The organism is Microbacterium oleivorans (genome assembly GCF_013389665.1).
GTDB classification, from domain to species: Bacteria; Actinomycetota; Actinomycetes; order Actinomycetales; family Microbacteriaceae; genus Microbacterium; species Microbacterium oleivorans_C.
In genome coordinates this window covers 2556831-2613101 of sequence record NZ_CP058316.1, presented here as the reverse complement: position 1 = coordinate 2613101, position 56271 = coordinate 2556831, and the positions used below count along the sequence as shown (strand labels likewise).

The window sequence follows — 56271 nt, the reverse complement described above, 5'->3', positions numbered from 1 at the left end:
TCACCGTCGCGACCGGTGAGACCGCCTACGAGCCCTACGTCATCGACGACGACCCCGCGTCGGGCGAGGGGTTCGAGGCCGCCGTCGCCTACGCCGTCGCCGACAAGCTCGGCTTCGCCGCCGACGACGTCGAGTGGGTGCGCACGAGCTTCGAAGCCGCGATCGCCCCCGGACCCAAGAGCTTCGACGTCAACATCCAGCAGTACACCATCACCGACGAGCGCAAGCAGGGCGTCGACTTCTCGTCGCCGTACTACGCCGCGAGCCAGTCCATCGTCGCCCTGAAGGGCGGCGCAGCCGACGGCGTCACCGACATCGCGGGCCTGAAGGACCTCACGATCGGCGCGATGGCGAACTCGACCAGCGCACTCACCCTCGAGCAGGTGGTCGACCCGGACGTCGAACCGCGCCTGTACAACTCGAACGAGGATGCGACCGCCGCTCTCAGCGCCGGTCAGATCGACGCGATCGTCCTCGACACCCCCACGGCGTACGTCGCCGTGAACTTCTACATCGAGAACTCCTTCTTCGTCGGGGAGCTGCCCAAGGCCGGCATCGAGGACGAATGGGGCCTCCTGCTGGCGAAGGACTCGCCGCTCACCGGCGCCGTGACCGAGGCGGTCGACGAGCTGCGCGAGGACGGCACGCTCGCCGACCTCGAGACGGAGTGGCTGTCGGGGCTGACGGAGGGTGTGACGCTCCTCGAGTGAGGGCGCGCTAGCGTCTATCCGTGACCACCTCCACCCCGAGCGCGCTCGAACTCGAGCGCCGAGCGTATCGGCGCGGCCGCGAACGCCGGTCGGTGCTGATCGCGGTCGCCTCCACCCTCGCCTTCGCTGCCGTCGTCTGGCTCACGGTCATCAACACCGAGGGCTGGGCGACCGTCCAGCGGAGCTTCTTCGATCCTGCGATCGCCCTGCAGGCCCTCCCCGAGGTGTGGAAGGGCTTTCTGATCAACCTGCGGGTACTGGCGTTCTCGGTGGTCACGGTCGGCATCGCCGCCCTCGCGCTGGCGCTGCTGCGCACCCTGCGCGGACCGGTGTTCTTCCCCCTCCGCCTCATCGCCGCCGGGTACACCGATCTGTTCCGCGGTCTGCCGTTCATCATCGTGCTGTACCTGGTCGGATTCGGTCTGCCGACGATCCTGAACACCCGCATCGACCCGGTGGTGCTCGGTGTGCTCGCCATCACGCTCACCTACTCGGCGTACGTGGCCGAGGTCGTGCGCGCCGGGATCGAGTCGGTGCATCCCTCGCAGCGTCTCGCCGCCCGCGCCCTCGGGCTGAGCTACCCGCAGACCCTCCGCCGGGTCGTGCTCCCCCAGGCGCTGCGCAAGATGACGCCGCCGCTCATGAACGACTTCATCTCGATGCAGAAGGACGTGGGGCTGATCTCGATCCTCGCCGCCTTCGACGCGATCGCGGAGGCGAAGGGCGTCGTGGCCACGACCTACAACTTCACCCCCTACGTCGTGGCGGGCATCCTGTTCGTGCTCCTCGCGATCCCGACGATCCGCCTCACCGACTGGTACACCGCGCGGCTCCGCCGGCGCGAGCAGACGGGATCGATCCTGTGAGCGTCCCCGCGGGCGATGCCGCCGTCGACGTGCTGCGGGCCGACGGCATCCGGAAGTCCTTCGGCGAGAAGGAGGTGCTGCGCGGCGTCGACGTGACGCTCGCGCAGCACGAGGTCGTCGCCCTCATCGGCGCCAGCGGGTCGGGCAAGTCGACGCTGCTGCGCTGCCTCGGCCTGCTCGAGCCCATCGACGACGGGCAGATCCTGCTCGCGGGCGACGACATCTCCGACCCGCGGGTCGACGCGAACGCGGTGCGCGCGCGGCTGGGCGCGGTGTTCCAGAGCTACAACCTCTTCCCGCACCTCTCGGTGCTCGACAACGTCACCCTCGCCTCGCGGGTGGTCCACCGCGTTCCGCGCCGCGAGGCGGAGTCGCGTGCCCGCGAGCTGCTCGGGCGCATCGGGCTGGCGGACAAGGCCGGCGAGCATCCCGACCGGCTGTCGGGCGGGCAGCAGCAGCGTGCGGCCATCATCCGGGCGATCGCGACCGACCCCGAGGTGCTCCTGCTCGACGAGATCACCTCGGCGCTCGATCCCGAGCTCGTCGGAGAGGTGCTCGAACTCGTCCGCGATCTCGCCGTCGCCGGATCGACCATCCTGATGGCGACGCACGAGATGGCGTTCGCTCGGGATGTCGCCGACCGCGTCGTCTTCCTCGATCAGGGCGTCATCGTCGAGGAGGGCCCCTCGGCGCGGGTCTTCGGCGCGCCGCGCGAGCCGCGCACCCGCGCCTTCCTCTCGCGCTTCCTCCTCTGACCCGCGTCCGGGTGCGGGGGCGGCGCTCAGGCCGTCGCGCGCTCGGCGGCTTCGACGACGTTCGTCATCAGGAGGGCGACGGTCATCGGGCCCACGCCGCCCGGGTTCGGCGAGACGAAGCCCGCCACGTCGGCGACGTCGGGGGCGATGTCGCCGTAGACCTTCGACTTGCCGGTCTCGGGGTCGTGCTCGCGGGTGACGCCCACGTCGAGCACGGCCGCGCCGGGCTTGACGTCGGCCGCCGTGACGAGGTGCTTCACTCCCGCCGCGCCCACGATGACGTCTGCCTCGCGCAGGTGGGCACCGAGGTCGGTGGTGCCGGTGTGGGTGAGCGTCACGGTGGCGTTGATCTCGCGGCGGGTCAGCAGCAGTCCGATCGAACGGCCGATCGTGACCCCCCGCCCCACGACGACGACGTTCTTGCCCGCGAGGTCGTAGCCGCTGCGCTGCAGCAGCTCGATCACGGCCCGCGGCGTGCACGGCAGCGGGGTGGTGATGGGGTCGTTGACGTTGAGCACGAGACGCCCGAGGTTGACGGGGTGCAGGCCGTCGGCATCCTTCGCGGGGTCGATGCGCTCGAGGATGCGGTCGGTGTCGAGGTGCTTCGGCAGGGGCAGCTGCACGATGTACCCGTGGCACGTCGGGTCGGCGTTGAGGCGGTCGATGGCCTCCTCGACCTGCTGCTGGGTGGCATCGGCGGGCAGCTCGACCTGGATCGAGTTCATGCCGATCGCCTCGGACTCTCGGTGCTTCATGCCGACGTAGAGCTGGGATGCCGGGTCGGCGCCGACCAGCACGGTGGCGATACCGGGGGTGACTCCTCGCGCGCGCAGCGTCGCCACGCGCTCGGCCAGTTCGGTCTTGATCGCAGCGGCGGTGGCCCGCCCGTCGAGCTTCTGCGCGGTCATGTCGTTCTCCGTTCGCGAGGATCGCGGCCGCCGAGAACGCCGGTTCCGGGCGAGAACGCACCGTGCGGGGTGCGTTCTCGCCCGGCCGGTGCGTTCTCGGCGCCGGCGAAAGGGCAGGGGCGGGGTTACTGCTGCAGGCCGGGGTACAGGGGGAAGGCCTCGGCGAGGGTCGCGACGCGGGTGCGCAGGGCCTCGAGGTCGGCGCCGGGCTGCAGTGCCAGCGCGATGACATCGGCTACCTCGGTGAACTCGGCGTCGCCGAATCCGCGGGTCGCCAGGGCCGGGGTGCCGATGCGCAGGCCGGAGGTGACCATCGGCGGGCGCGGGTCGTTGGGCACCGCGTTGCGGTTGACGGTGATGCGGATCTCGTGCAGGAGGTCTTCGGCCTGCTTGCCGTCGAGCTCGGCGTCGCGCAGGTCGACGAGCACGAGGTGCACGTCGGTTCCGCCCGAGCGCACCGCGACACCGGCGGCGCTGACGTCGGCCTGCATCAGACGCTCGGCGATGATCGCGGCGCCGCGGACGGTGCGCTCCTGTCGCTCCGCGAACTCGGGGGTCGCGGCGAGCTTGAACGCCGTGGCCTTAGCCGCGATGACGTGCATGAGCGGACCGCCCTGCTGTCCGGGGAAGACGGCGGTGTTGATCTTCTTGGCGAGGTCGGCGTCGTTGGTGAGGATGATGCCCGACCGCGGGCCGCCGATGGTCTTGTGCACCGTCGACGACACGACGTGGGCGTGGGGCACGGGCGACGGGTGCACACCGGCGGCCACGAGACCGGCGAAGTGCGCCATGTCGACCCAGAGGTAGGCGCCGACCTCGTCGGCGATCGCGCGGAACGCGGCGAAGTCGAGCTGGCGGGGGTAGGCCGACCAGCCGGCGATGATGACCTTCGGCTTGTGCTCGAGGGCGAGACGGCGCACCTCGTCCATGTCGATCAGCGAGGTCTCGGGGTCGACCCCGTAGGCGACGATGTCGTACAGACGGCCCGAGAAATTGATCTTCATGCCGTGGGTCAGGTGCCCGCCGTGATCGAGCGAGAGACCCAGCAGCGTGTCGCCGGGGCGCGCGATCGCGTGCAGCACGGCCGCGTTGGCCGTGGCGCCGGAGTGGGGCTGGACGTTGGCGAACCCGGCACCGAAGAGCGACTTGGCCCGTTCGATCGCGAGCTCCTCGGCGACATCGACCTCTTCGCAGCCACCGTAATAGCGACGTCCGGGGTACCCCTCGGCGTACTTGTTGGTGAGCACCGAGCCCTGCGACTGCAGCACCGAGACGGGGACGAAGTTCTCGGAGGCGATCATCTCGAGGTAGCCGCGCTGGCGGTCGAGCTCGCGCTCGAGCACCTGGGCGATCTCGGGATCGACCTCGGAGAGTGGGGCGTTGAAGTACGAATCGGTCATGACGATCTCCAGACGACGGCTTTCGGGACGGATCTAACGAGCAGAGAGGTTCCACATCGGCCCAGGCGCGCGGTCGAATGCCGTGTCGGTCGCTCCCCGGTGGTGACCCACCTCAACGCCAGTCGCGACGCGTCGAGCATAACGGATGCTGCGCTGGTACGCTGGCCCGACAAGTTTGTTAGGTCTCCTTACAGATGGGTGCGTCATGATGTCGCTGCCGCTGGTGCCGCTGCCCGCCTCCACCGTCCGCGGGGACGCAGCGCCCTTCGCACTCTCGCCCGCGGTGCGCATCACCGGCGACGCCCGTTCGGCGGGTGCGCTCCGCCGTCTCGTCGTCACCCGCACCGGTGTGCACCTCGTGGATGCGAGCACTCCGAGCGCGCCCAGCGCGCCGAGCACCGGCCCCGCCGGCGCGGCAACCGCACCCGCGCCCATCGCCGACGCCGCCGGCCCGGGGATCGAGCTGTCCGTCGACGGCAAGGGGCGGCCCGAGTCCTACCGGCTGCGCGTCGACGGCGACGGTGTCGTCGTGCGCGCCGCCGACGCGGCAGGGCTCTTCTACGGCGTGCAGACCATCGGCCAGCTGATCGTCCGCGCCGGCGACGGGTGGGCGGTGTCCGCGGTGAGCATCGACGACGCGCCCCGCTTCGCCTATCGCGGCGTCATGCTCGACGTCGCTCGACACTTCCACGACGTGGCGACCGTGACCGCCTTCCTCGAGCGGGCCGCGAGCCTGAAGTTCAACGTGCTGCATCTGCATCTGAGCGACGACCAGGGCTGGCGCCTGCAGTCCGCGCGGCGCCCCGAGCTCACCGCGCAGAGCGCCGCGAATGCGGTCGCCGGCGACCCGGGCGGGTTCTTCACCCACGACGACTACCGCGCGATCATCGCGCACGCCGCCGATCATCACATGACCGTGGTGCCCGAGTTCGACATGCCCGGACACACCCACGCCGTCAGCCTCGCCTACCCCGAGGTGGTCGCCGAGCCGGCCCTCGAGGGTTGGGACCCGGCGGGGGGCGAGCCCCCTGTCGCCGGGGAGCCCTACACCGGCATCGGGGTCGGATTCTCGTCCCTGCGGATCGGAGACCCGGCCACCGACGCGTTCGTCGACGACGTCATCACCGAGCTCGCCGGGCTCACCCCCGGCCCCTATCTGCACTTCGGCGGCGACGAGGCGTTCGGCACACCGGCCGATGCCTACGCGGCGTTCGTCGCCCGCACCTCCGCCGCCATCGCACGACTCGGCAAGACCCCGATCGCGTGGCACGAGGCGGGCGCCGCGAGCGACCTCGCACCCGGCACGATCGGGCAGTACTGGAGCTTCGTCTCCCCCGCCGAGGGCGCCGCCGAGAAGGCGCGCGCCTTCGTCGACCGCGGCGGCCGCCTGATCCTCTCCCCCGCCGACGCGGTCTACCTCGACATGAAGCCCGACGCGTCGGCACCGCTCGGACTCACCTGGGCGGGGGGCCCGACGAGCCTCGAGCGCGCGTACTCCTGGGAGCCGCTCGACGTGGTCCCGGGCCTGTCCGAGGCCGACATCCTCGGGGTCGAGGCGCCGCTGTGGAGTGAGACGGTGCGCGACCTCGACGACATCGACGCGCTCGCCTTCCCGCGCATCGCCGCTGCGGCGGAGGCGGCCTGGTCCGCGCCGACGGGAACCACGGACGAGCGCAGCTGGGCGTCGTTCCGGGCCCGGGTGGGCGGCCTCGGGCCGCTGTGGACGACCCTGGGCATCCGCTTCCCCGCTTCCCGAGAGGTCCCATGGACGATCTGACCCGCCTCATCCACTCCGCACGCCTCGTCGACGAAGGTGTCGAGGCGGCCCGCGCCTGGCTTCTCGTCGAGCGCGGTCGGGTGGCCGAGCGCGGCGTCGGTGAGACGTGGCGCGATGCCGCTACCCGCGCCGACGAGATCGTCGACGCCGAGGATGTCGCCGGCCCCGGCGCCGTCCTCACTCCTGGGTTCATCGACATCCACGGTCACGGCGGGGGCGGGGCCGCCCATGACGACGGCATCGAGGCGATCCGCGCGGCCCGCGAGCTGCACCGCGCCCATGGCACGACGCGGTCGATCATCTCGCTGGTCACGGCCGGCATCGACGACCTCGCCGACCGGGTCGCGCGGATCGCCGACCTCGTCGAGACGGACGCCGCCGTCCTCGGCTCGCACCTCGAGGGCCCCTTCCTCGACCCCGGGCACCACGGCGCCCACGACCCCGGCCTGCTGATCGAGCCGACGCCCGCCGCCGTGGAGCGACTGCTCGAGGCCGGTCGCGGCACCGTGCGCCAGATCACCATCGCTCCTGAGCTGCCCGGCGCCCTCGCCGCGATCGAGCGCGTCGCCGGAGCGGGCGCGGCCGCCGCCGTGGGGCACACCGATGCCGATGCCGACATCGCGCGCCGGGCGTTCGATGCCGGCGCCACGATCCTCACCCACGCGTTCAACGCGATGCGGGGGCTCCACCACCGCGCGCCCGGCCCCATCGGCGCGGCCACCGGCGATGAGCGGGTGACCCTCGAGGTGATCGCCGACGGCGTGCACCTGGATCCCGAGATCGTGCGCATCGCCTTCGCCGCGGCACCGGGGCGCATCGCCCTCGTGACCGACGCGATGGCCGCGGCGGGCTCCGCCGACGGCGCCTACCTGCTCGGCGCGCTCGAGGTCCGCGTCGACGACGGCGTCGCGCGTCTGGCGGACGGGACGATCGCCGGATCGACCCTGACCCAGGATGCCGCGCTGCGCACCGCGGTCGCGTCGGGCATCGCTCTGACCGACGCGGTCGTCGCGCTCACGACCACGCCCGCGCGCGCGATCGGTCGTCACGACCTCGGCACGCTCGCGGTGGGCTCTCCCGCCGACGCGGTCCTGCTCGACCGCGAGCTGCGCGTGCATCGGGTGTGGACCGGGCGGGTCTGACACCGGTCGACGGGCCGCGGCGGAACGCGCAGCGGGCCCTCTCCCGGGCGCTGCGCCACGGGTGGACGCTTAGAATCGGAGGCATGTCCGATCTGCCGCACGTGCGCCCAGCCCAGCCCGAAGCGCCGCAGCAGGCGCCCGGAACGCGGCCGGCTCTGTCGGCGATCGACCTGCTCGCCTTCGCCTGTCAGCTCTTCGCTTTCGCGACCTTCGCGATCTGGGGCTTCGCCGCCTGGGACTTCCCGCTCAACGTCGTCGCGGGCATCGGCGCTCCCATCGTCGCGATCCTGCTGTGGGCGCTGTTCGTGTCGCCGCGAGCGGTGCTGATCGTGCATCCCTTCGTCCGCGCGCTCGTCGAGCTTCTCGTCTACGCCTCGGCGACGATCGCCTGGTGGAGCATGGGCCACGCCTGGATCGGACTCGTCTTCGGCGCGGTCGCCGTGACGTTCGGCGTGCTCTCGGGGCGGCGGCGCCTGGCATGACGGCCGACGTCGTCGCGCGCCTGCGGGCCGAGCTCGGTGATCGCGTCGACGAGTCGGAGACCGTGCTCGCCGCAGCGCGCGCCGACAAGTCGGGCCACGCGGCATCCGGCCGGCCGCTCGCGGTCGTCACGGCACGGTCGGTCGAGGACGTGCAGGCGACGATGCGCATCGCCTCCGAGACGGGCACGCCCGTCGTGCCGCGCGGCGCCGGCACCGGGCTCGCCGGCGGCGCCAACACGGGTGCCGGTGAGATCGGGCTGTCGCTGCGCGCGATGGATCGCATCGTCGAGGTGCGTCCCGACGATCTCATCGCCGTCGTCGAGCCCGGCATCCTCAACGCCGACCTGAACGCCGCCCTCGCACCGCACGGCCTGTGGTGGGCTCCCGATCCCGCCAGCCGCGACATCTCGACCGTCGGCGGCAACATCGCCACCGGCGCCGGCGGCCTGCTGTGCGCCAAGTACGGGGTCGTCCGCGACGCCGTCCTCGGCCTCGACCTCGTTCTGGCCGACGGTCGGCTGATGCGGCTCGGACACCGCACGGTGAAGGGCGTGACCGGCCTCGACCTCACCTCTCTCGTGATCGGCTCGGAGGGGATCCTCGGCGTCGTCGTCGCGGCGACGCTCAAGCTCCGGCGGCTGGTGCCGGGCGAGGCGCGGACGATCGCCGCCACGTTCGGGGACGTGCGTGCGGCGGCGACGGCCGCCTCGGCGGTGACCGCCGCGGGCATCCAGCCGGCGATCATGGAGCTGATGGACGCGACATCGCTCGCGGCATCCCACCGCCTGCTCGGGCTGCCCGACCCGACGCCGGGTGCCGCGCAGCTGACGGTCCAGACCGACGGCGCGGCAGCCACCGCCGAGGCCGAGGCGATCCTCGACGTGCTGGCCGAGGCGGGCGGGACCGCTCGCCTGGCCGTCGACGACGCCGAGGCGCAGCAGCTGTGGACCGTGCGCCGCTCGATGCACCCGGCGATGGAGAGCCTGGGCACGACGCTCATCGAGGACGTCTCGGTTCCCCGCAGCGCGCTGCCTGCGATGTTCGACGAGATCGCCCGCATCGAGGAACGCTTCGGGCTGACCATCCCCACCGTCTGCCACGCCGGCGACGGCAATCTGCATCCGAACTTCGTCTTCCCCGGTCCCGAGGTCCCCGAGGTGGTGTGGGAGGCGGCGGAGGACCTGTTCCAGTCGGCGCTGTGTCTGGGCGGAACCCTCACCGGCGAGCATGGCGTGGGCATCCTCAAGCGGCGATGGCTCGCCGCCGAGCTGGGCGAGGATCAGTGGGAGCTGCAGCGTCGCATCGCGCGGGTGTTCGACCCGGCGGGCATCCTCAACCCGGGCAAGGTGTTCGCACCGTGACACCCGCGACGCCGGAGTCCCCGACCGACCGGGTCGTGCACGTCAGCGCGGCGGTCGTGACCGATGGCGCGGGGCGCACGCTCCTCGTCCGCAAGCGCGGCACCGAGCGGTTCATGGCCCCCGGGGGCAAGCCGGAGCCGGGAGAGTCGGCCGCGCAAGCTCTCGCCCGAGAGCTGCACGAGGAGCTCGGGGTGGTCGTCTCACCCGCGGATCTGGCCTACCTCGGCCGGTTCGAGTCGGATGCCGCGAACGAGCCCGGGTTCCGCGTCCTCGCCGAGGCCTTCGCCCTCACGCTCGATCCGCGCTCGGTGAGCGCTGCGGCCGAGATCGCCGAGGCCCGGTGGCTGACCCCCGACGAGGCCGCCGCGCTGCCGCTGGCCCCGCTCAGCACCGAGCACCTGCTCCCCCTCACCTGGGGCTGACCGTTCGGGCCGCGGGATGCCGCGATGCCGACAGCGCCGCGCCGAGCGCGCCGACGGCGGTCCCCGGCGGGACGAGCACGACGCGCTCGTCCAGACGCAGCGAGCCGAGGAACGGCGATGAGGCGGACGCCGCGGCGAGGGTCGTTCGCACCGGATCGAGCAGTCGGACCCCGAGAGATGCCACGCCACCGCCGAGCGCGACCAGGTCGACGTCGGTGGCCAGTACGAGCAGCCGGACGGCGGCGGCCACCCCCCGCACGAGGTCGTCACGCAGAAGCAGGGCGCGGGGATCGCCGGCATCCGCGGCATCCATGACGGCGAGTACGGGCAGGGCATCGTCTCGACCCCACCGCTCGGCCAGCGCGCCACCCCCCGCGAGCGCCTCGATGCAGCCCCGCTGGCCGCACCGGCAGAGCGGGCCGGCGGGGTCGATCGGAACGTGGCCGATCTCGCCGGCCGCACCCCGCGATCCGCGCCACGGGCCGCGCGCGTCGACGATGCCCGCCCCGATCCCGGTGCCGAGGTTCAGGTAGGCGAGCGAGTCCCCGGTGGGCAGCAGCGCCCGGGCACCGACGGCGGCCATCCGGACGTCGTTGTCGACGACCGGGCGGATGCCGGTGCGCTCGACGATCGCGGCCGCGAGGTCGGCGCGACCGATGCCGAGGTTCAGCGCGTGCTCGACCACCCCGCTTCCCGGCGCGATCTGGCCGGGCACTCCGATGCCCACGGCAGCGCCGGCACCGGGACCGACGAGCTCATCGATGACGGCCGCGATGCCGTCCGCGACGGCATCCTCACCCCAGCCGGTCGCGCGACGCACGCGCGCGATCTGGTGGCCGTCCTCGTCGACGGCGATGCCGAGGATTTTGGTGCCCCCGACATCTATCCCGATACGGCGGGTCACCCCTTCACGGCTCCCGAGACGAGCCCGCCCGACATCCGCCCCTGCACGATGAGGAAGAAGACGACCACCGGGATCGAGATGAGCGTGGATGCCGCCATGACCGCGCCCCAGTTGGTCGCGGCGGTCGCGGACTGGAACGACAGCAGCCACGGCGGCAGGGTGAGGTTGTAGCCGCGCATGAGCAGCAGGGCCATGGTGAACTCGTTCCAGGACTGGATGAAGGCGAAGATGCCGGTCGCGACGAGTCCCGGCGCGAGCAGGGGGAAGGTGACCTTCCAGAACGCCTGGGTGCGCGTGCAGCCGTCGATCATGGCCGCCTCCTCGAGGTCGACGGGGACGCCCGCCACGAAGCCGCGCAGCGTCCAGATCGTGAACGGGATGACAGCGGCGACGTAGACGATGCCGAGGCCGATGAGGGTGTTCATGAGGCGCCAGTCGTCGATCATGCCGTAGATGGTGAACATCATCGCTTCGCCGGGGATCATCTGCACGATGAGCACCGCGACGATGAACGTCCGGCGACCCCGGAACCGGATGCGGGCCACGGCGATCGACGCGAGGAAGGCGAGCACGAGCGTGACGACCAGGACGCCCACCGTCACGAGGGACGATGAGAGGAGTCCGTGCAGGAAGTCGGTCTGTCCGGGTGCCGCCTCCCGCGTCCAGGCTGTGGCGTAGTTGCCGAGGGTGAAGTCGAAGGGCAGGAAGCTGGGCGTGCGGCTGATGATGCTCTCGCCTCGCGTGAACGACATGTTCAGCATCCAGTAGACCGGGAACACCGAGCAGACGAAGACCACGAGCGCAGCGAGGTTCAGCGACGCGCGGGAGACCAGCCGACGACGCGGCGGTCGGCGCGCCGCGAGGGAGCCCGGTCGTGGGCGCTTCGCGCGCCCCACCTCTCCGACGACCTCGTCGACGCCGACCGTGCCGAGCTGGGTGGCGGGGGTGACCTGAGCGCTCACAGCTCCTCCTCCTTGAGAGTGGTGCGGATGTAGCCCCACGAGAGCGTCAGCAGAAGGATCACCATGAGCACGCCGATCGCGCTGGTGACGCCGAACTCGCCGGGACCCTGCCGGAAGATGTAGGTGCCGAGCACGTTCGTCTCGGAGACGAGCCCGCCCCGCTGCTGCAGGGCGTAGACCTGCGTGAAGATGCGGAGGTTCCAGATGACCTGCAGCACCACCACGACGGTGACCACGTTGCGGAGGTAGGGGAACACCACGAGCCGGAACCGCTGCCAGCCGACGGCGCCGTCGAGGGATGCCGCTTCGAGCACCTCGCCGGGAACCTGCCCGAGAGCCGCGTAGAGCGTGAAGGCCGCGAACGGCACGCCCTGCCAGACGACGATGATGGTGAGCACCAGGAAGAACGACCAGGGATTGGCCAGCCAGGAGTGATTCGTCCAGGCGGAACCGCCGGTGACGGTGTTGAGCGCCCAGTTGACCACGCCGTACTGCGAGTCGAAGATCCATCCCCAGACCGTGGTGGCCGCCAGCGGCGGCATCGCCCAGGCCAGCAGCAGCCCGAGCGAGACGAGGATCCGCCAGCCCCGACGCAGCCGGGTCATCAGGACGGCGACGAGCGCACCGAGGCCGACGATGAGCACGGTCATCGTCAGCATCAGCCCGAGACTGCGCACGAGCACGGCGGGGAAGTCGGACTGCGTGAAGACCTCGATGTAGTTCTCGAACCCGACGAGGTCGGGAAGGGTGCCCTGCACCTTGTTGCGGATGGAGTAGTCGGTGAAGGACTGCACGAGCATCAGCACCGCGGGGTACCCCACCATCACCCCGAGGATGATCAGCGAGGGGCCGAGCAGCGTCAGGGCCCCGCCGTTGTCACGGCGCCGCCGTGATCTCTCCCGAGCACTCCGCGCGTGCTGGTCGACGGGGCGCTCCTGCCGCGGGCCCCGTGTGAGGACGTCTGTCATCGTCCTGCCCTCTCTGCGTCGACGTGCGGGGCGCGGGGTGATGACCCCGCGCCCCGCACGATCCGCTACTTGTTGAGGATCGATTCGATCTGGCTGTCGAGCTCGGTCGCGATCGCCGTGACGTCGCCGCCCTGGGCGATCTTCACGAGCGCGTCCTTGATGACACCGGAGGACTCGACCTCGGACCAGTTCGGGCTCGCGGGCACGGCCTTGGACGACGCGACCGCCTTGGCGGCCTCGGCCGTGATCTCGTCGTGGGGCAGGTACTGCGCGAACGAGGTGAGCGCGGGGATGAGCCCGTTCTCGGCCAGGATCTTCTGGTAGCCCTCCGAGAGGATGATCTGCAGGGCGGCCTCTGCTTTGTCGGGTGCGTTCGACTTGGCGGCGACGGCGATGTTCGAGCCTCCCGCGAACACGGGCGCGACCTCGCCCGCGGTCATCCCGGGCAGGGCGAACGCGCGGAGATCCGCGCCGGCGGTCTCGGGGCATCCGGGAGCCGTGTCGGCGTCGGACGGCGCGAGGATCGACCACTTCACCCACGCCGGTGCCGAGAGGAACCCGACCTCCCCGGCGCAGAACGGCACCTGCGGGTCGGTCTCGTCCGCGTCGGCCGGGGCGATCGTGGCGCTCTCGTAGACGTCCTGCAGCATCTCGAGCCCTGCGATGCCGCCGGCGCTCGAGAACCCGCCCGTCCACGTATCGCCGTCCTGGGTGGCGATCTCGCCGCCGTTCGCCCAGACGTAGGGCAGTGCGTTGTACCAGTCCTTGCCGGGCGCGTAGATGCCCGACTTCGTCGGAGTCGTCGACGCGATCCCCGCCGCGACGTACTCCTCGAGCGTCGCGGGCACGGCGCCGGCGTACGACGACGGCGAGTAGAAGACGATGCGCGACCCGGCGTAGTAGGGCGCCGCGTACAGCGTGCCGTCCTCGGAGCCGAGCTCGACGAAGCTCTGCAGCAGCTCATCGCCGCCGAGGTCGGCCTCGAGATCCGAGAGGTCGGCGAACAGTCCCTGGGCGATGAACCCGGGTGACTGGGTGTTGCCCACCTCGACGAGGTCGGGAGCATCGTTCGACGACAGGGCGGCGACGTAGTTGTCGGCGGTGTCGGCCCATGTCTTCTCCTCGATCGTGAGTGTCCAGCCGTCGTTCTCGGCTTCGAACGTCTCTTTGAGGTAGTCGCGGGCGTCCTGCGGGGTGTCGGTGCCGACCAGCCAGACGGTCAGGTCGCCGGTCTCCTCGGCCTGTCCGGCTCCGTCGCTGGCGCAGCCGGCGAGCAGGATGGCGGAGACACCGAGGAGCGACAGTGCTCCGAGGCTCTTCTTCATGGTGGGTTCCTTCTTCTCTGGGTGTCGACGAGTCGGATGGCTCGTCCGAGATGGGGCGGTGGAGCTGTGGAGCTGTGGAGCTGTGGAGCTGTGGAGCTTCGTCAGGAGACGCCGAGGCGTCCCGACAGGACCATGACGGCAGCCCCGCGCAGGACGATGTCCTGGCCTTGCTCCGTCATCCGCACCTGCAGCTCGTCGTGGAACGTCGCGAGCGTGCGGGTGCGCACCGTCTCGGCGGCGGCGCTGGCGAGCGTGCCGTCGAGAAGTTCCGAGGGGCCGGAGAGGATGATCTCCGACAGATCGAGTGCGCCGACGATCGGCGCGAGGGCGATGCCGAGGCGCTCCCCGGCGTCGCGCAGCAGGCCCTCGCGCTCGGTGGCGTCGGCTGCGTCGAGACGCGACGACAGCGACGGGATCGAGAGCCAGGCCTCGAGGCATCCGATCTTCCCGCACGCGCAGGCCGGCCCGCCGTCGGTTCCGACCGTCACGTGACCGATCTCGCCCGCGGCCGACCGGGCCCCGCGCAACGGCTCGCCGCCGGTGAGCAGCCCTGCACCGACACCACGGCCGACCTTGACCAGGATGATGTCGTCGCCCGCGCCGCCGAACGTGTGCTCGGCGAGCACGGCGGCGTTGGCGTCGTTGGCGACCAGAACCGGCACGCCGATGGCCTCCCCCAGGACGGTGCCGAGATCGAGGTGGTCCCAGCCGAGGCCCGGCGCCGCCAGGACCACACCCGCATCGTCGACCACGCCGGGCGTGCCCACCCCGATGCCCAGGACCGGCGCGTGCGCGTCGGCGACGAGCGTCCGGGCGAGTCCGACGACAGCCGCGAGGATGTCGCGACGGTCCGCCGGCACCGCGACGTCGTGACGGGCGACGATCTCTCCGTCGAGAGTCAGTACGGCCCCGGTGAAGGTCGCACTCCCCGACAGATCGAGGCCGACGATGCGGTGGCCGTCACGGGCGAGGTCGATGAGGATGGCCGGCTTGCCCGGACCCGCAGCCTCGCGGACGCCACGTTCGGCGACGAACCCGTCGGCGATCAGCTCGGACACCAGGTCGGAGATCGTCACGCGGGTGAGCGCCGTCTGCCGAGCGAGGTCGGCACGACTCATCGCTCCCCCGTGGAAGAGGCTCTGCAGCACGAGCGCGCGGTTGTGCGCACGGGCGTGCTCGGGGAGGATCTTGGCCCCCGGTCGCCGCGTGCGCGTGGTGCGTCGCGGTGCGTCCGCCTCGGTTCTCGTCATGTTTGTTAGTAGACCTTACGAACCCGCCCGCAGCAAGACGGGTCGACAGGTTTGCTAGCGATGTTTACAAACTCGTTACACGATCGACCATCCCGGTGCAGCGCTCGCCTCCGGAACGGCGTCGACGAGGTAGGGCATTCCTTCCTCCTCTGTCAGCCGTCCCGTCGAGTTGTTCTCGGTGGCTATTTTGTTCTATATCTATGTCGTACCCCAGCGTCAGAATAGGAACATGCAGACGAACGACGGCGACAGCGGCGAGGTCGCCGTCGGCTCGCCGCATGCCGTCGCGATCGCCGGCTTCGTGGATGCCCTCGCGCTCGTGCACGCCGGTGAGATCGCCGCGGTGCGGGCCTTGGCAGACCTCGGGCGGTCGGCGTTGCGTGAGGCGCACCGCGGTGGGGTGCGCGGGATGGCGTCGGATATGGAGTTGCGGTCGGTCGCGGCTGAGGCGGCAGGAATCGCGCGGCGCGGTGACCGGCGGGTGCAGGCCGACATCGACCACGCGATGACGGTGGTCGACGACTACCCCGCGATGTTCGCGGCCTGGGAGCAGCGCCTCGTCACCCGGGAACACGTGGACGTTGTCGTGAAGGTCGGGCGGGTGGTGCCGGAGGAGGTGCGGCCGGAGTTCGACGCCGCCGCAGTGGCCGTGTGTCAACGCGATATCGCGACGCGGGTGGCCGGGGCGTTGCAGAACCTGGCGGAGCGGATGCACCCGCGGTCGTTCAGCGAGCGTCACCGGGAGGCCGCGGCCGGGCGGTGCGTGCGGTTGTCGCCGGGGGTGGATGGGATGGCCGACCTTTCGGCGACGGTGCCGATGGTGATCGCGGCGGGGATCTACGACCGGTTGACGCAGATGGCGCAGTCCGTGAAGGACGCCCGGGCGGATGCTGTGGCGGTGGATGCCGCGGGCGCTGGCGCGGTCGCGGTGGATGGCGCGGGCGCGGTGGACGGCGCCGGCGCCGCTTTCGGAGTAGATGCCGAACGAGATGCCGGTGCCGCTGCCCCTACCCCTGATGCCCGGACGATGGATCAGCTTCGCGCGGATGTTCTCTCGGACCTCGTCCTCGGCGGTGCACCCGTCATCGACCCGACGGTGGGCGTGGACGGGCGTGGTGCCCTCGGGGCGATCCGCGCGAAAGTGCAGGTCGTGATCACCTCAGACACCCTCACCGGAAACGACGAACACCCCGCCGAAGCGACCGGCACCGGACTCATCGACGCCGACACGGTCCGGGAACTCGCCTCACAGACGGCGACGTGGGACCGGATGTTCATCGACCCGATCACCCGCACACCGGTCGAAACCGACTCCTACCGGCCCCTCCCCGCGATGCGGCGGCTGCTGCAGACCCGCGACCAGCACTGCCGGTTCCCCGGCTGCCGCAGAGCCGCGATCCGCTGCGAAATCGACCACACCATCGACCACGCCACCGGCGGCCACACCCACATCTACAACCTCGCCCACCTCTGCCAACGACACCACTCCATGAAGCAATTCACCAGCTGGCGGGTGGAACAGGCCGGCGGCGGAGTGCTCGTGTGGACCTCACCCCACGGCAGGGTCTACCGAGAAGACATCCCCATCCCCGCCGTCTGCTTCACACCAGAACTCGCCACACCACCACCCGCACCACCCGGCCCACCCGGGCCGCCCGTCCGGGGCACCGGCGCGCCACCCGACCCGCCGCCACCCTTCTGACACGCCGCCGCCCTTCTGACGCGGCACCCGCTCATGTCCCTCCGGCGCGAGACGACCCAGAACGACGATGGCCGCAGCCCCCGTGCGGGGACTGCGGCCATCGGATATCGGCGCGGGGCCGAGGCGGTCGGGCCGAGGTCAGTTCTCGATCGGAACGACCGGAGCGGGCGCGTCGGTCGAGACCTGCACCTTCCGCGGCTTCGCCTTCTCGCTGACCGGGATGGTCACGGTCAGCACGCCGTTGTTGTACGTGGCGGCGATGCCATCGGTGTCGACGCCCTGGCCGAGGTTGAGCTGCCGCAGGAAGCTGGCCGCCTCGCGTTCGCGAGTGATCCAGGTGACGCCCTCTCCGCTGGCGAGCGTGCGCTCGGCGCGGACCGTCAGCAGCTGACCGTCCACGTCGATGTCGACCGACCCCGGGTCGATGCCCGGGAGGTCGGCGGTCATCACGTAGTGGTCGCCGTCGCGGTAGAGGTCCATGGGCATCCGGCGCGGGCCGCGGCGCGTGTCGAAAAGGCTCGAGGCAATGCGGTCGAGGTCGCGGAACGGGTCATAGGTGGCCATCGATCTTTCCCTTCTCTGAGTGTCTGTGTTGAGATCTTCCGAAGTTGAGTCGTGTCGGCTCAACTGCGTCCAGATTAGCACTCTGCCCCTGCGAGTGCCAATGGTTCTCGCAGGGCGAACGGACGCCCGATCAGCACTCCACGACGTTGACGGCGAGACCGCCCTCGCTCGTCTCCTTGTACTTGTGCGACATGTCGATGCCGGTCTGACGCATCGTCTCGACGACGGCGTCCAGCGAGACGTAATGCGTGCCGTCACCGCGCAGAGCCAACCGTGCCGCGGTCACCGCGGTCGACGCTGCGATCGCGTTCCGTTCGATGCACGGGATCTGCACCAACCCGCCCACCGGGTCGCAGGTCAGGCCGAGATGATGCTCCATCGCGATCTCGGCCGCGTTCTCGATCTGCGCGTTGTCGCCGCCCATCACCGCGGTGAGGCCGCCGGCCGCCATCGCACAAGCCGACCCCACCTCGGCCTGACAACCGCCCTCGGCGCCCGAGATCGAGGCGTTGGCCTTGAAGAGCGAGCCGAGCGCGGTCGCCGTGAGGAGGAACCGCCGAATGCCACGTCGCCTGTCGAGATCCTCCGGCGCGAGCAGCGACTCAGCGGCGAACCGCCACCAGTACATCGCGACCGCCGGCAGGATCCCCGCCGCCCCGTTCGTCGGCGCCGTCACGACCCGGCCGCCGGAGGCGTTCTCCTCGTTGACGGCGAGCGCGAAGGCACCGAGCCACTCCCCCGGCAGCTCGCGCCCGCCCGCCGACTCGGCGGCCTCGAGCTGCGCACGCATGGCGCCCGCGCGACGCCGCACCCGAAGCATCCCGGGAAGCGTCCCGTCGGCTCGGAGCCCCGCCTCGACGCACTCGGTCATCGCCGCCCAGATCGCATCGAGCCCCGCCGCGACCTCCCCCTCGGGACGCAACGCCTCCTCGTTGCGCCGGGCCAGGCCCGCGATCGAGAGCCCATCACGGTCGCACAGCTCCAGGAGCTCCGCCGCGCTGGTGAAGCGGTAGGGCCATCGCGTCGGCTCACGGCCGCCCTCATCGTCTCCGTCGCGGCGGATGAAGCCGCCGCCCACCGAGTAGAAGGTCTCGGCCGAGACGACGGCGCCCGCGGCATCCCACGCCGTCATCCTCATCGCGTTCGGATGCTGCGGCAGCCGCGTGCGAGGTTCGAACACCACGTCACCGCGAGAGAAGGCGACGGGGTGCGTCCCGTCCAGCAACAGCGCCGCACCGTCGAGCCACCCCGACCACGCTCCGCGCACGTTGCCGGGGGGCACCGTCTCGGGTGCGTACCCCTGCCATCCCGCGACGACGGCGTCAGGGGTGCCATGACCGATGCCGGTCGCCCCGAGAGAGCCGTACAGCACGCAGCCGACCCGCGCCACCGACGGCAGCACCCGCGCCTCCCGCAGCCGCTCGACGAAAACCCGGGCCGCGCGAAGCGGTCCGACCGTGTGGGAGCTCGAGGGTCCTACGCCGACGGAGAACAGCTCGAACGCCGAAACGTATGCGCTCACGGTCTCAGGCTACGTCAGCACCTGCCGCACCGGGCCTGCCGCGTCAAGGGCCTGTGGTCGGCGGGCACGCACGCATACATTCGCCCACGATGAACACCGCTCCCCACCCCCGCGTCGCCTCGCTCGCCGCCGCGGCCCGAACCGCCGGGGGCGAGGCGTTCGCCGTGTCGCGCCTGCTGCTGGCCGGCAAGGCCGCACTGGCCGCGGCGATCGCGTGGTACCTGGCCCCGCTGGTCCCCTTCGCACACGACGGGTACTCCTACTACGCGCCCCTCGGCGTGCTGGTGAGCATGTATCCGACCATCGCCGACTCCGCGAAGGCGGGCCTCCAGGCCGTGGCGGGCCTCGCGATCGGCATCGCGATCGGGCTGGTGGGCCTGGTGATCGTCTCGGGACCGAGCCCCCGCATCCTCGGCGTCGCGATCGTCGTGGGGGCGGGGGTGGCGATCGGCGGCATCCGCGCCCTCGGCACGGGCCGGGACTGGATCGCGATCGCCGCCCTGTTCGTGCTGCTGCTGGGCGCGAACGACGCCGGGGGGTTCTCGGTGTCGTACCTCGTCACCATGGCGTTCGGGGTCATCGTCGGCGTGGTCGTCAACCTCCTGATCGTCCCGCCCCTGTACCTGCGCCGCGCGTCCTCACGACTCTCGCAGCTCCGCGATGCAGTCGCCGACCGGCTCGACATGATCGCGGTCTCGGTCGGCTCCGGGTCGGCACCCGACCCCGCCGGGCAGCACTATCTGAGCGAGATCCTCGATGCGGTCTCGACCGACGTGCGCGAAGCAGCGCGCAGCCGCAAGGCCCATCCGCTCGCGCGACGCAGGCGCGGTATCGACGCCGAGAACGACGGGCGCATGCGCGCCCTCGAAGAGACGGTGCGTCAGACGCTCGAACTGGCCGAGGGTGTCGTCGCACTGCCGCTCAGTCGTGACGCAGCCCTGCTGCGCGCGCAGCTGGCCGAAGCCGTCCGCGCCACCGCTCGAGCCGTCGCCCACCCTCTCGGCGATCCGGAGGCCCCCGCCGCCGTCGACGCCGCCGAACGGGCCCTTGCGCGGGTGGTCGAGGCCGTTCCGGCCCGCCACGACGGACGCATCTCGCCCTGGACCCGCACCGCGGTCGACCTCGAGCGCATCATCACGGCATCGCGCCCCCTCACGTGACCCGCCGGTGCGTCCTCCCGCTCAGCGATCTCACAGCTCGCCGCGCAATCCGCTGACACCGGGGCCCCGAACAACCCCCCGTGCCGCTGGTGTGCGCACAGCCGACCCGGGTCACTCCGATGACGCTGGGGGGAGCCGTTCTCGTTCTGCTGGGGAGCAGACGGGACCACGGGGTTGCCGCGCGGCTCGGACGGCGAGCGCACACCAGCGGCCATGCGTCCGCCCGCGGATCACCGTGCGGCGATGCCGAGCACCCGTTCGAGATACGGGCCCGAGAACTTCCCTTCGGGATCGACGCGAGCGACGAGCTCGCGGAAGTCGTCAAGGTGGGGCAACGACGCGTCCACCGGCATCGAGAACACCTTGCCCCAGTGGGGCCGAGGGTCGTAAGGCGCGAGCGCGCGCTCCACGTGTCCGATCGCGGTGGCCACGGCATCCGGGCGGTTCTTCCACGTGAAATGGATGCACACGCTGTCACGACCGAAGCCGGGCGAGAGCCACAGCCCGTCGGCGGCGACCGTGCGCAGCTCGGTCACGAGCAGTGCGGGCTCCACGCGGTCGGCGATCGAGCGCACCGCTGCTATGGCTGCGACCGCTGAGGCTCGGTCGACCCAGTACTCGGTCTGGATCTCATCGCCGTTGGACGGGGTGGCGTCGATGCGGAAGTGCGGCAGACGGTCGCACCAGTCGCCCGGCACGCCGCCCTGTTCGGTCGTGTTGTCGACGCCGTCCGCGGCGGGCGAATCCGCCTTGTCGCTCACCCGCCGCGCACTCAGGATCTGACCGGGCATGTCGGCGGCGGAGTCGTCGGCCAGCCGCTCCTTGAGCCACAGCTCGCCCACGTCGGGGGTGTTCCACCGCGTGAAGACGCTGACGCTGTAACCGGATGCCGTCACCTCGTCGAACCGCTCGAACAGGTCGTCCCACGAGAGGCCGACGTAGGTGTCCTGTCGCACCCGGTAGGTCGGCTCGATCGCGAGCGTCACCCGCGTGACCGGCCCGAGCGCTCCGAGGTTCACGACCTGGCCGGCGAACTCCGCGTCGTCCGCGGCGACACGGCGAAGGCCCCCGTCGGGTCCGATGAACTCCAGAGTCCGCACCGCGGTCGCGAGCGAACCGTTGCGGTCTCCCGAGCCGTGCGTCGAGGTGGCCGTCGCTCCGCCGACCGAGATGTGGGGCAGCGACCCCATGTTGTGCAGCGCCCACCCGCGGTCGGTGAGATGGCGGGCCACGACGGCATAGCGCGTGCCGGCGCCCACCGTCACCGTCCGCGACGCCTCATCGATCGCGATGGCCGGATCGATCGCGGTCAGCGCCAACAACGCACCGTCGGTGTCGGCCAGGTCGTTGAACGAATGCCGCGTGCCGAGCGATCGGATGCGGGGGCGGGATGCCACCAGCTCCTGCGCCTCGGCGACGCTCGTCGGAACGAGGATCTCTGCGGCGGCGAAGGTGTGGGTTCCGGCCCAGTTGCGTTCGGTCACGACGTCACGCTACGCGACGGCGCGCCAGAAAGAACAGGTCGACAACAAACAAAGAAGCCCCCGCAGAGCGGAGGCTTCTCGTTCACTGTCTCAACACAGTGTGCGCCCGAAGGGACTCGCACCACTAACCTTCTGATCCGTAGACCAAGCGGTAGCCAGCGAGATCCGCGTGATCACGCGGGCGATGGAGGCCGGTGCACACATTCGTGCACACATCGACGTCGTGCACCAGTCCGGCTCGACCGAAGGTCGTTACGACACCCGTGATCACGCCAGCGCGCGGAACTCCGCCGAGTAGCGCACGACGAGTTCGGAGGCGCGAGTGCCGTGCTCGGCGACTCGCCGCCTCGCCTCCTCGCCGTCGCCCGCATCGATCGCCTCCGTGATCCTGCGGTGGGTCTCCGCGTTCTGCATCAGGAGCCGAGGGTCGCCTTGCAACGCCGACCACGTGAGCCCGCGCGGGATCCGGTGGTGGAGGGCGTCCACCGATTCCGCGAGCTGGCTGCTGCCCGCCGCTTCGATGACCGTCGCGTGGAACAGGGCGTTCGCCCGATACCAGAGCTGTCGTGACGCCTCGACGTCACCCTCCCCCGCACGAGCCGCCGCTTCTTCGAAGATCGGCTCCGTGGAGCGGAGCCGATCGATCATCTCCCGGGTCGCGTCCCGTGCCGCACGGAAGGCCGCGTGGCCCTCGAGCACGCTCCGGACTTCGAAGGCGTCGAGGATGTCCGTCACGCTGGGCATCGTCACTCGCGCCCCGCGGTTGGGCACGAGCTCGACGATTCCGAGAGCTTCGAGCCGCCGCAGCGCCTCCCGCACCGGCATCCGACTCACGCCGAACTCGGCTGCGATCCGCTCCTGCCGGATCCACGTCCCGAGCGTGAGGTCCCCCTCACTGATGCGGTCCTGCAACGCGTCGACGATGCGGTCGACCGTCGCGCCGACAGGCGATGCTTCGACAGCGGGCCGTGCGCCCCGTTCGACAACCGTCATCGTTCTCCTTCACCCGTAGATTGGATCCTATCAAGCGGTGGTCGGCTCGCCTTCAGGTCGACTCGCCATGTCTCCCGTCAGCCGCGCTCATCGACGAGAAGGTCGCCGTCGTGAACCATGCCCTCGACGCCGTCGATGCCGTGGTGATGCCGACGATCATGTCCACGGATCGACCCACCGCGGTCGCGGAGGCGATCGAGTACCGGCGCGCGTTCGGAAGCAAGCTGAGCCATCTCATGCTCCCCGTCACCGCAGTGGAGCTGCGCTCGGTGCAAGATCACGTCGCCGCGGTCGCGGAGTCGTCGGGGTACCGGATCACGCTGCAGGACTATCCGCGGCCGACCGGCGTGCACGTGGATGTCGAGGTCCTCTGTGCGGCGCTCACGAGCATCGACGTCGTCGACGCCGTGAAGGAGGAAGCGCCCGAGCACACGGAGAGGATCAGACGACTGTCGGATGCCGGCATCCCGACGATCGGCGGACTCGGCGGGGCCCGAGCCGAACACGACCTCGCCGCGGGCGCCTGCGGACTCGCCGCAGGGATCTCGGTTCCCCAGGTTCTCGCGGCCGCACTCGACGCGTGGGAGCGGGGCGCCTCAGCTGCGGACGCGATCGCTCCCGCGCTCGAACTCATCGCTTTCGAGACGAGCACCTCGCAGAGCGTCGGCATCCGCAAAGAGCACTGGCGGCGTCAGGGGATCATCCCGAACGCTGTGGTCCGCAGAGCAGGTGCCGGATGGTCGACCGATCTCGAAACGCGGACGTCATCGCTTCTCGCGCCGTGGCTCACGGACTCGTAGATTTCGACCGCTCACCCGCTCACGACGTCGGACTTCTTCTCGAGGGATACAGGTCTCATGCTCAACACACTTCGCTCGCAGCAGCCCAGCGTTCATCTCGGGCTCATGCTCTTGTTGACGTTCTCGACCGGGATCATCGACGCCGTCGGGTACCTCGGCCTCGACCGCGTCTTCACCGGCAACATGACCGGAAACGTCGTCATTCTGGGTATGGCACTCACCGGAGCCGATGATCTTCCCGTCCTCGGACCGGTCGTCGCCCTCGCAGGGTTCATGCTCGGTGCGGCAACAGCGGGCCGAGTGCTCAAGCCGGTGAAGGTCGGGTGGACGCACCGGACGACGGCGCTCATCGCGGTCGTCGGATCGACGATGGCCGCGATCGCTGGCGTCGTGACCGCCGTGACACCGTCGGAGCCGCTCGCCCTGGCCGTGACGACGGTCGTCGTCACATCGACGATCACCGGCTTCGCCGCGGACTCGTGGATCGGGAACCGGTCCGGGCAACCGTGGTTCCGCCGACTCGCCGCCATCGTCCTCATCGGCGCCGGCGCCGCCGTCGGCGCCCTCGCCCTCCAGGTCGGCCTCGGGTTGGGGCTCGCTGTTGCCGCGGTGATCACGATCGCCACTGCCGGCTTCGGTCATCTCACCGGTCACGTGAAGCATGCCGCGCCGTGAGGCGGGCAGCAGCGACAATCGTGGCGACGCAGCGATCGCTCACTGCTTCGCAGGAGTGTGATTCGAGTTTCGGTCGAACGCTTCCGGCGCGGTGACCACCCTGAGCATCTCGTCGAGCACGGCGAGGAACATCGTTTCACCGTCGGGCGGAACGGAATCGAGGTGGCCCGACGAGGCGAGCGTCGGGTAGGTCTCGGGATGCTCGGCGATGCGCAGCCGTGCATGCGCTCGAAGTGCGTCCTGATCCGACTGCTGGGCGGCGGATTCTGTGAGAGCCGACCCGACGACGTAGTCGGCGAGCATGCGTGTCGCCGCGGCGAGCGTGAAGCCGGTCAACCCTGCCCTCACCAGTCCGTGTTGCAGGTACTCGATCCTCAGCATGACGTGCGGGCCCAGGAGGGGTCGACCTGCGAGCGGCGGAGACCACGGGTGGGCGAGCATCGTTCGGCGCCAGCTCAGCAGCAGCCGACGCACGTCGTCCTCCCATCGATCACCGATGGGAGGGAGCTCGACCTCGGCGAAGACTTCGTCGAGCGCACGATCGAGGAGCTCATTCCTGGTCTTGATGTGCCAGTACAGGGCGGCGGATGTGACCCCGAGCCTCGCACCGAGCACTCGCATGGTCAGTAGCTCGGCGGAACCTTCACTGTCGAGGATGTCGACTGCGGTCTCGACGATCTGCGCCCGCGTCAGCGAACGATGACGCGGGACAGCCGCATCGCCGGACGAGGCCCACGCGGAATCGATCGGATGCGCATTCTTGGACGCGTCGTCGATTTCCATGTGCCCATCCTAGGTCGAAGCTTCGCGTATCCTGATCATCGCTAGATTAATTTATCGATGTTTAGGAGATGTTCAGATGGTGGCTCGGTTCAGCTGGTGGCCCCTCGCGACGGTGGGTCTCGCCCAATTGATGATCGTGCTCGATTCGACGGTGGTGACCATCGCGCTGCCTGTCATGCAGCAGGAACTGGGGATCGGCGACGGGAGCCGCGGATGGGTGATCACCGCCTACGCGCTCGCGTTCGGCGGGCTCCTCCTCATCGGCGGCCGACTCACAGAGCGTCTCGGGTTGCGCAGGGCATTCACCGTGGGCCTGGTGGGCTTCGCGATCGCCTCCTTGTGCGCGGGAGCCGCTCCGACGGCTGAGCTGCTTTTCGCCGGTCGCGCGGCGCAGGGCGTCTCAGCGGCTCTGCTTGCGCCGGCGGCTCTGTCGATCATCAGCACGACGTACTCCGAGGGCGCGGCGCGCAGAACCGCGTTCGGTGTTTTCGGTGCCCTCAACGGTGCCGGCGCGGCGATCGGACTGCTTCTCGGAGGACTGCTCACCGAGTATGTGAGCTGGCGCTGGTGCCTGTTGATCAACCTGCCCATCGTGCTCGTCGCGTTGATCCTCACGGCCGTCCACATCCCGGCGAGCACGACGCGGAGGGTGCGTTTCGATCTGGTCGGGGCGGTGACGAGTGTCGCCGCGATGACGGCCCTCGTGTTCGCGCTCTCCGAAGGTTCCACCTTCGGGTGGACGAGCCCGGTCGTCATCGGATCGTTCATCGTCGCCGGCCTCGCCATGGGCGGCTTCATTCTCGCTCACCACCTGAGCAGCGCGCCTCTCCTGCCGTTTCGCATCGTCCTGGACCGTGCCCGCGGCGCTGCGTTCCTCGCGATCGGATTGCCGCAGATGGCACTCTTCGGGTTCTACCTCGTCCTCACCTACTGGCTCCAGAACGTTCTCGGATATCCGCCGCTGCTCGCCGGTGCAGCTTTTCTCCCTCTCGCCGTCGCAATCGTGCTCGGCTCGACCACGCTCACCGCGTCGCTGTCGCCGCGTTTCGGCTCCTGGGTGCTCCTTTCCGGTTCGCTGATCTCCATGGCCGCGGGCATGCTACTTCTCGTCGGCATCGACCCCGCCGGCGCTGACCCCTTCCTCGTTCGGTTCCTTCCGTCGCAGCTGCTCGTCGGCATCGGACTGGGGTGCTCTCTGAGCGTGGCGATCCCCCGAGCGACGGAGAACGTCACCCCCGCCGAGTCTGGCGTGGCATCAGCAGCTGTCAACACGGTCACCCAGCTCGGGGGCGCTCTCGGCACCGCCCTGCTCAACACCATCGCTGCCGCGGTGGCGGCGGCAGCTCTCGCAAGCGCACCGGCCGGCGCCTCCGCGACAGCAATTGCCACCGTCGCCGGCTTCGACACAGCCATGCTCGTCGCTGCCGCGATCCTTGTCGCGACCGCGTTCGCGACGTCAGCGATCGCGCCCCGCAGGGCGAACCGCATCGTCAGTCAGCCCGTCGAACGGTGAGGCGCCGACGGACCCGTGCTGAGCCCTGGCCGAAAGAACAGGGCTCACTGTGCGCCGGGCGGGGGTGCGGTGGCGAGCGTTTCGCGAGGCTTGAGCCATGAACATCACCCCGCCGCTTCCCCTCGAGGTGCGTGGTCTCCGGAAGAGCTTCCGGGGTCGCCCGCGCGTCGACGACGTCTCCTTCACGGTCCGGCCCGGAAAGGTCGTGGGCCTGCTGGGGCCCAACGGCGCCGGCAAGACGACCACCATCCGCCTCCTGCTGGACCTCGCGTCCTGCGACAGCGGCGAGGCGCTCGTGTTCGGCGTTCCGTACCGCGAGCTCGATCACCCCGCACGGCAGGTCGGTGCGGTGCTCGACGCGGGCGGATTGCATCCGGCCCGTACCGGCCGTCAGCACCTGTTGATCGCCGCGGGCCGCGCGGGAGTTCCGACCGATCGCGTGGATGCGGTGCTCGAGGAGGTGGGCATGACTGCAGACGCCGACCGCCGGGCGAGCGGCTACTCGCTGGGTATGCGCCAGCGCATCGCGATCGCGGCAGCCCTGCTCGCCAACCCCCGTCTGCTGATCCTGGACGAGCCGTCGAACGGACTCGACCCTGCCGGGATGCACTGGCTCCGTCAGAGGCTCCGGGGTTTCGCCGCGGCGGGAGGCACGGTGCTCCTCTCGTCGCATCTGCTGTCCGACATCGCAGAGATCGCCGACGACGTGATCGTCATCGCCGAGGGCCGCGTGGTCGCGGAGGCAGCCATGACCGACGTTCTCGCCGACTCGGCGGGCAGCCTCGAGAACTTCTATCTCGACGTCACCGGCACGCAGGGGGTGCGCTGATGGTGCGCGCGGAACTCCTCGGAATCGTCACCACCACCGCGACCAAGGTCGCCGTGGCCGTCGCGATGCTCGGCCTCATCATGACCCAGCTCGTTTTCGTGACGCTCATCCCCGCTCTCACCAGGGGCGACCTCGGACCCGGCGCCGCGGCGCTCGGCGACGACCTCCCCTCCGTCGACCTCGCCGATCGCGCCGCGCAGCTCGACGCCCTGTCGCCGCTGGGCACGACGATGGGCGGCGGATCGGTCGGCCTGGCGCTGATCGCGATCGTCCTGCTGGGCGTGCTCGCGGGAACGAGCGACGATCGCTACGGCGGCATGGTCGGCGCCGTGCTCGCAAGCCCGCGACGTCCTCGCGTCGTGATGGGCAAAGCCGCGGCCGTCGGCATCGTCGGCGGAGTCGTCGGCGTCATCCTCGCGCTCGTCAGTCTGCTGACCCTCGCGGGCTCGCTCGCGATCACGGGGATCTCGTTCGCACCGGCGCTGGGCGAACTTGCCGGTACCTCGGCGCGCGGCGTCCTCGTAGTGGCGTCTCTCGCCATCGTCGGGCTCGGCGTCGGAATCGTGTGCCGCTCGCAGCTGACCGGCGTGCTCGTGATGATCGGCATCCTGATCGCCGAACCGATCCTGACGGCCGTGGCCCACCTCGTCGGCGGCGGTGCGCAGGTCGTGTGGACGCAGTTCCTTCCCCTCGCCCTCGCTCAAAACGTGATCCACGGCGGCTCGATCACGGTGAATGGCGCCGTCGCGATCGGCGCGTTGCTCGCAGTGACGGCCGCCGTCCTCGCCGCGGCATCGTTCTCGCTTTCTCGTCGCGATGTCTGAGCGCGGGGAGAAGACCAGGATGAGGACCATCGTCGTGGTGTCGTCGATAATCCTGATCGTCGGGGCTGTCGTGTCGGGCATCTGGCAGGGCCTGTCGGGCCCCACGGGCGAGCCGGCATGGATCAGTGTCGTCGAGAACATGACGTGGCCGTGACGCTGAACCCCGGCCCGTGATTATGACGCACACGAGCCTGACGGATGCCGGTCCCCCGCGGGGCCGGCATCCGTCATGGTTGACTCATTCCATGTCTTCGCCCGGCCGCGCGGCGCCCCCCACACGCCTGCGGGCAACGCTTCCGCCGATCCTCGTCGCAGCGGTCGCCGTCGGCTACCTCGGTCTGGCGCTCTGGGGAGAAGCGCTGCCGACGTCGGTGTTCGGCGACGTCTCGCCGCTCGTCCACGGCGGCCTCGTCCTCGTCCAAGCAGTCGCATTGCTCTGGCGTCGCCGATCTCCGCTGTCGTCGTTCGCGGTCGTGGTGGCCGCCGACCTCGCGATCCTCGCCACGACCGACGGCGAGCTCGGCATCGGAGCGCTGGGCGTCATGCTCGCCTCGTACGCCGTTGCCCGAGAGGGTCGGAACGCGACAAGAGTGACGGCCCTGGCCTGCGGGGCAACTGCGACAGCCGTCGTGGGCGCGGCATCCATGGCTGCCGGCTCGGGCGCGACGCTCGTCGTGCTGGTGGCCACCGCGGTGGCGCGCATAGGACTGCTTTATGTACTCCCCGCGGCCGCGGCCGAGTACGCGCGGGGACGGGAACGTCTGAGCACTGCACTCCACACGCAGGCCCGCATGGTCGAGGCGGAGCGGCGAGCTGCCGCCGAACGCCAGGTGCGCGCCGAACGTGCGGCTCTTGCGCGGGAGCTTCACGACATCGCGGGCCACCATCTGTCCGGCATCATCGTCGGCGCGCAGGCGGCGAGCGCGCTGCTCACCACCGATCCGGAGCGCGCTCGAGGGATGCTGCACACCGTGCAGGACGACGCCCGCACGACCCTCGTCGACCTCCGCCGCACGGTAGGGCTTCTCCGCGACGATGACGAACCCTCCTCCCCTGCGCGCGTGAACCCGACCGCCACCGTGACCGGCATCACGGCTCTCGTGGCAGCCGCCCGAGAACGCGGACAGGGTGTCGACCTGGAGACAGTCGGAGAGCCCCGTACACTCGGCCCGCTGGCCGAGACCGCCGCGTACCGGATGGTGCAGGAATCCCTCGCCAACGCGGCGCGCCACGCGCCGAGCGCACCGTGCCATGTGTCGGTGAACTGGACGAGCGAAGGTGTGAGTGTCACCGTCCGCAACGAACCCGGCGACGTTCCGGACACCACTCTCTCCCCCCGAGAGCCGGAGGGATACGGCCTCGCCGGGATGACCGAGAGAGCCGATCTCGTCGGCGCCACGGTGGAGACCGGCCCCGCCGCAGACGGCGGCTGGACCAATCGGATGTTCATCCCTACTGCCCTGGCGGATGCCTCATGATCCGTGTCGTCGTCGCCGACGACCAGCTGATCGTCCGCGCCGGCCTGTCCGTCGTTCTCAGCACCGCCGACGACATCGACGTCGTCGGTGAAGCAGCTGACGGCGACGAGGCGGTGCGCCTCACGAGGGAACTGCGTCCCGACGTAGTCTGCATGGACATCCGCATGCCCGGAACGGACGGTATCGCAGCCACCCGGGCCATCGTCGCTGATCTAAGCATCAGTTCCGACGTCCTCATCCTCACGACCTTCGACGTCGACGCCGACATCTTCGCGGCCCTCGAGGCGGGCGCCGCGGGATTCCTCCTCAAAGGGGCCGACGAGCACACGCTGCGACAGGCGGTCCGCTCGGTAGCCGCCGGGGACGGAACCCTCGACCAGAGACTCACCCGTCGCATCCTCAAAGAATTCGGGGAACGCAGGCGCGCCGCCGCCACGCGTCGCCCCTCCGCCGCGGCGGCCCTCACCGATCGAGAGCGCGACGTCCTCCACCTCTTGGCGCAGGGATCGTCCAACGCGGAGATCGCGACCAGCCTCTTCATCGAACCCACGACGGTGAAATACCACCTCGCGGGACTCCTCCAGAAGACGGGATCGCGCGACCGGCTTCAGGCTGTGCTCTGGGGCATCCGAACCGGCATCATCACGGTCGAGTGACCGATCGCGGTCGTCACCCGCGATCCGTTCAACGGCATCGGCAAACCCGAACCGCTCCGGCACGTCCTTTCCGGCGCGTGGTCTCGTCGAATCGATGAGAAGAACCGACTGGTGTACTACGTGGCTGACGACCACATCGTCATCCTGCAAGCGCGAGACCACTACTGAATCACCGGCACTCGATCATGGGTCGTTCGCCGTGCGCCCCTATCAGTCGCTCGCGCGCCCAGTTCGCGCTCCCGAAATCAGAAGCTGATCAGCCGAATCAGACGGTCCCCACTCCCCCAGAAACCACGAAAACCCGCGGATATCCGCGGGTTTTCGTTGAAGGACTGTCTCAACACAGTGTGCGCCCGAAGGGACTCGAACCCCTAACCTTCTGATCCGTAGTCAGATGCTCTATCCATTGAGCTACGGGCGCCTGGCCTGCGATCTCTCGTGGGCCGTCGTCAAGAATAGCCCACTCCTCCGGGAAGAGCGAATCGAGGCCGATGCGGCTAATCGATGATCTCCGAGACGTCAGATGCGATGGCGCGGTCACGCTCCTCGACCTGCTGCTGCGCACTGCGCCGCTGCGACCGGAGCCTCGGCAGATCGACCATCCGCAGCGCCTGCATGCGAGCCGTCCTCATGCGGTCGTAGTCGGGCTCCAGATCGGGCCGCGCCGCCTCGATGCGGAGCGTGCGGTCGATGTTGCCGGCGACCTCGGACCACGCGGCCTCGCGGGCGTCGGCGATGAGCTTGCGCAGCTCGGTCTCGTCGGCGGCGCGCTCGCGAAGCTCCTTGGCGATGCGCAGCGACTGCCGCCGCCGCCGCCGCAGGTTGGCGACATCGCGGCTCCGATAGTCGTGCGTGCCGCCCGAATCGCTGTAGCGGCCGCTCGCGGCCTTCCGCTCGCGACGCGTACGCTCCGCGTCGGCCTCGGCCTCCTCGGCGAGGGAGGTGAGCGCCTGCCGGGCGTCATCGAGGAAGTTGTCGGCGTCGAAGTCGCGGCCGGCCGCGAGGATGTCGACGAGGATCGCATTCTTCAGGGCGAGGCGCGTCGCCGCGGAGGCGATGTAGAGCCCTTCGGCGACGATCTCCGAGCTCTTGATGCGCGCTTGACGGGTGGCCACCGTTGCCCCTCCTCACCTCGCTCCAATCCTACGGGGCGGGCTCCCTCAGGCGAGGTCGGCGACGATCGCCGCGACACGGCGCGCGCGGGTGTCGGGTGCCTTCGCGGACTCGATCCTCGCCACGCGCGCCGCGCGCGCGCTGGGAGCGAGCGCGTCGAACGCGCCGCGCCGGGCCGCGACATCCAGGGCAGCCGCCAGATCAGCGGGCACGACCACCTCACGCGGCTGGTCGTCGAGGCGGATGTCGACGGTGATGGCGTCGCCACCGGAGAGCCCGCTCTCCCGACGCCGCTGCGCGGAGAAAGGCACGAGCGCCATTCCGGCCATCGCCCCCACGGTGCTGTCGAACGCGTACCCGTTCACGACGAGGGAGACCGGCGGACGCCGTCCGCCCCCGAGCGCCTCCAGCACCGCGACGGGCACCTCGATTCCCGTGTTGTTGCCGAACTGCGACAGTGTCGTCTCGTAGCGCACGCTTGCGACCTACCACCCAGCCATGTCCGACGCAAGCCCTGTGAGCCGTGAACTCGCTGACTCTAGCCTCGCGTTAAGGCCGACGTCAGTCGTCGTCACCGGGCCCCGGACCTCGAACGCCGGGGCTTTTTCCATCCGCACCCGAGACGAAACGAAGACCGGGCACCCTCAGGGCAAACCGATCTGACATCTCCACCGAACAAACGAAGCACCGCGACATCCGTCGCTCTATGGGAGGGAACCCTCATGCGTACATCACCGAATCGCCTCGTCGCGATCATCTTCGGCGCCGTCTACATCCTGGTCGGCCTTCTCGGCTTCACCGTCACGGCGGGCGTGGACTTCATCGCCACCGACGGTGGCCTGCTGTTGGGCATCTTCGAGGTGAACCCGCTGCACAACATCGCTCACCTCCTGATCGGCGCAGCGCTGCTGATCGGCGGCCTGTCGGGCGTCCGCGCCGCGAAGGGCGTCAACATCGTCGTCGGCCTCGCGTACCTGCTGCTCGGCATCGTCGGCTTCTTCATCGAGGGCGGCTCGCTCAACATCCTCGCCCTGAACACGGCCGACCACATCCTCCACCTCGGCAGCGCGCTGATCCTGCTCGGCGTCGGCTTCGGCACCGACCGCGCCGTCGCGCCCCGCTCGGCCGTCTGATGAGCCTCGCCGCCCTGACCCGTTCCTGGCCGTCGCTCGCCGCCTGGGGCGCCGGGCTCGTCCTGCTCGGGCTCAGCGGCGGCATGGTCACCCGCGGGGTCGACGTCGCTTCACGCGGCGTCGGCCTCGTGCTGGCCGCCGTGGGGGCGGTCGCCCTCGTCTGGGGGATCGTCGCCCTCGCTCGCGGCCGCCTGGTGGCACCGCGGCTCGCCATGGCGATTGCACTCCTCGGCACACTGTTCGCCGGGGTGGCTCTCTTCGTCGACCCCGTTCGAGTGAGCGTCCACGCCGTCGCCGTCGCGGTGGTGCTGTGGCTCGCGCTCGGGGTCGCCGCAGCCGTCCTGCTGCGCCGTCGCTCCCGCTCGTCGGGCGCCGTCGCCGACGCGACTCGTCAGGCCGGCCCCGCACCCGCGGCCGGCGTCCTCGGCATCGTGGTCGGCGCGCTCGCCGTAGCCATCCTGGTGACGCCCGCTCTCAGCGCCGCCGAGGCCGGAAGCTACGTCGACGACAGCGGCAACCCGATCGTCGTGCCCGGCCACGGGCACTGACGACGCCGGCTCACCGGGATCTCAGAGCGGACGGATCCGCCACGAAGCCTCGTCCGAGCCCCCGGGGGCGATGAAGCGCAGGCCGGTGTCGTAGTCGTACCGAGCGTCGTTGAAAGCGTCAGGTGCGCAGGTCATCGGCTCCACCGCAAGACCCGCGCGATGGCCCGGCTGCGCCGGCCCGCCCGGCAGGTCGGCGGTGTGCACCTGCACCCACGGACATGACTCGTCCCAGCTGATCTCGACCCCCGATCCCGACGGATCGACGACGCGCACGGCGGCTCGGCCGGCGGCATCCCGGACGACGTCGGTGAACGCGTGATCGATCTCGACGGCTCCGAGCACGCGCGCCTCCCGGAAATCGAACCCGGCGACACCGTCGACATCCTTCACCGCGATCGGCGCGAGCCGGTCGGGGGTCACCTCGAGCACCCGGTCGGCAGGAAGCTCGAGGGTCCACTCGTCCAGCGGCGCAGGCCCCGCGACGAGGTAGGGATGCGGGCCGGTGCCGAAGGGTGCGGCATCCGCACTCTCGTTGGTCGCCCGCACCGTCTGCGTCAGGCCGTCGGCGCCGAGCCGGTACGTCGTCTCGACGCGCAGCGTCCACGGGTACGCGGTCTGCGCCACCACCGTGGCCGCGAGCGTGACGTGGTCGGCCGCGATGACCACCGCCTCGAAGTCGAGCCAGGCGACCAGCCCGTGGAGGGCGTGACGGCGCTCGGGCTCGGTCAGCGCCAGACGGTATCGCCTGCCACGCACCTCGTACTCGCCGTCGACGACGCGGTTGGGCCACGGCGCCAGCGTCGCCCCCCGGTACCCCGGGCGCACCTCGTCCTCGCCGTAGGGCACCACGAGGTCACGACCGCCCACACGGTACGAGCGCAACGACGCCCCCACGCTCGCGACGATCGCCTCGGCCTCCCCGGCGCGCAGGACGTACGACGTTCCGGATGCCGCCACGGGCGTCCCCTCTCGGTTCTGGTGTCCGGAGCTCACAGTCCGCGGGCCAGGCGGTAGTAGGCCTGGTTCCAGCGGAGCTCCTTCTGGAATCCTCGCACCGTCGTGTCATCGTCGATGACCACGAGCTCGGTGCCCGCGATCTCGGCGAAGTCTCGGAAGACCTCGAGCCCCACCGCGGTCGTCATGACCGTGTGGTGGGCGGCGCCGGCGGCGAGCCAGCATGCGGCCGAGGTGGCGAAGTCGGGCGCCGGCTTCCAGATCGCGCGGCCCACGGGCAGCTTCGGGAGGTCGGGGGCCTCGACGTTCTCGACGACGTTCGCCGTGAGCCGGAACCGGTCGCGCATGTCGCTCAGTGCGACAACGAGCGCGGGACCCGGGTCGGCGGTGAAGACCAGACGCACGGGGTCGTCCTTCCCGCCGATGCCCAGCGGGTGGATCTCCAGTCGCGGCTTCGCGGTGGTCAGCGACGGCGAGACCTCGAGCATGTGGGCGCCGAGGATGCGCTCCGAGCCGGGGACGAGGTCATAGGTGTAGTCCTCCATGAGGCTCGCGCCACCGGGAAGACCGGCGCCCATGACGTTCGCGACGCGGACGAGGATCGCGGTCTTCCAGTCGCCCTCGGCGCCGAAGCCGTAACCTTCGGCCATGAGGCGCTGCACCGCGAGGCCGGGCAGCTGCTTCAGCGCGCCGAGGTCCTCGAACGACGTCGTGAAAGCGCCGAAGCCGCCAGCCTCGAGGAACGAGCGCAGGCCGACCTCGATGGCCGCGCCGTCGCGCAGCGACTGGTGCCGCTCGGCGCCGGGGAGCAGTTCGTCGGCGACGTCGTACGACGCGGTGTATTCGGCGACGAGGTCGTCGATCTGCTCGTCGGTGGCCGCGGCGACCGCATCCGCCAGCTCGTTCACGCCCCAGGTGTTGACCTGCACGCCGAACTGCAGCTCGGCCTCCGTCTTGTCTCCCTCGGTGACCGCGACGTAGCGCATGTTGTCGCCGAAGCGCGCGAGCTTGAGGGTGCGGGCGGCCTGCCAGCCGGCGGCGGCACGCTGCCAGTCCTCGACCTGCTGCGTCACGGCCGGGTTCGACACGTGACCGACGACGGTCTTGCGCGGCACCCCGAGTCGCGTCTGGATGTATCCGAACTCCCGGTCGCCGTGGGCGGCCTGGTTGAGGTTCATGAAGTCGAAGTCGATGTCGGCCCAGGGCAGTTCGACGTTCGCCTGGGTGTGCAGGTGCAGGAGGGGCTTGCGCAGCGCGTCGAGACCCGTGATCCACATCTTCGCGGGGCTGAAGGTGTGCATCCACGCGATGACGCCCACCACCGAGTCGTCGGCGTTCGCGTCCAGGGCCAGCCGGCGGATGGAGTCGGAGTCCTTCAGGACCGGCTTCCACTCGACCCGGACGGGAAGGCCTGCGAGGCCTGCGACGACCTGCTGCGACTGCTCGGCGACCTGACGCAGGGTCTCGTCGCCGTAGAGGTTCTGGCTGCCGGTGACGAACCAGACGGTGTACTGCTCGAGCGAGGTGGAGAGGGGCATGATTTCTTCTTTCGGTTCTCAGGAGAGGGCGGCGACGGCGGCGCGCTCGATGGCGAGTCCGGCGTCGTAGCGTTCGAGGTAGGCGGCGAAGCCCACGGCGTCCGCGGCATCCGGGGCGGCGACCGCGACGGGGGCGGCGGCGAAGACACGCTGACGCAGGTAGCCGTCGAGATCGACGTCGGCGCTGTGCGACAGGTAGTCGGCGAGCACGGCGATCCCCCAGGCACCGCCCTCGGATGCCGTCTCACCGACAGCCACCGGCGCGCCGAGGGCGGCGGCGAGGAAGCGCTGCGCGACACCGGCAGTGCGGAACATGCCCCCGTGGGCGAACATGCGATCGATGGCGACCTGCTCGCCCGCGAGCACCCGCATACCCAGCGCGAGCGTACCGAACACCCCGTACAGCTGCGCACGCACGGCGTTGCCCAGCGTGAACCGGCTGTCCGGGGTGCGGACGAACAGCGGACGCCCCTCGTCGGTTCCCACGATCGGCTCGCCGGCGAGGTGGTTGTACGCGAGCAGTCCGCCCGCGTCGGGCTCGGCCGCGAGCGCCTCGCGGAACAGCACGTCGTAGACCGCGTCGGCCGGGAGGGGCGAACCGGATGCCGCCGCGAAGCGCTCGAACATCCCCGCCCAGCCCGCCAACTCGCTCGCGCCGTTGTTGCAGTGGACCATCGCGACCAGGTCTCCCGCGGGCGTGGTGACGACGTCGATCTCGTGGTGCCTGCTCTGCAGCGGGCGCTCGAGCACGACCATCGCGAAGATGCTCGTACCGGCGCTGACATTGCCGGTGCGCGGAGCGACGGCGGCGGTGGCCACCATGCCCGTGCCGGCATCGCCCTCGGGCGGGCAGAACACGACGCCGGCCCGCAGGTTCGACGCGGGGTCGAGCAGCGCCGCGCCCGCCTCGGTGAGCACGCCGGCCCGCTGCCCCGCGACGCGCACGACCGGCAGGAGCGAGCGCAGCCCGCCGGGCAGGCGTACGGCGGCGCGGGCGTCGTACCGGTCGATCCGGCTCTGGTCGTAGTCGCGGGTCTCGGGGTCGATGGGGAACATGCCCGAGGCGTCGCCGACCCCCAGGACCTTCTCTCCGGTCAGGCGGCCGTGCACGTAGCCGGCCAGTGTCGTGACGTGCCGGATGTCGGCGACGTGCGGCTCCTCGTCGATCACGGCCTGATGGAGGTGGGCGATGGACCAGCGCAGCGGGATGTTGATGTCCAGCAGGTCGCTCAGCTCGGCGGCGGCCGGCCCCGTGCTGGTGTTGCGCCACGTGCGGAAGGGCACGAGGAGGCGGTCGTCGGCGTCGAACGCGAGATAGCCGTGCATCATGGCCGAGACGCCGATGGCGCCGAACGTCTCGGGGGTGACGTCGAAGCGCTCCCGCACCTGCGCGACGAGGTCCGCGTAGGCGGCCTGCAGACCCGCCCACACATCCTCCAGCGCGTACGTCCAGCGCCGATCCTCGAACCGGTTCTCCCACGCGTGCGACCCGGTAGCGATGACATCGGTGGGGTCCGGACCGATCAGGCACGCCTTGATGCGGGTCGAGCCGAACTCGATACCCAGGCTCGTACGGCCGGCGACGATGTGGTCGCGGATGACGCTGGTGCTCACGGATACCTCCATTGGTCGTGCAGCGGTTCCATCATGTTACCGGTAACACGCGGTGGACGCACGTACGACGAGCTCCGGTCGCTGCGGACCCGCGGAGTTGTCGTCGCCGAGCAGCACCTGGACGCACCGTCGGGCCTCACCCGCGATGTCGAGTCGAACCGTGGTCAGCGGCGGACGGTAGAAGGCGGCGTCGGGATGATCGTCGAAGCCCACCACGCTCACCTCGCCGGGTACGTCGACGCCGAGCGCGGCGAGCCCCGACACCAGCCCGAGCGCCATCTGGTCGTTGGCCACGACGAATGCCGTCGGAGCCTCCGCCGTGCGCAGCACCGGCGCGATCTCGGCGGCGAGGGCGGCGCCGGAACCGGCCGACCAGTCGCCGCGCCACCGCCCGGCCGCGGTCAGCCCGCGCCGCGCCAGGGCCGCCTCGACGCCGGAGTCGCGGGCCACGGCCTCGAGCCACTCGGCGGGGCCCGACACCTGGGCGATCCGACGATGACCGGCGTCGGCGAGGTGGTCCACCGCGAGGGCGGCACCCTGCGCCTGGCGCGCCGCTCCCCCGGCCCCGGGCTCGCCCGCCTCGCCGTGGAGGGGAACGACGGGAACCCCGATGCGCGCGGAGGCGAGCGCGGCGAGCGCGGCGGTGTGCGGTGCGACCACCACGATGCCGTCGACGCCCTGCACGAGGAGGTGGTCGGCTGCGGCGGTCACGCTCGCGGCATCCGTCCCGTCGGCGTACGCCGTCGCGATCCACCGGCCGGCCGAACGCGCGGCGCGTTCCAGGGCGGCGATGCCGGCGGCCGGGCCGAACAGGTGCGTGTCGGTCGCCAGCACCCCGATCGTCCGCGTCGTGGCCGTGCCGAGCGCCCGGGCCGCGTTGTTGACGCGGTAGCCGAGCTCGGACATCGCCGCGATCACGCGGTCGCGGGTCTCGGGGCGGATGTGGGGGTGGTCGTTGATGACGCGCGACACGGTCTGCGTCGACACACCCGCCGCGGCTGCGACGTCCCGCACGCCCGCCCGTGCCCGCCCGGGCGCCGCTTCGCTCATCTCGCCAGGCTAGCGGGCGTCATCCCTTGACCCCGCCGGTGCCGAGACCCGACTGCCAGTAGCGCTGAAGGAACAGGAAGGCGATGACGAGAGGCAGGATCGAGACGAACGAACCGGTGATCACGGTGGAGAACACCGCCTGCGACCCGCCACCCGCCGACGCCGCAGCCTGCAGTTGCGCGAGTCCGACGGTGATCGGGTAGAGCTCCGAGGAGTTGAGCATGATCAGCGGGAGGAAGTAGTTGTTCCAGGTCCCCACGAGCGAGAACAGGAACACCGTCACGAGGCCCGGTCCCATGAGCCGCAGGCCAACCTGCCAGAAGATGCGGAACTCCCCTGCCCCGTCCATCCGCGCCGCCTCGATGAGGCTGTCGGGGATCGCGTCGGCCGCGTACACCCGCATCAGGTACACCCCGAACGGCGACACGAGGGAGGGGATGATGATCGACCAGGGCGTATCGGTCAGCCCCGCCCGGGAGAAGAGCAGGTAGGTCGGCAACGCCAACGCCGTCAGCGGGATCATGATCGCACCGAGCGTGATGCTGAACAGTGCGGAGCTGCCCGGGAAGCGGTACTTGGCGAAGGCGTAGCCCGCCATCGCGGCGAGCAGCGTCGCACCGATCGCCGATACGCCCGCATAGAGCACGGTGTTCAGCATCCAGCGGCTGAACAGCCCGCCGCGCGTCGTGAACAGGTCGGCGAGGTTGTCGAAGAACGAGAACTCCGGCGCGAACCACAGCCCGAACGAGGAGAACAGCGCGGACGTGTCCTTCGTGGAGGCCACCGTGAGCCACCACAGCGGGAGCAGGAAGTAGGCGACGCAGGCCCACAGGACGATGGTGAGCAGCCAGCTCCGGCGCCGCTGCGGCGTGTACGGCCGCGGCCGGCGACGACCGCGGGGCGTGCGACCGGTGACGATGGCTCGGGTCTCGAGGGAGGTCATGCCGTTCCCTTTCGCTCGCGGCGTTCCCGGCGCTGCTCGCCCAGCTGCACCACGTAGGACACGACGGCGATGACGAGCCCGAGGAGGAATGCGATGGCCGAGGCGTAGTTCAGCTCCTGATTGATGAACGCGAGATTGTAGGCGTAGTAGTTCGGGGTGAACGAGTTCGAGATCGCGTCGGGTGCGACGGCGTTCAGAAGGCTCGGTTCGTTGAAGAGCTGGAACGATCCGATGACGGAGAAGATCACCGTGAGGATGATCGCTGGCCGGATCGCGGGGATCTTGATGCTCCACGCGGTGCGGAACTGCCCGGCCCCGTCGATCTCGGCGGCCTCGTACAGCTCGGCCGGGATCGCCCGCAGCGCCGCGTACATGATGATCATGTTGTAGCCGACGAACTCCCACGTGACGATGTTCATCATCGAGCCGAGGATGCTCTGCGGCGACAGGAAGTCGGGGGTGCCGAATCCGACGGCCCGCGCGATCTGCGCGAGCGGACCGAAGTCGGGACCGTAGAGGTAGCCCCACATGAGGGTGGCGATCACGGCCGGGACGGCGTACGGCATGAAGATGAGGAGCCGGGCGCTGCGCGAGCCCCGGGCACGACCGCTGTCGAGCGCGAGCGCGAAGAACAGCGCCAGGCCGAGCATGATCGGCACCTGCACGACGAGGAACGTCGCGACCCGACCCAGACCGCCCCAGAAGTTCGGGTCGCCGAATGCGCGCAGGTAGTTGGCGAGGCCGACGAAGCTCTCCCCTCCGATCAGCCGTCTCTCGAAGAGGCTGAGGTAGCCGGAGTAGACCAGCGGCACGACGAGCATCGCCACGAAGACGACGAAGAACGGAAGGACGAAGAGGTAGGCCGCACGATGCTGCCTCCGCGTCGCGGTCGAGGGCCGACGCGTGGCGCCGGCTCGGGTCTGCGTGGTGGACATGTTGCTCCTGGGGAAGAGTGGGGACCCGGCCGGAGCCGGGCCCCCACGTGCTCACTGGACCGTGAAGCCCTGGGCTTCGGCGTACGACACGAGCTGGTCCTGCCAGGTGTCGAGGGCGGCGGAGATGTCACCGCGGTCGGCGATCACCGTGCCCAGCGTCTCCTCGTAGCTCGAGTAGACGTAGTCCATGAACGGCAGCCACTGGAAGTCCGTGTCGACGGTGTCGGAGATCTCCGCGAACAGCTTGTTGACCTGCTGGCCGCCGTAGAACTCCGACTCCTGGTCGACGAACGCGGGGTCCTCGAGCACCGACGTCTGCGGCGGGTAGAGGAACTGCTGCGTCGCGAGCTGCATGGCCGACTCCTCGTCGTGGTTGATGAACTGCGCGAGCATCGCCGCGGCGATGGGGTTCTCGCTGCTGGCGAGCACCGCATCGGCCGAGCCGCCCCAGTTTCCCGAGACGTTCTGCCCGGCCTCCCACTGCGGCAGCGGCGCCGCGCGCCACAGCCCCGTGGTCCCCTCGGCCGTGCCCTGCAGGAACACCGGGCCCCACGCGGCCGTCAGCCAGCCGGCGTACTTGCCGCTGGCGAGCCCCTGGTACCAGGCGTCGTTGAAGTCGACGTCGGTCGAGATGAGGTCGCGCTGGATGAGATCGGTCCAGTAGTCGGCGACCTCCTTGGCCCCGTCGCTGTTGACGTCGATCGTCACCGTCTCGGCCCCGTCGTAGCCGAACGGCTTGACGCCGGCCTGCCAGAAGAAGCCGATCATCTGCCCCGCCTGCGTGGCGCCGAGGTTGGAGATGTACGAACCGGTCGATGTCTTGACCGCCTCGGCGGCCTGCGCGTACTCCTCCCATGTGGCGGGCGGCTCGGTGATGCCCGCCTGGGCGAGGATGTCCTCGCGGTACAGGTTGCCCATCGGGCCGACGTCCTGCGGAATCGCCCACACCTGCTCGCCCGGGGACACCTGGTTCCACGCCCACTCGACGTAGTCGCCCGAGAGGTCGTCGGCGCCGTACGGCGTGAGGTCGAGCAGCGACTCGCCCAGCACGAACGAGGGGATGTACTGGTACTCGATCTGCGCGACGTCCGGGGCGCCTTCGCCCGCCTCGATCGCACTGCGCAGCTTCTGGTAGTGGGGCAGGCCCTGTCCGACGTTCTCCACGGTGACGCTGATCTCGGGGTACTTCTCCTCGAACAGCTTCACCTCGTCCTCGATGTCGGGCACCCACGTCCAGAACGTCAGTTCCGTGGGCGTGGTCATCGCCTCGTCGATCTGGTCCTGGGTGACCGCCTCGCCCGAGGGGGCATCCGACGCGCTCGGGCTGCACCCCGTGAGCACGAGCCCCAGAACGGCGGCGCTTCCGAGCACCGACGCTGCTGCTCTCCGCGTGTTCCTCATGGTTTCCTCCTGTGATTGTGCGGATCGAAAGATCCCTTGGTGGCTCACTGCTCGAGCAGGGTCCGGGTAGACCACGCGGGCAGCGAGAGCTCGGTTCCAGCGGCGAGCGATTCGCCGGTCACGGCATCGGCGACGGCGGCAGCGATCTCGACCCGCTGCGGCTCCCATCCCCAGTTGAAGACGAACCACGCCCGCGCGCCGGTCTCGGTGCGCCCCGACGAGACGGTCACGGGCAGGGCGCGCCCGGGCGCCAGGGCATCGGCCAGCGGATGCGGCACCAGCCGGGCCACGAGCGCGGCGGCCAGCTCGGGCGAGGGGACGGTGCCGACGGTCGTGATCGAGCCGGCGCCGTGCGGGCGTTCCGCGACGGCGGCGAACGTGCCGAACCACGGGTGGTCGTAGCCGGCGAGGACCTCGGCGTCGCGGGCGATCAGCCCGTCCGCCCACAGGGTCGCGGCGGCGTCCGCGGGGAAGACGTCCGAGCGGAGCCCGAGGGGATGACGCAGGTTCGAGAACTCGGAGTAGCCCACCCCGGCTGCCTCCGTCAGCCGCGGCGGCGCCGCTTCGACGCGCGCCCGGCCCTCCTCGTCCGCGTAGCCGGTGCGGATGCCCAGCACGAGGCGCCCGCCCGCGTCGGCGTAGTCGCGCAGGAAATCGAGGTCGGCGTCGGCGGCGATGTACAGCGCCGGAGCGATGAGGACCGGGAAGCGCTCCGCGAGGGCGCGCGCCCCGATCTCGCGCGCCTGGCCGATGTGGAGGATGCGCGCCTGCGCGCCCGCCGCGATCACGCCGGCGTGGAACGTGTCGAAGATCCGCGTGTACGCGCCGCTGTCGGGCGCTCCGTCGGAGGTGACCAGGGGAGGTGAGAACTCGAAGGCGAACCGGCTGTCGTTCGACCAGAGCATGGCCACATCGGCATCCGGCTCGAAACCGTCCAACGCCGCACCGATCGCCCGGAGGCGACCGCCGAGCTCGCCGACCTCGTCGTAGATCCGACCGGGCTCCAGACTGTGCGGGAGGACACCGCCCCAGTAGGTCTCGGTGCCGTAGGGCAGCGTGTGCCAGTGCCAGTACTCGATCATCGCGGCGCCGCGCGAGATCAGGGCGAAGGCCGACTGGGCGAGTTGGCCCGGGTAGGGCGGGAGGTTGAAGTCGGGCCCGCCGATCGACTGCGCGTCGGTCTCGGTGACGAGGAACCGCGACTGCTTCGACGAGAACAGCCGGTCCGCCTGCCGGAAGAGCCCGGCCACGCCGCTCGTGGTCCACGGTGAGGCGGGAGGCAGCGTCTGCGCGGCATCGAGGTGGTCCTGCATCGCGTAGTAGGGATTGCCGGCGGTGATGTCGAGGGTGCGGACGAGGTCGTCGTCGGCCACCGCACGGCGCGGGTAGGCGATGCATGTCGTGACGAACTGCTCGGGCACCGCATACTCGCGGACGATGTCGGCCTGCCAGGCGATGAACTCGGTGGTGAGGTCGGCCTGGTAGCGACGCCAGGCCAGGTCGTACTCGGGCAGGGTGTTGCCGTCGGGGGTCCACAGCTCCGACCAGTCGGCGATGCGGTGCGACCAGTACGTGAGGCCCCACTCGCGGTTGAGCGTGTCGACGTCCCCGTAGCGAGCCTCGAGCCGGCGGACGAACCGCCGGAACGTGCCGCGGTTGTGCAGCAGCAGCAGGCCGGGCTCGTTGTCGACCTGGAACCCGATCACGGCGGGGTGGTCGGCGTAGCGCGACACGACGGCGCGGATGATGCGCTCGGCGTGGAACCGGAAGGCCGGGTGGGTGAAGTCGACCTCCTGCCTTCCGCCCCACGGCACCGGCTGCCCGGTACGCGTCTCGCCGGCGATCTCGGGGTGCGCGCTCTGCAGCCACGGCGGCACGGCATAGGTGGGCGTGCCGAGGATGACGCGGATGCCGCGGGCGTGGGCGGCGTCGAGCACGGGCTGCAGCCAGTCGAGGTCGAACTCCCCGTCGCGCGGCTCCCACGTGGACCACACCGACTCGCCGACCCGGATCACGGTGAAGCCGGCGTCGACCATGAGGTCGAGGTCGGTCTCGGTGCGCTCGTCGCGGTGGTACTCGGCGTAGTACGCCGCTCCGAAGAGGATGCCGGTCGGGCGATGGCTCGGTCGCGAGAACATGTGACTCCGTCGTCGCAGGGAACCGAAAACTCCGATGTTTCCGATAACAATCCCCGTTGCGGACTACTATGTTGCCGATAACATGGGATGTCAAGAGCCGTATCCGACCCGTTTGCCGAGAGGGGGGACGATGTCCTCGACGACGCATCCCACCGACCACGGCGGCCGCAAGCCCGCGACCATCTACGACGTCGCGACGTCGGCCGGGGTATCGCATCAGACGGTCAGCCGGTTCCTCGCCGGGTACGAGGGCATCCGACCCGCCACCCGCGCACGCGTCGAGCGCGCTCTCGTGGAACTCGGGTACCGACCGAACATGTCGGCGCGCAGCCTGAAGTCGGGGCGTTCGCACCGGATCGGCGCTCTCACCCACGAGACGGCGCAGGTCGGTCCGAGCCGCATCGCCGAGGGTGCGGCGGCGGCCGCCCGCGACGCCGGCTACGTGCTCGATCTGATCTCGGTCGACCTGCACAATCCGCACGCCATCGACGACGCGCTCGGACAGCTCACCAGTCACAGCCTCGCCGGCGTGCTCGCCCTCGTATCGACCGACGAGATGCGCGACGCCGTCACCGCGGCCCGCTTCGACGTGCCCGTGGTGATCGAGCGCGAGAGCGACGACGCGCACGGCATCTCGGAGTCGGGGATGCAGGCGCTCGTCGCCCACCTCGCCGGGCTCGGCCACCGCCGTCTGATGCTCATCTCCGGCCCCCCGAACTGGTCGTCCGCGCGAAGCCGCGAGCGCTCCTTCCACGAGGCCGTGGCGGGGCTGGGCCTCGAAGCCGAGCCGACGCGTCACGGCGACTGGTCACCGGCCTCCGGCTACGCCGCGATCACGGGAGCTCCGCTGCGAAGCACGGCCGTCGTGGCTGCGAACGACCAGATGGCCCTCGGCGCGATGCTGGCGCTCAAACGCCAGGGGCTCGCCGTGCCGACCGATGTCAGCGTCGTCGGCGTGGACGACATCCCCGAGGCCGAGTTCTTCGATCCCCCGCTGACCACGGTGCGCAACGATTTCGCCGCGACCGGACGATACGCCGTCGAAGAGCTCATCGCGCGCATCGAGGGCACACCGACCCCGGCGCCGCCCGTCCGCCTCGCCGACCTGGTGGCGCGGGACTCGTCCGCCCCGCCCCGCAGCGCCTGACGCCGCGGGCGGCGCGGCCCGGCGTCAGGCGATCGCGGTGCGCCGGGTGAGGTCGGGATGCCGCGGCGGCACCAGCCAGTTCACGACGGCGATCGCCAGGGGCAGGACGACGGCCAGCGCGATCACGAGCCACCAGGGGACGTCCGCGAGTTCCAGGGGCAAGGCTCCCCCGGTCGCGCCCGTCGACTGCATCTGGAACCCGATGGCGGGCAGAACGCCGGCGCCCGCACCCGCGAGGGTCCCGAAGCCGGCGATGACGAGGCCCTGCCAGAACCCGATGCTCCGACGCAGCCGCGCACTGCCGCCCACGGCCGACAGCGTGGCGTCGTCCGGTCTGCGCTCGAAGCGCGCGAGTCCGAGCGCGACCGAGCTCGCGCCGAGCACGAGCACCGCGATGGCGGCCAGCAGCGGGACGAGCCAGGCCGACGCATCCGGCGGCCCCATCTCGACCGAGGCGCTCAGCGCGTAGTCGTCGCTGGGCGGGGTCGAGCCGATCTGCACGACGCGGTCGCGCTGGGCCTGGGTGGGAGCGTCTGCGAACGTGCCGAGGACGGTCTCGGGCCGCGCGTCGATGCCGAGGGCGTCGGCGGTGGCGGGGGCGATCGCCACGGCCAGACTTTGGGCCGGCCGCTCGACCTCGAGTGCGGGAACCTCCCGGGACCACAGCGGATCGGCCACCCGCTGCCCGGGCTCGGGTTCGAAGATGTTGTCGGGGGCCTCGGCGGGATCCCCGCTCTCGCCCCACTGCCACACCCGCTCCGACCACGCGGCGACCTGGATCACGCCGTCGGTCGCGAGGCCGTCGACGAGGACGAGTGCGGCACCGTCCTCGTACGCGCTCCGCTGGGCAGCGCTGAGCGCCGCACCGGTGCCCGCCTCGATGTCGTCCGGCGAGACGACGGCGATGTTGTTCTGCGGCGACCACCGGCCGCCTCCGCTGAACCCCTGGGCACGCGGCGTCAGCGAGCGCTCGGGGGTGACCGCGACGGCTCGCACGAGATCGGCGGGGATGTCGTCGGGGTTCTCGGTCCAGAACTCGGCCTGTCGACCGATCATCGCCACGCGCTCGACGCCCGCCTCGCGCAGAAGGCCCTCGGCGACGCTCGCCGCCTCGTCCATCCGGTCGTCGCTGAGCGGCAGCGGGTTGGTGCCGGCGGGCCAGATCGACACCGTGGCCGTTCCCACCGGCGATGCGTAGGGGTAGCTCCGCGCGGCCTGGGCTGTCGTCATGCTGCCGAGCGCGACGGCGAAGACGCCGATGAACACGGTGGCACCGACCGCGGCGAACGCCGGCACCGTGCGCGATCCGTTGGCGACGGCATCCCGTGAGGCCATCCGCGCCGCCACACCCAGCCGCGACAGCCCGAGCGACGCCAGCCACAGCAGCCAGCGCCCCGACAGCACGACGCCGAGCTGCGCGACCACCGGCCCCGCGATGATCCCGACGATGGGCAGCCACCTCAGGGGCGAGTCCCAGGTCAGGTCCCGACTCGCCGAGACCGACGCCGCCGCCACACCCGAGACGACCGTGAGCCCGACACCCGCGATGATCATCGCCGACCCCCAGAGCGGCCGCGAGGCGCGCACCCCCTGCGGGCGCCGGGCGCCGCGGAGCGCGCCGATGACGTCGGACTTCGCGACCGTCCGCGCCGGGACGAGCGCGGAGACCGTGCCGACGGCCAAGGCGAAGACGAGGATGCCGGCCAGGACGGGCCAGGGGACATGGAACCCCCAGAACCCCGTCGCCGAACCGTCGTCGGTCACGGCGATGACCGCGGCGGCGATGCCGATGCCCGCCCCGATGCCGACGAGGCCGCCGGCCCCGCCGAGGACCGACCCCTGCAGCAGGATCGTGCGCCGGAGGTCGCGCGCGTCGGCCCCCACGCTCGCGGCGATCGCCAGCGCGCGCTGCTGGCGCCGCGCGCTCACGGCGAACGCCGCACCGGCCAGCATGATGACCAGGTACGCGGCGAAGGCGCCGCCTGCCGCGAGGGCGACCACGAGCTGCCACATGCTCGAGGTCCGCTCGTCGACGATCGGACTGCCGTCCGCACGCGCCGGCGGCGGATCGAGGACGACGTCGCGCGAGAAGGCCAGGATGCCGGCCGTGTTGAGCTCCTGGACGTCCGGCCAGCTCAGCCGGAGGTCGGGCAGGTACCAGCGGGCGCTCTCGAATCGCGTCGCGTCGGGGAACGCGACGGCGCTCGCCTGGGACGACAGTCGCGACGCCGTGAAGACGCCGACGATCTCGTACGCCCGCCCGTCGGGCGACTCGGTGAGCGTCCCGCCCACAGCCGCCCCGGTGCGCTCGAGCGTCGGAACGGTGACGATCACCTCGCCGTCACCGCGCGGCGCACGCCCGTCGACCAGAGCGAAGGCGCCCGCGAAGCGGTCGTCCCAGATCTCGCCGCCCCACGCGGGCACGACGGCGGCGCCCGTGACGGTCTCGATCCGCGCCTGCCCCTCGGTGACCGGTATGGCCTCGGTCCCCGCGGGCAGCACGCCGTCGATGTCGGTGCGGACCGCGCCCTCCGGTGCGGACGACGCGCCCGTGTCGACCACGTATTCGCTGTTCGACGGCGACGTCGGATCCTGCCACAGTCCGGCGCCCGGGACTCCGACCGGCGCGACCCACGCCTGCATCCCGCCGAGCTCCGCGCTCACCCGCTCCTCCGGTGTCGCGATGAGGCTGTCGACGTAGACGGCGACGCCGGACATCCCGGCGATCGGGAGCGCGACGAGGAGGACGATCAGGATGCTCGACGCGCGCCCGCGACGCACCTGACGCTGCGCCAACCGCAGCGTGACCCGCCACCGTGCCGCGCGCGAGGTCTCGGGAGCCGTGCCGCGGCCGCCCCCGCGGCGACGCCCCCGGGTGGACGTCGCCGCCGCCGCGTCGCGCCGGCGCCGACGCCCGTCCGCCTCGGCCGTCTCGGTCGCCCGGGTCATCGTGTGCCGCTCAACAGCTCGTCCGCCCCGGTCCGGCGGGATTCGTCGACGATCCGGCCGTCGCGGAGGAACACGATGCGGTCGGCCCACGCCGCGTGCCGCGCCTCATGGGTGACGAGGATGCCGCCCGCGCCCTGGTCGATCCGGGTGCGGAGCATCTTCATGACCGCCTCGCCCGTGACCGAGTCGAGGGCTCCGGTCGGTTCGTCCGCGAGGATCAGCCGGCGTCCGCCGACGACGGCGCGGGCGATCGCGACGCGCTGCTGCTGACCGCCCGAGAGATCGTCGGGGTAGGAATCGTCCTTGGCCTCGAGCCCCACCGATGCGAGCGCCTCCTGCGCCGCCCGACGCGCGGCGCGTGACCGGAAACCGTCGAGTTCGAGCGGGAGCGTCACGTTCTCGAGCGCCGTGAGGGTGGGGATGAGGTTGAAGTCCTGGAACACGAAGCCCAGCGACCGGCGCCGCAGCTGCGCGAGATCGCGAGCCGACGCGGTCGAGAGGAAGCGCCCTTCGACGATCACCTCACCAGAGGTCGGCGTCTGCAATCCCCCCGCGATCGACAGGAGCGTCGATTTGCCCGAGCCCGAGGCGCCCATGATGGCCACCAGCTCGCCTCGCGCCACCGAGAGGTCCACGCCGCTGAGGGCGGAGACGGAGGTCTCGCCTTCGCCGTACTGCTGGGTGACCCCCACCAGCCGGAGGATGTCGTCGCTCACGCCGAGGCCTCCGTCTTCGCGGGCCGGCCACGCTTGGGCTTCTCGGTCGACAGGGCGAGCGTCATCGCGTGCTGCGGGTGCTGGGCGAGGCGCTGCTCGGTGTGGTCGAGCCAGCGCACCTCCGCTTCGGCCGCGAAGATCATCGAGTCCACGACGAGGGACCACGCGAGCTCCTCCGGCCCGTCGGGGCCGTTGCCGGCGTACTTCGCGCGGTTCAGACTCTGCAGTTGCGCGACCGACGCGCGCCGCTGCGCCTGGATGACCTCGGCGACATCCACCCCGGGCAGGGTCGCGGCGACGGCGAGCTTGATCGCGAGCTCGTCGCGCGTGCCGGAGGACCGCTCGACCGGCGAGGCGAGCCATGATGCCACCTCCGCGGCACCGGCATCCGTGATCTGCCAGTAGACGTGTCCCTGCTCGTCGACGTCGCCCTTCTCGACGAGGCCGTCGCGCTCGAGGCGGTCGAGGGTGTTGTAGATCTGCCCGACGTTCAGCGGCCAGGTCGATCCGGTGCGCCGGTCGAACTCGGCCCGTAACTGGTAGCCGTAGCACGGGCCCTGATCGAGGATCGCCAACAGGCTGAGTCTCACCGACATGAATGTCCCTTCGGCATACCGGGTATGTAGTTTGCGAGTATATACATACCGGGTATCCATTGAAAAGCTGCGGGCGTCGGGCCCGAGTCCTCGTCATCGCGCCGCCGGTCGCGTGCCCGTCGTAGCCTGGTTCGACGGACCCGCAGGAGAGGTGACGGGATGGAAGACGACCCGCGCATCGCGGCCGCCCGCTATCGAGCGCGGCAGGATGGCGACGAGGCGGAGCCGGACGATGCACCCGTGCCGACCGAGCGCGAGCGCGCCGCCTACGTCGAGACCGCGATCCAGCAGGCGATGCGGCGCGGCGACTTCGACAACCTGCCCGGTGCGGGCAAGCCGATCGAGGGCCTCGGCGAGCATCACGACCCCGACTGGTGGATCCGGCGCAAGATCCGGACGGAGCAGTTGTCGGGACTCGGTCCTCCCGCCCTCATGCTCCGGACCGAGCACGCGCAGTTCGCCGCGCGAGCCGACGCGCTGCACCGCGAGGAGGAGGTGCGCGAGTACGTCGAGGACTTCAACCGACGCGTGATCGAGGCCCGCCGCCAGCTCCTCGGCGGCCCGCCCGTGGTGACACCGACACGCGACGTCGACGCCGAGGTCGCCGCATGGCACGAGCGGCGCGCCTCGGCCGCACCCGCCCCCGCCCCGGCGCCGCCCACGCGACCGCGTCGGCGGCTGTTTGGTCGCTGAAGCGCCGGAGCCCCCGGCTCAGCGCAGCGCCTGCTCCACGTCGGCGAGCAGATCGTCGACCGACTCGATCCCGACCGAGAGCCGGACGATCTCGACCGGCACCGCCGCCTCCGTACCACGCACCGAGGCGTGGGTCATGGCGTCGGGGTAGTTCACGAGCGACTCCACGCCACCGAGCGACTCGGCGAGCTGGAACAGGCGCGTCGACTCGGCGAAGCGCCGTGCCGCGTCGCCCGATTCCAGTGCCAGCGACAGCATGCCGCCGAAACGCGACATCTGCGAGGCCGCGAGCTCGTGCCCGGGGTGGGAGGCCAGGCCCGGGTAGAAAACGCGCGCGACCCGCTCGTGCCCGGCGAGGTACTGCGCGATCGCGCCAGCGTTCTCGCTGTGCCGCTGCATCCGGACGTCGAGGGTCTTGATGCCGCGCGTCGTGAGCCACGCGTCCATCGGTCCCGACACCGCCCCGGCCGCGAACTGCAGGAAGCCGATCTTCTCGGCCAGCGCGTCGTCGTCCAGCACGAGCGCCCCGCCGACCACGTCGGAGTGCCCGCCGAGGTACTTCGTCGTCGAGTGGACGACGACGTCCGCGCCGAGACCGAGCGGACGCTGCAGGGCGGGCGTGGCGAAGGTGTTGTCGACGACGACGGTCGCCCCCGCCTCGTGCCCGATCGCCGCGAGGCCCGCGATGTCGGTGATGCGCAGCAGCGGGTTCGACGGCGTCTCGACCCACAGCACCTGCGGAGCCCGTTCGGCGACGGCCGCGCGCACCGCGTCGAGGTCGCTCATGTCGACGATGCGCAGGGTGATGCCCCACGGTGCGAGCACGCGCGCGATGAGACGGTGGGTGCCGCCGTAGACGTCGTTGCCGAGCAGCACCTCGTCGCCCGGCGAGAGCGCGGCACGCAGCAGCACGTCCTCGGCCGCGAGCCCGGAGGCGAACGAGAAGCCGTGGGCTCCACCCTCGAGGGCGGCGAGCTGGGTCTGCAGTGCCGTGCGGGTCGGGTTGCCCGAGCGGCCGTACTCGTAGCCGCCGCGCAGCCCGCCGATGCCGTCCTGGGCGAACGTGGTCGAGAAGTGCACCGGAGGGATCACCGCTCCGGTGGTCGGATCGAACTCCTGACCGGCGTGGACGGCGAGGCTCGCGAGACCGCGTGCCGAATCGTGGGTGCTCATGCGTCGCTCCTGGGGGCGGGGGTGGTGGATGCTGCGGTGGTGGGGTCGTCGACGAGGTCCGCGAAGCCGTGCGCGCGCATCCAGCCGTCGTCGTAGATCTTCGAGAGGTAGCCGCGACCGTGATCGGGCAGGACCACGACCACCACGTCGTCGGGGCCGAGGTCCCGCGCCGTACGCAGGGCGGCGACGACGGCCATCCCCGACGATCCGCCGACGAGGAGCGCCTCCTCGCGTGCGAGGCGCCGTGTCATCGCGAACGACTCGCGATCGCCGACCCGCTCGTACCGGTCGACCACCGTGGGGTCGAACGTCTCGGGCCAGAAGTCCTCGCCGACGCCCTCGACGAGGTAGCGGCCGACCTCTCCGCTGTAGATGGAGCCGTCGGGATCGGCGCCGACGATCGTCACGGCGCCGCCGGCGACCTCGCGCAGGTAGCGGCCGGTGCCCGTGATCGTGCCGCCCGTTCCGACCCCCGCGACGAGATGGGTGATGCGACCGTCGGTGTCACGCCAGATCTCGGGGCCGGTGGTCTCGTAGTGCGACCGCGGCCCGTTGGCGTTGGCGAACTGGTTCGGCTTGAACGCGCCGGGGATCTCGCGCGCGAGGCGGTCCGACACGCTGTAGTACGAGTCGGGATGCTCGGGCGGAACGCTCGTGGGTGTCATCACCACCTCGGCGCCGTAGGCCCGCAGCACCGCGACCTTCTCGCCGGCGAACTTGTCGGGCACGACGAAGACCATGCGGTATCCGCGCTGCTGCGCGACGAGGGCGAGACCGACGCCGGTGTTGCCGCTGGTGGGCTCGACGATGGTGCCGCCGGGGCGGAGCAGGCCCTCGCGCTCGGCGGCATCGATGATGCGGCCGGCGATGCGGTCCTTGGCCGACCCGCCGGGGTTGGCGTATTCGATCTTCGCGAGCACCGTCGCGGCGATGCCCTCCGCCACCCGGCTCAGCCGGACGAGCGGTGTGTTGCCGACCAGATCGGCGATGGATTCTGCGTAACGCACGAGGGTGTCCTCAAAATGTCCGCGTGCTCAGAGACGCGGGTGCTGTCGGGTTCGTCGAAGGGGTGCCCAGGGGCACTCAGCGACAACAGCGACAGGTCTGCACGCGTCCACCTTAGGCGACGCGCCCGCGGGTGTCGAGCGGCGCCGGCGGGCGGGCGCCGTGCGGTCAGCGCGACGGCAGCCCGCGGCGCTCGAGCGAGGCGCGCATCGTGTGACGACCGTGCAGGCTCGCCGCATCCCGTACCCGCGCGATCGCCGCTCGGAGCCACCCGCGCGGCTCGCCCTGCGTGGCGTAGTACGCGGTGACGGCGGCATCGTAGACCGCGATCTCGTCGGCCTCCGGCAGCCGGTAGCGCTCGCGGTGCCGCACGACGGTCTGCGGGAGCCGCGGCTTGACGCCGGCCGGATCGTCCGGGTCGGGATGCCCGATCACGACGCCGAAGGCCGGAAAGGCGCCCGGGGGCAGCTCGAGCACATCGGCGATCTGCTCCGGGTTGTTGCGGACCGAGCCGACGTACACCGCTCCGAGACCGAGCGACTCCGCCGCGATGACGGCGTTCTGGGCGGCCAGCGCCGCGTCGACGAAACCGACGATCGTGCTCTCGATGTAGTCCACCGCCTCGGCCGGCTCGCCCACCCGACGTGCGAGTTCGCTCGCCCGCGCCCAATCGGCCACGAAGACCAGGAAGACGGCGCCGCGACGGATGAAGTCCTGATCGCCGGCCAGGTGCGCCAGTGTGTCGAGCCGCGCGGGGTCGCGCACCTCGACGACCGACCACGCCTGCAGGTTCGAGCTCGTCGACGCCGACTGCGCGGCGGCGACGATGGCCGTCACCGTCGCGTCGTCCACCTCCCCCGGTCCGAAGCGCCGGACCGAGCGGTGGCGGTACAGCAGCTCCAGCACCTCGTTGCGCGGCAGCGGTCGTGCCGGTGCCGCCGAACCGTAGCGGCGCAGCCAGCCGTCATCATCCGTCGTCGTCACGCGGGTCCTCCTCGGGTCGACGCCCATCGTAGGCACGAGCTCCCGAATCTGTCGGCGTGTGACGCATCGACGGCGTGCGGCGGGCTCAGCCCCCTAGCCTGTGAGCGTGACCCCGCGACCCGCCGAAAACGCACCCGAGCCGCTGCCGCCCCGATACGACTGGGACGGATTCGGGTTCGACACCCGTCAGGTGCACGCCGGGGAACGCGACGAGCCGGGCCACGGCGCGCGCATCACCCCGGTCTACCTGACCGCGGGATACCGGTTCGACTCGTTCGCGCAGGCCGAGGCCCGCTTCACCGGCGCCGACGAGGGCCACCTGTACTCGCGCAACCTCAACCCCACCCACCAGGTCGCCGAGGGACGCATCGCCTCGCTCGAGGGCGGTTCCGGCGCCATCGTGGTGGGCTCGGGTCAGGCGGCGATCACCGCGGTCCTGCTGGGGCTGGCCGGCGCGGGCGAGCGCATCGTGTCGACGGCGAGCATCTACAGCGGCACCCGCATCCTCTTCGACCGCACCTTCGCGCGGCTGGGGGTCGCCAGCGACTACGTGCGCGACTCCCGCGACGAGGCGGAATGGGAACGAACGATCGGACCCGACACCCGGGCGATCTTCGTCGAGACGATCCCCAACCCCAAGAACGACCTCGTCGACGTCGCGGCCGTCGCGCGGATCGCCCGGCGTCACGGCATCCCGCTCGTGGTCGACAACACGGTCGCGACGCCGTATCTCATCCGGCCGCTCGAGCTCGGCGCCGACATCGTCATCCACTCGTCGACGAAGTTCCTCTCCGGACACGGCGCGGCGCTGTCGGGTGCGATCGTCGACGGCGGGCGGTTCGACTGGGCGGGCTCGCCGCGTCCGTTCCCGGGCCTGACCGCGCCGATCGCACCGGGCAAGCCGTCGTTCGTCGAGGCCTACGGCGACCGCGCCCTCGAGGCGTACCTGCGCTTCGGCATCGTCAACGATCTGGGTGCGGCGCTGTCGCCGGTCAACTCCTTCCTGCTCCAGCAGGGTATCGAGACGCTGTCGCTGCGGATGGAGCGCCACCTCGCGAACGCGGCAGCGGTCGCCTCCTGGCTCGACACCCACCCCGCCGTCGAGAGCGTCGACTTCGCGGGCCTGCCCGGCAACCCCTTCCACGACATCTCCCGCGACCGGTTCGGCGGGCATGCCGGCTCGGTCTTCGCCTTCACCGTCCGCGGTGGCCGCGAGGGGGCCGAGGCGTTCTTCGACGCCCTGCAGCTCTTCAGCCGCATGACCAACATCGGCGACGTGCGATCGATGGCGCTGCATCCGGCGACGACCACGCACGTGTCGTTCTCGGCGGCCGAGCGGGAACGCCTCGGCATCGGCGACGGCCTGATCCGCCTGTCGATCGGCATCGAGACCGTCGGCGACCTGATCGCCGACCTGGCGCAGGGCCTGGATGCGGCGACGCGCCGCACCCAGCGCTGAGCGGCGTCACACACGGTCATCGACCGTCTCGGGCGGTCACGGAACATGTCGACGCCCCGCGCGGTTACTAACCTCGTGATCATGTCGCAGCCGAATCTCGACCCCTCCGCCGAGCACCCGTCCCGTCATCTGGGCGACTCGCTGTCCGCCGACGCGTTCAAGACGCTGTTCCGCGGTCACCCCGGCGGCGTCGCCGTGATCACCGCCGACGCCGGTGACGGACCGGTGGCCCTCACCGCGACCTCGGTGTCGTCGGTGAGCGCCGACCCGCCCCTGCTGGTGTTCTCGGTCTCGGCCCAGTCGTCCGCCTCGGCGGTGCTCGCCTCGGCGGAGACCGTCGTCGTGCACCTGCTCGACGCCGAGGATCTCCCCCTCGCCAAGCTCGGCGCCACGAGCGGCGTCGATCGCTTCGCCGACACCGCGAGCTGGTCGCGGCTGACGACGGGAGAGCCCGTCTACCGCGGCGTCCGGGCGTGGGTCCGGTGCGCGGTCGTCTCACGGATGGATGCCGGCGGATCGATCGTCATCGCCGGGCACGCCCTGCAGTCGCACGTCGAGCGCGATGTCGAGCCCGGCGGACACGGCGATGCGCTGGTGTACCACAACCGCACCTGGCACCGGCTCAGCGAGCGCTCCGCGCTCGAGGGCTGACGCGGGCCGACCGCTCAGACGACGCCGATCGCGGCCGCCGGGCTGGCCCCGGTCGCGACCGGGCGCCCGCGGTCGCGCGACCACTGGCTCCACGATCCCGGGAAGACCCGGGCGTTCGGGTACCCCGCCACGGCGAACGCGAGCGCCGTGTGCGCCGAGGCTATCCCGGAGCTGCAGGTGATGACGACCTCCGTGTCGCGGTCCACGCCGACGGCGGCGAGCGCCGCACGGATCTCGGCGGGGCTGCGCAGGAGGCCGTCCGGGGCGATGTGGGTGACCGTGGGCAGGTTGACGGCGCCCGGAATGTGTCCGGCGACCGGGTCGATACCGCCGACCTGGCCGCGGTAGTGCTGCGGCGCCCGCACGTCGAGAAGCACGCCGCGCCGCGGCGCGACGGCGGCGTCGTCGACGTCGGCCAGTCCCCCGACGCCCTCGGGAAGCCCGATGTCCCCCGGGATCGCCGCCCGATCGCTTCGCTCGAGCCGCCGCCCCGAGGCCACCCAGGCGCGGAACCCGCCGTCGAGCACCCGCACGTCGAGTCCGTGGCGACGCAGCAGCCACCACGCGCGGGCGGCGGCGACTCCGTCGTTGTCGTCGTAGGCGACGAGTCGGTCACCGGCGAGCACCCCCCAACGCCGGACCGCGGCCTCGAGACCGGCTCGATCCGGCAGCGGGTGCCGCCCGAGCTCGGGCAGGCCGGGCTGGGCGAGCTCGCGCTCGAGGTCGACGTACACGGCGCCGGGCAGGTGTCCGGAGAGGTAGTCGGGACGCCCTTCGGCGCGGTCGAGCCGCCACCGCACGTCGAGCAGACGCACCGGGGCGCCCGACGAGATCTCGGCGGCGAGGTCGTCGACGCTCACCAGGGGGGACATGCCTTCATGCTCCTCAGCGGCGCGCGCATCGTCGCGTCGGCGCGAAACAGACCGAAACGCGGGAACACACGACGACACACAGTCGCGACCTCCCGTGACCCCCTGTGACGATCGCTTCGTCTGCCGCCGGGGCCGCACCGTACAGTTTCGGCCATGTCCGCACCCGAGACCCCCGCCGCGCCCCTGGCGTTCGCGACGCGTCAGCTGCACGCCGGCGCCCGCGGCTTCGATGCCCACGGCGCTCGCACGACACCGATCTACCTGACCGCGGGCTTCGAGTTCGACGACATCGGCGACGGCGAGTCGCGCTTCGCCGACCCCGACACGGGGTACAGCTACACCCGCGTGGGCAACCCGACCGCGGCCGCGGCCGAGCGGCGCATCGCCGATCTCGAGGGCGGGATCGGCGCGCTCCTGGTCGGCAGCGGCCAGGCGGCCACCTCG

At 70.9% G+C, this 56271-nt stretch carries 55 protein-coding genes, 1 tRNA gene and 1 riboswitch (2 of these 57 running past the window's edge); of the genes, 26 read left to right on the top strand and 30 right to left on the bottom strand.

From position 1 onward, the window contains the following. The 3 genes in view from HW566_RS12375 to HW566_RS12365 are tightly spaced (at most 20 nt apart) and all read left to right on the top strand, a layout consistent with a single transcriptional unit that may run on beyond the window. On the top strand, positions 1 to 710 hold the 3' portion of the coding sequence (locus HW566_RS12375) for an ABC transporter substrate-binding protein (RefSeq protein WP_178013293.1). 148 nt of this gene lie to the left of the window's left edge; 710 of the gene's 858 nt are visible here — the last part of the coding sequence; its start codon lies beyond the left edge, outside the window; its stop codon occupies positions 708 to 710. 20 nt (positions 711 to 730) lie between these two features. After that, positions 731 to 1576 carry an amino acid ABC transporter permease gene (locus HW566_RS12370; RefSeq protein WP_178013292.1) on the top strand — a complete coding sequence of 282 codons (846 nt, stop codon included), beginning with the start codon at positions 731 to 733 and terminating at the stop codon, positions 1574 to 1576. Then, complete coding sequence (locus HW566_RS12365) at positions 1573 to 2331, top strand: amino acid ABC transporter ATP-binding protein (RefSeq protein ID WP_306171775.1); 759 nt, start codon at positions 1573 to 1575, stop codon at positions 2329 to 2331. Before HW566_RS12370 ends, HW566_RS12365 begins: the two co-directional genes overlap by 4 nt. Positions 2332 to 2357: 26 nt before the next feature. Here HW566_RS12365 and HW566_RS12360 read toward each other — a convergent pair whose 3' ends face one another. Both HW566_RS12360 and glyA read right to left on the bottom strand, forming a co-directional pair. Beyond that, positions 2358 to 3239, bottom strand: a complete 882-nt coding sequence (locus HW566_RS12360; RefSeq protein WP_178013290.1) for a bifunctional methylenetetrahydrofolate dehydrogenase/methenyltetrahydrofolate cyclohydrolase — start codon at positions 3237 to 3239, stop codon at positions 2358 to 2360. A 125-nt stretch (positions 3240 to 3364) separates the two neighbouring features. Beyond that, a complete protein-coding gene (glyA, locus tag HW566_RS12355) occupies positions 3365 to 4639 on the bottom strand; it encodes a serine hydroxymethyltransferase (RefSeq protein ID WP_178013288.1) in 1275 nt (424 codons plus the stop codon). A 52-nt stretch (positions 4640 to 4691) separates the two neighbouring features. Further along, positions 4692 to 4775: riboswitch (ZMP/ZTP riboswitch) on the bottom strand. A gap of 69 nt (positions 4776 to 4844) precedes the next feature. Between glyA and HW566_RS12350 the strand changes: the two genes are divergently transcribed. The 5 genes from HW566_RS12350 (at position 4845) to HW566_RS12330 (ending at position 9823) form a co-directional block, all read left to right on the top strand. Beyond that, positions 4845 to 6416, top strand: a complete 1572-nt coding sequence (locus HW566_RS12350; RefSeq protein WP_256728707.1) for a family 20 glycosylhydrolase — start codon at positions 4845 to 4847, stop codon at positions 6414 to 6416. Further along, positions 6404 to 7558, top strand: coding sequence for an N-acetylglucosamine-6-phosphate deacetylase (gene nagA / locus HW566_RS12345; protein ID WP_178013286.1), 1155 nt, complete (start codon positions 6404 to 6406; stop codon positions 7556 to 7558). Before HW566_RS12350 ends, nagA begins: the two co-directional genes overlap by 13 nt. Positions 7559 to 7641: 83 nt before the next feature. Then, positions 7642 to 8040, top strand: a complete 399-nt coding sequence (locus tag HW566_RS12340) for a YrdB family protein (protein ID WP_178013284.1) — start codon at positions 7642 to 7644, stop codon at positions 8038 to 8040. Continuing rightward, positions 8037 to 9401 (top strand): FAD-binding oxidoreductase, encoded by a 1365-nt coding sequence (locus HW566_RS12335; RefSeq protein WP_178013283.1) that lies wholly within the window; start codon positions 8037 to 8039, stop codon positions 9399 to 9401. The genes HW566_RS12340 and HW566_RS12335 overlap by 4 nt, the downstream gene beginning before the upstream one ends. Continuing rightward, complete coding sequence (locus HW566_RS12330; protein ID WP_256728706.1) at positions 9398 to 9823, top strand: NUDIX hydrolase; 426 nt, start codon at positions 9398 to 9400, stop codon at positions 9821 to 9823. The genes HW566_RS12335 and HW566_RS12330 overlap by 4 nt, the downstream gene beginning before the upstream one ends. Here the strand turns inward: HW566_RS12330 and HW566_RS12325 are convergent. The 5 genes from HW566_RS12325 to HW566_RS12305 all read right to left on the bottom strand — a co-directional run bounded on the left by HW566_RS12325 (position 9810) and on the right by HW566_RS12305 (position 15232). Continuing rightward, complete coding sequence (locus tag HW566_RS12325; RefSeq protein ID WP_256728705.1) at positions 9810 to 10727, bottom strand: ROK family protein; 918 nt, start codon at positions 10725 to 10727, stop codon at positions 9810 to 9812. The genes HW566_RS12330 and HW566_RS12325 overlap by 14 nt on opposite strands. Next, complete coding sequence (locus tag HW566_RS12320; RefSeq protein WP_178013279.1) at positions 10724 to 11689, bottom strand: carbohydrate ABC transporter permease; 966 nt, start codon at positions 11687 to 11689, stop codon at positions 10724 to 10726. Before HW566_RS12320 ends, HW566_RS12325 begins: the two co-directional genes overlap by 4 nt. After that, on the bottom strand, positions 11686 to 12657 hold the full coding sequence (locus tag HW566_RS12315) for a carbohydrate ABC transporter permease (RefSeq protein WP_178013277.1): 972 nt from the start codon (positions 12655 to 12657) through the stop codon (positions 11686 to 11688). The genes HW566_RS12320 and HW566_RS12315 overlap by 4 nt, the downstream gene beginning before the upstream one ends. Before the next feature lie 65 nt (positions 12658 to 12722). Further along, positions 12723 to 13982 (bottom strand): extracellular solute-binding protein, encoded by a 1260-nt coding sequence (locus HW566_RS12310; protein WP_178013275.1) that lies wholly within the window; start codon positions 13980 to 13982, stop codon positions 12723 to 12725. A gap of 101 nt (positions 13983 to 14083) precedes the next feature. Continuing rightward, on the bottom strand, positions 14084 to 15232 hold the full coding sequence (locus HW566_RS12305; RefSeq protein WP_178013273.1) for an ROK family transcriptional regulator: 1149 nt from the start codon (positions 15230 to 15232) through the stop codon (positions 14084 to 14086). Positions 15233 to 15461: 229 nt separating this feature from the next. Here HW566_RS12305 and HW566_RS12300 point away from each other — a divergent pair, with 229 nt between their 5' ends. Next, positions 15462 to 16934, top strand: coding sequence for an HNH endonuclease signature motif containing protein (locus HW566_RS12300; protein ID WP_178013271.1), 1473 nt, complete (start codon positions 15462 to 15464; stop codon positions 16932 to 16934). A 138-nt stretch (positions 16935 to 17072) separates the two neighbouring features. Here the strand turns inward: HW566_RS12300 and HW566_RS12295 are convergent, their stop codons facing one another. Together HW566_RS12295 and HW566_RS12290 are read right to left on the bottom strand one after the other, a co-directional pair. Continuing rightward, positions 17073 to 17498, bottom strand: a complete 426-nt coding sequence (locus HW566_RS12295; protein WP_178013269.1) for an Hsp20/alpha crystallin family protein — start codon at positions 17496 to 17498, stop codon at positions 17073 to 17075. Positions 17499 to 17628: 130 nt separating this feature from the next. Further along, positions 17629 to 19020, bottom strand: a complete 1392-nt coding sequence (locus HW566_RS12290; RefSeq protein WP_178013267.1) for an L-serine ammonia-lyase — start codon at positions 19018 to 19020, stop codon at positions 17629 to 17631. Between the two features lie 89 nt (positions 19021 to 19109). Between HW566_RS12290 and HW566_RS12285 the strand changes: the two genes are divergently transcribed. Continuing rightward, a complete protein-coding gene (locus tag HW566_RS12285; protein ID WP_178013266.1) occupies positions 19110 to 20180 on the top strand; it encodes an FUSC family protein in 1071 nt (356 codons plus the stop codon). Between the two features lie 230 nt (positions 20181 to 20410). Here HW566_RS12285 and HW566_RS12280 read toward each other — a convergent pair whose 3' ends face one another. Next, entirely contained in the window at positions 20411 to 21664 is a 1254-nt protein-coding gene (locus HW566_RS12280; RefSeq protein ID WP_178013264.1) for an FAD-binding protein, read from the bottom strand. 267 nt (positions 21665 to 21931) lie between these two features. After that, the gene (locus tag HW566_RS12275; RefSeq protein WP_178013263.1) at positions 21932 to 22657 is read right to left on the bottom strand and encodes a GntR family transcriptional regulator; all 726 of its coding nucleotides are present in this window, start codon (positions 22655 to 22657) and stop codon (positions 21932 to 21934) included. A 110-nt stretch (positions 22658 to 22767) separates the two neighbouring features. On the opposite strand from HW566_RS12275, the gene HW566_RS12270 reads away from it, so the two are divergent. Together HW566_RS12270 and HW566_RS12265 are read left to right on the top strand one after the other, a co-directional pair. Continuing rightward, positions 22768 to 23457 (top strand): hypothetical protein, encoded by a 690-nt coding sequence (locus HW566_RS12270; protein ID WP_178013261.1) that lies wholly within the window; start codon positions 22768 to 22770, stop codon positions 23455 to 23457. A gap of 57 nt (positions 23458 to 23514) precedes the next feature. Next, a complete protein-coding gene (locus HW566_RS12265) occupies positions 23515 to 24132 on the top strand; it encodes a DUF1275 family protein (RefSeq protein ID WP_178013259.1) in 618 nt (205 codons plus the stop codon). Between the two features lie 39 nt (positions 24133 to 24171). Here the strand turns inward: HW566_RS12265 and HW566_RS12260 are convergent, their stop codons facing one another. Beyond that, a complete protein-coding gene (locus HW566_RS12260) occupies positions 24172 to 24915 on the bottom strand; it encodes a TetR/AcrR family transcriptional regulator C-terminal domain-containing protein (RefSeq protein ID WP_178013257.1) in 744 nt (247 codons plus the stop codon). A 76-nt stretch (positions 24916 to 24991) separates the two neighbouring features. Here HW566_RS12260 and HW566_RS12255 point away from each other — a divergent pair, with 76 nt between their 5' ends. The 7 genes from HW566_RS12255 to HW566_RS12230 all read left to right on the top strand — a co-directional run bounded on the left by HW566_RS12255 (position 24992) and on the right by HW566_RS12230 (position 30383). Next, a complete protein-coding gene (locus HW566_RS12255; protein WP_178013255.1) occupies positions 24992 to 26428 on the top strand; it encodes an MFS transporter in 1437 nt (478 codons plus the stop codon). A 97-nt stretch (positions 26429 to 26525) separates the two neighbouring features. Further along, positions 26526 to 27257 carry an ABC transporter ATP-binding protein gene (locus HW566_RS12250; RefSeq protein ID WP_178013253.1) on the top strand — a complete coding sequence of 244 codons (732 nt, stop codon included), beginning with the start codon at positions 26526 to 26528 and terminating at the stop codon, positions 27255 to 27257. Beyond that, positions 27257 to 28081 carry a hypothetical protein gene (locus HW566_RS12245; RefSeq protein ID WP_178013251.1) on the top strand — a complete coding sequence of 275 codons (825 nt, stop codon included), beginning with the start codon at positions 27257 to 27259 and terminating at the stop codon, positions 28079 to 28081. Before HW566_RS12250 ends, HW566_RS12245 begins: the two co-directional genes overlap by 1 nt. 19 nt (positions 28082 to 28100) lie before the next feature. Continuing rightward, the gene (locus HW566_RS16145) at positions 28101 to 28235 is read left to right on the top strand and encodes a hypothetical protein (RefSeq protein WP_256728703.1); all 135 of its coding nucleotides are present in this window, start codon (positions 28101 to 28103) and stop codon (positions 28233 to 28235) included. A 91-nt stretch (positions 28236 to 28326) separates the two neighbouring features. Then, positions 28327 to 29559, top strand: coding sequence for a sensor histidine kinase (locus tag HW566_RS12240; RefSeq protein WP_178013249.1), 1233 nt, complete (start codon positions 28327 to 28329; stop codon positions 29557 to 29559). Continuing rightward, a complete protein-coding gene (locus HW566_RS12235) occupies positions 29556 to 30215 on the top strand; it encodes a response regulator transcription factor (RefSeq protein ID WP_178013248.1) in 660 nt (219 codons plus the stop codon). Before HW566_RS12240 ends, HW566_RS12235 begins: the two co-directional genes overlap by 4 nt. 3 nt (positions 30216 to 30218) lie before the next feature. Then, a complete protein-coding gene (locus HW566_RS12230) occupies positions 30219 to 30383 on the top strand; it encodes a Txe/YoeB family addiction module toxin (RefSeq protein ID WP_178014928.1) in 165 nt (54 codons plus the stop codon). Between the two features lie 180 nt (positions 30384 to 30563). On the opposite strand, the gene HW566_RS12225 is transcribed toward HW566_RS12230, so the two are convergent. The 3 genes from HW566_RS12225 to HW566_RS12215 form a co-directional block, all read right to left on the bottom strand. Then, positions 30564 to 30636, bottom strand: a tRNA-Arg gene (locus tag HW566_RS12225). 76 nt (positions 30637 to 30712) lie between these two features. Further along, positions 30713 to 31330 (bottom strand): asparagine synthase, encoded by a 618-nt coding sequence (locus HW566_RS12220; protein WP_178013246.1) that lies wholly within the window; start codon positions 31328 to 31330, stop codon positions 30713 to 30715. A gap of 45 nt (positions 31331 to 31375) precedes the next feature. After that, positions 31376 to 31804 (bottom strand): YdeI/OmpD-associated family protein, encoded by a 429-nt coding sequence (locus HW566_RS12215; protein ID WP_178013245.1) that lies wholly within the window; start codon positions 31802 to 31804, stop codon positions 31376 to 31378. 246 nt (positions 31805 to 32050) lie between these two features. On the opposite strand from HW566_RS12215, the gene HW566_RS12210 reads away from it, so the two are divergent. Together HW566_RS12210 and HW566_RS12205 are read left to right on the top strand one after the other, a co-directional pair. Then, the gene (locus tag HW566_RS12210; RefSeq protein ID WP_178013243.1) at positions 32051 to 32461 is read left to right on the top strand and encodes a DUF4383 domain-containing protein; all 411 of its coding nucleotides are present in this window, start codon (positions 32051 to 32053) and stop codon (positions 32459 to 32461) included. Next, positions 32461 to 33009, top strand: a complete 549-nt coding sequence (locus HW566_RS12205; RefSeq protein ID WP_178013241.1) for a hypothetical protein — start codon at positions 32461 to 32463, stop codon at positions 33007 to 33009. Before HW566_RS12210 ends, HW566_RS12205 begins: the two co-directional genes overlap by 1 nt. 21 nt (positions 33010 to 33030) lie before the next feature. Here HW566_RS12205 and HW566_RS12200 read toward each other — a convergent pair whose 3' ends face one another. From HW566_RS12200 to HW566_RS12165, 8 genes are read right to left on the bottom strand one after another with little or no spacing between them, the layout of a single operon-like run. Continuing rightward, positions 33031 to 33966, bottom strand: a complete 936-nt coding sequence (locus HW566_RS12200; protein WP_256728701.1) for an aldose 1-epimerase family protein — start codon at positions 33964 to 33966, stop codon at positions 33031 to 33033. Between the two features lie 32 nt (positions 33967 to 33998). Further along, positions 33999 to 35501, bottom strand: coding sequence for an L-arabinose isomerase (gene araA / locus HW566_RS12195; RefSeq protein WP_372955776.1), 1503 nt, complete (start codon positions 35499 to 35501; stop codon positions 33999 to 34001). 18 nt (positions 35502 to 35519) lie between these two features. Next, a complete protein-coding gene (locus tag HW566_RS12190) occupies positions 35520 to 37127 on the bottom strand; it encodes a xylulokinase (protein ID WP_178013237.1) in 1608 nt (535 codons plus the stop codon). A gap of 24 nt (positions 37128 to 37151) precedes the next feature. After that, entirely contained in the window at positions 37152 to 38165 is a 1014-nt protein-coding gene (locus HW566_RS12185) for a LacI family DNA-binding transcriptional regulator (RefSeq protein WP_178013236.1), read from the bottom strand. Between the two features lie 19 nt (positions 38166 to 38184). Further along, positions 38185 to 39108: a carbohydrate ABC transporter permease gene (locus tag HW566_RS12180; RefSeq protein WP_178013234.1), complete on the bottom strand. Its 924-nt coding sequence runs from the start codon at positions 39106 to 39108 to the stop codon at positions 38185 to 38187. Beyond that, the gene (locus HW566_RS12175; protein WP_178013232.1) at positions 39105 to 40043 is read right to left on the bottom strand and encodes a carbohydrate ABC transporter permease; all 939 of its coding nucleotides are present in this window, start codon (positions 40041 to 40043) and stop codon (positions 39105 to 39107) included. The genes HW566_RS12180 and HW566_RS12175 overlap by 4 nt, the downstream gene beginning before the upstream one ends. Positions 40044 to 40094: 51 nt before the next feature. Then, entirely contained in the window at positions 40095 to 41444 is a 1350-nt protein-coding gene (locus HW566_RS12170; protein ID WP_178013230.1) for an ABC transporter substrate-binding protein, read from the bottom strand. Between the two features lie 44 nt (positions 41445 to 41488). Continuing rightward, positions 41489 to 43582: a beta-galactosidase gene (locus HW566_RS12165; RefSeq protein ID WP_178013228.1), complete on the bottom strand. Its 2094-nt coding sequence runs from the start codon at positions 43580 to 43582 to the stop codon at positions 41489 to 41491. 130 nt (positions 43583 to 43712) lie between these two features. Here HW566_RS12165 and HW566_RS12160 point away from each other — a divergent pair, with 130 nt between their 5' ends. Further along, the gene (locus HW566_RS12160) at positions 43713 to 44729 is read left to right on the top strand and encodes a LacI family DNA-binding transcriptional regulator (RefSeq protein ID WP_178013226.1); all 1017 of its coding nucleotides are present in this window, start codon (positions 43713 to 43715) and stop codon (positions 44727 to 44729) included. A 24-nt stretch (positions 44730 to 44753) separates the two neighbouring features. Here the strand turns inward: HW566_RS12160 and HW566_RS12155 are convergent, their stop codons facing one another. The 3 genes from HW566_RS12155 to HW566_RS12145 are packed head-to-tail and all read right to left on the bottom strand — an operon-like array spanning position 44754 to position 48990. Further along, a complete protein-coding gene (locus HW566_RS12155; RefSeq protein WP_178013223.1) occupies positions 44754 to 47678 on the bottom strand; it encodes an FtsX-like permease family protein in 2925 nt (974 codons plus the stop codon). Beyond that, on the bottom strand, positions 47675 to 48394 hold the full coding sequence (locus HW566_RS12150) for an ABC transporter ATP-binding protein (RefSeq protein ID WP_178013221.1): 720 nt from the start codon (positions 48392 to 48394) through the stop codon (positions 47675 to 47677). Before HW566_RS12150 ends, HW566_RS12155 begins: the two co-directional genes overlap by 4 nt. Further along, the gene (locus tag HW566_RS12145) at positions 48391 to 48990 is read right to left on the bottom strand and encodes a PadR family transcriptional regulator (protein WP_178013219.1); all 600 of its coding nucleotides are present in this window, start codon (positions 48988 to 48990) and stop codon (positions 48391 to 48393) included. The genes HW566_RS12150 and HW566_RS12145 overlap by 4 nt, the downstream gene beginning before the upstream one ends. A 159-nt stretch (positions 48991 to 49149) precedes the next feature. On the opposite strand from HW566_RS12145, the gene HW566_RS12140 reads away from it, so the two are divergent. Further along, positions 49150 to 49683, top strand: coding sequence for a DnaJ family domain-containing protein (locus HW566_RS12140; RefSeq protein WP_178013217.1), 534 nt, complete (start codon positions 49150 to 49152; stop codon positions 49681 to 49683). An 18-nt stretch (positions 49684 to 49701) separates the two neighbouring features. Here the strand turns inward: HW566_RS12140 and HW566_RS12135 are convergent, their stop codons facing one another. From HW566_RS12135 to HW566_RS12125, 3 genes are all read right to left on the bottom strand, one after another. Next, the gene (locus HW566_RS12135) at positions 49702 to 50856 is read right to left on the bottom strand and encodes a cystathionine gamma-synthase (RefSeq protein WP_178013216.1); all 1155 of its coding nucleotides are present in this window, start codon (positions 50854 to 50856) and stop codon (positions 49702 to 49704) included. Continuing rightward, a complete protein-coding gene (locus HW566_RS12130) occupies positions 50853 to 51863 on the bottom strand; it encodes a pyridoxal-phosphate dependent enzyme (RefSeq protein WP_178013214.1) in 1011 nt (336 codons plus the stop codon). Before HW566_RS12130 ends, HW566_RS12135 begins: the two co-directional genes overlap by 4 nt. 166 nt (positions 51864 to 52029) lie before the next feature. Then, complete coding sequence (locus HW566_RS12125; protein WP_218621629.1) at positions 52030 to 52845, bottom strand: nitroreductase family protein; 816 nt, start codon at positions 52843 to 52845, stop codon at positions 52030 to 52032. A gap of 142 nt (positions 52846 to 52987) precedes the next feature. Here HW566_RS12125 and HW566_RS12120 point away from each other — a divergent pair, with 142 nt between their 5' ends. Then, positions 52988 to 54304 (top strand): O-acetylhomoserine aminocarboxypropyltransferase/cysteine synthase family protein, encoded by a 1317-nt coding sequence (locus HW566_RS12120; protein WP_178014922.1) that lies wholly within the window; start codon positions 52988 to 52990, stop codon positions 54302 to 54304. 81 nt (positions 54305 to 54385) lie between these two features. Beyond that, complete coding sequence (locus HW566_RS12115) at positions 54386 to 54955, top strand: flavin reductase family protein (protein ID WP_178013212.1); 570 nt, start codon at positions 54386 to 54388, stop codon at positions 54953 to 54955. 14 nt (positions 54956 to 54969) lie between these two features. Here HW566_RS12115 and HW566_RS12110 read toward each other — a convergent pair whose 3' ends face one another. Beyond that, positions 54970 to 55827: a sulfurtransferase gene (locus HW566_RS12110; protein WP_178013210.1), complete on the bottom strand. Its 858-nt coding sequence runs from the start codon at positions 55825 to 55827 to the stop codon at positions 54970 to 54972. A gap of 153 nt (positions 55828 to 55980) precedes the next feature. Between HW566_RS12110 and HW566_RS12105 the strand changes: the two genes are divergently transcribed. Beyond that, positions 55981 to 56271, top strand: the 5' portion of a protein-coding gene (locus HW566_RS12105) for an O-acetylhomoserine aminocarboxypropyltransferase/cysteine synthase family protein (protein ID WP_178013208.1). It continues 1050 nt past the right edge of the window; the window shows 291 of its 1341 coding nt (coding positions 1–291); its start codon is at positions 55981 to 55983; its stop codon lies beyond the right edge, outside the window.

Excerpts from the sequence above, each read along its gene's own strand:
- HW566_RS12350 (WP_256728707.1), top strand. The coding sequence starts at position 4,845 with ATGATGTCGCTGCCGCTGGTGCCGCTGCCCGCCTCCACCGTCCGCGGG.
- HW566_RS12205 (WP_178013241.1), top strand. The coding sequence starts at position 32,461 with ATGAGCCTCGCCGCCCTGACCCGTTCCTGGCCGTCGCTCGCCGCCTGG.
- HW566_RS16145 (WP_256728703.1), top strand. The coding sequence starts at position 28,101 with ATGAGGACCATCGTCGTGGTGTCGTCGATAATCCTGATCGTCGGGGCT.
- HW566_RS12285 (WP_178013266.1), top strand. The coding sequence starts at position 19,110 with ATGAACACCGCTCCCCACCCCCGCGTCGCCTCGCTCGCCGCCGCGGCC.
- HW566_RS12135 (WP_178013216.1), bottom strand. The coding sequence starts at position 50,856 with ATGAGCACCCACGATTCGGCACGCGGTCTCGCGAGCCTCGCCGTCCAC.
- HW566_RS12190 (WP_178013237.1), bottom strand. The coding sequence starts at position 37,127 with ATGGAGGTATCCGTGAGCACCAGCGTCATCCGCGACCACATCGTCGCC.
- HW566_RS12305 (WP_178013273.1), bottom strand. The coding sequence starts at position 15,232 with ATGACGAGAACCGAGGCGGACGCACCGCGACGCACCACGCGCACGCGG.
- HW566_RS12185 (WP_178013236.1), bottom strand. The coding sequence starts at position 38,165 with ATGAGCGAAGCGGCGCCCGGGCGGGCACGGGCGGGCGTGCGGGACGTC.
- HW566_RS12260 (WP_178013257.1), bottom strand. The coding sequence starts at position 24,915 with ATGGAAATCGACGACGCGTCCAAGAATGCGCATCCGATCGATTCCGCG.
- HW566_RS12245 (WP_178013251.1), top strand. The coding sequence starts at position 27,257 with ATGGTGCGCGCGGAACTCCTCGGAATCGTCACCACCACCGCGACCAAG.
- HW566_RS12240 (WP_178013249.1), top strand. The coding sequence starts at position 28,327 with ATGTCTTCGCCCGGCCGCGCGGCGCCCCCCACACGCCTGCGGGCAACG.
- HW566_RS12250 (WP_178013253.1), top strand. The coding sequence starts at position 26,526 with ATGAACATCACCCCGCCGCTTCCCCTCGAGGTGCGTGGTCTCCGGAAG.
- HW566_RS12170 (WP_178013230.1), bottom strand. The coding sequence starts at position 41,444 with ATGAGGAACACGCGGAGAGCAGCAGCGTCGGTGCTCGGAAGCGCCGCC.
- HW566_RS12145 (WP_178013219.1), bottom strand. The coding sequence starts at position 48,990 with ATGTCGGTGAGACTCAGCCTGTTGGCGATCCTCGATCAGGGCCCGTGC.
- HW566_RS12360 (WP_178013290.1), bottom strand. The coding sequence starts at position 3,239 with ATGACCGCGCAGAAGCTCGACGGGCGGGCCACCGCCGCTGCGATCAAG.
- HW566_RS12165 (WP_178013228.1), bottom strand. The coding sequence starts at position 43,582 with ATGTTCTCGCGACCGAGCCATCGCCCGACCGGCATCCTCTTCGGAGCG.
- HW566_RS12160 (WP_178013226.1), top strand. The coding sequence starts at position 43,713 with ATGTCCTCGACGACGCATCCCACCGACCACGGCGGCCGCAAGCCCGCG.
- HW566_RS12180 (WP_178013234.1), bottom strand. The coding sequence starts at position 39,108 with ATGACCTCCCTCGAGACCCGAGCCATCGTCACCGGTCGCACGCCCCGC.
- HW566_RS12310 (WP_178013275.1), bottom strand. The coding sequence starts at position 13,982 with ATGAAGAAGAGCCTCGGAGCACTGTCGCTCCTCGGTGTCTCCGCCATC.
- HW566_RS12155 (WP_178013223.1), bottom strand. The coding sequence starts at position 47,678 with ATGACCCGGGCGACCGAGACGGCCGAGGCGGACGGGCGTCGGCGCCGG.
- HW566_RS12115 (WP_178013212.1), top strand. The coding sequence starts at position 54,386 with ATGTCGCAGCCGAATCTCGACCCCTCCGCCGAGCACCCGTCCCGTCAT.
- HW566_RS12210 (WP_178013243.1), top strand. The coding sequence starts at position 32,051 with ATGCGTACATCACCGAATCGCCTCGTCGCGATCATCTTCGGCGCCGTC.
- HW566_RS12335 (WP_178013283.1), top strand. The coding sequence starts at position 8,037 with ATGACGGCCGACGTCGTCGCGCGCCTGCGGGCCGAGCTCGGTGATCGC.
- araA (WP_372955776.1), bottom strand. The coding sequence starts at position 35,501 with ATGCCCCTCTCCACCTCGCTCGAGCAGTACACCGTCTGGTTCGTCACC.
- HW566_RS12340 (WP_178013284.1), top strand. The coding sequence starts at position 7,642 with ATGTCCGATCTGCCGCACGTGCGCCCAGCCCAGCCCGAAGCGCCGCAG.
- HW566_RS12110 (WP_178013210.1), bottom strand. The coding sequence starts at position 55,827 with ATGTCCCCCCTGGTGAGCGTCGACGACCTCGCCGCCGAGATCTCGTCG.
- HW566_RS12255 (WP_178013255.1), top strand. The coding sequence starts at position 24,992 with ATGGTGGCTCGGTTCAGCTGGTGGCCCCTCGCGACGGTGGGTCTCGCC.
- HW566_RS12300 (WP_178013271.1), top strand. The coding sequence starts at position 15,462 with ATGCAGACGAACGACGGCGACAGCGGCGAGGTCGCCGTCGGCTCGCCG.
- HW566_RS12315 (WP_178013277.1), bottom strand. The coding sequence starts at position 12,657 with ATGACAGACGTCCTCACACGGGGCCCGCGGCAGGAGCGCCCCGTCGAC.
- HW566_RS12235 (WP_178013248.1), top strand. The coding sequence starts at position 29,556 with ATGATCCGTGTCGTCGTCGCCGACGACCAGCTGATCGTCCGCGCCGGC.
- HW566_RS12175 (WP_178013232.1), bottom strand. The coding sequence starts at position 40,043 with ATGTCCACCACGCAGACCCGAGCCGGCGCCACGCGTCGGCCCTCGACC.
- HW566_RS12265 (WP_178013259.1), top strand. The coding sequence starts at position 23,515 with ATGCTCAACACACTTCGCTCGCAGCAGCCCAGCGTTCATCTCGGGCTC.
- nagA (WP_178013286.1), top strand. The coding sequence starts at position 6,404 with ATGGACGATCTGACCCGCCTCATCCACTCCGCACGCCTCGTCGACGAA.
- HW566_RS12140 (WP_178013217.1), top strand. The coding sequence starts at position 49,150 with ATGGAAGACGACCCGCGCATCGCGGCCGCCCGCTATCGAGCGCGGCAG.
- HW566_RS12275 (WP_178013263.1), bottom strand. The coding sequence starts at position 22,657 with ATGACGGTTGTCGAACGGGGCGCACGGCCCGCTGTCGAAGCATCGCCT.
- HW566_RS12295 (WP_178013269.1), bottom strand. The coding sequence starts at position 17,498 with ATGGCCACCTATGACCCGTTCCGCGACCTCGACCGCATTGCCTCGAGC.
- glyA (WP_178013288.1), bottom strand. The coding sequence starts at position 4,639 with ATGACCGATTCGTACTTCAACGCCCCACTCTCCGAGGTCGATCCCGAG.